52 protein-coding genes, 11 tRNA genes and 2 pseudogenes (2 of these 65 only partly in view) are annotated in these 57,671 nt (G+C 41.3%); 36 read left to right on the forward strand and 29 right to left on the reverse strand.

From position 1 onward, the window contains the following. The 13 genes from ACT3S9_RS10280 to ACT3S9_RS10340 form a co-directional block, all read left to right on the forward strand. Window positions 1-129, forward strand: the final stretch of a protein-coding gene (locus ACT3S9_RS10280; protein ID WP_441834276.1) for a 50S ribosomal protein L25/general stress protein Ctc. It extends 489 nt beyond the left edge of the window; only the last 129 of its 618 coding nucleotides appear in the window; its start codon lies beyond the left edge, outside the window; the stop codon is at window positions 127-129. An 18-nt stretch (window positions 130-147) separates the two neighbouring features. Further along, a complete protein-coding gene (gene pth, locus ACT3S9_RS10285) occupies window positions 148-735 on the forward strand; it encodes an aminoacyl-tRNA hydrolase (RefSeq protein ID WP_441834277.1) in 588 nt (195 codons plus the stop codon). A gap of 36 nt (window positions 736-771) precedes the next feature. Next, on the forward strand, window positions 772-1,863 hold the full coding sequence (ychF, locus tag ACT3S9_RS10290) for a redox-regulated ATPase YchF (protein ID WP_441834278.1): 1,092 nt from the start codon (window positions 772-774) through the stop codon (window positions 1,861-1,863). A gap of 248 nt (window positions 1,864-2,111) precedes the next feature. Beyond that, window positions 2,112-2,188, forward strand: a tRNA-Met gene (locus ACT3S9_RS10295). Window positions 2,189-2,252: 64 nt separating this feature from the next. After that, window positions 2,253-2,337 (forward strand) — tRNA-Leu (locus ACT3S9_RS10300). Between the two features lie 37 nt (window positions 2,338-2,374). After that, window positions 2,375-2,449: transfer RNA gene (locus ACT3S9_RS10305), tRNA-Gln, on the forward strand. 5 nt (window positions 2,450-2,454) lie between these two features. After that, a tRNA-Met gene (locus tag ACT3S9_RS10310) sits at window positions 2,455-2,531 on the forward strand. 91 nt (window positions 2,532-2,622) lie between these two features. Beyond that, a tRNA-Leu gene (locus ACT3S9_RS10315) sits at window positions 2,623-2,707 on the forward strand. Between the two features lie 40 nt (window positions 2,708-2,747). Then, window positions 2,748-2,822, forward strand: a tRNA-Gln gene (locus tag ACT3S9_RS10320). Between the two features lie 69 nt (window positions 2,823-2,891). Next, window positions 2,892-2,976 (forward strand) — tRNA-Leu (locus ACT3S9_RS10325). A 40-nt stretch (window positions 2,977-3,016) separates the two neighbouring features. Then, window positions 3,017-3,091 (forward strand) — tRNA-Gln (locus ACT3S9_RS10330). A 69-nt stretch (window positions 3,092-3,160) separates the two neighbouring features. Next, window positions 3,161-3,245: transfer RNA gene (locus ACT3S9_RS10335), tRNA-Leu, on the forward strand. A gap of 37 nt (window positions 3,246-3,282) precedes the next feature. Continuing rightward, window positions 3,283-3,357: transfer RNA gene (locus ACT3S9_RS10340), tRNA-Gln, on the forward strand. A 71-nt stretch (window positions 3,358-3,428) separates the two neighbouring features. Here ACT3S9_RS10340 and ACT3S9_RS10345 read toward each other — a convergent pair. Further along, window positions 3,429-4,598 carry an FAD-dependent oxidoreductase gene (locus tag ACT3S9_RS10345; protein WP_441834279.1) on the reverse strand — a complete coding sequence of 390 codons (1,170 nt, stop codon included), beginning with the start codon at window positions 4,596-4,598 and terminating at the stop codon, window positions 3,429-3,431. Window positions 4,599-4,867: 269 nt separating this feature from the next. Between ACT3S9_RS10345 and miaB the strand changes: the two genes are divergently transcribed. From miaB to lnt, 5 genes are all read left to right on the forward strand, one after another. Further along, on the forward strand, window positions 4,868-6,313 hold the full coding sequence (gene miaB / locus ACT3S9_RS10350; RefSeq protein WP_441834280.1) for a tRNA (N6-isopentenyl adenosine(37)-C2)-methylthiotransferase MiaB: 1,446 nt from the start codon (window positions 4,868-4,870) through the stop codon (window positions 6,311-6,313). A gap of 62 nt (window positions 6,314-6,375) precedes the next feature. Beyond that, the gene (locus tag ACT3S9_RS10355; protein ID WP_441834281.1) at window positions 6,376-7,443 is read left to right on the forward strand and encodes a PhoH family protein; all 1,068 of its coding nucleotides are present in this window, start codon (window positions 6,376-6,378) and stop codon (window positions 7,441-7,443) included. Next, complete coding sequence (ybeY, locus tag ACT3S9_RS10360) at window positions 7,443-7,901, forward strand: rRNA maturation RNase YbeY (RefSeq protein ID WP_441834282.1); 459 nt, start codon at window positions 7,443-7,445, stop codon at window positions 7,899-7,901. Before ACT3S9_RS10355 ends, ybeY begins: the two co-directional genes overlap by 1 nt. A 22-nt stretch (window positions 7,902-7,923) precedes the next feature. Next, a complete protein-coding gene (gene corC / locus ACT3S9_RS10365; RefSeq protein ID WP_441834283.1) occupies window positions 7,924-8,808 on the forward strand; it encodes a CNNM family magnesium/cobalt transport protein CorC in 885 nt (294 codons plus the stop codon). Further along, window positions 8,789-10,351: an apolipoprotein N-acyltransferase gene (gene lnt, locus ACT3S9_RS10370; RefSeq protein ID WP_441834284.1), complete on the forward strand. Its 1,563-nt coding sequence runs from the start codon at window positions 8,789-8,791 to the stop codon at window positions 10,349-10,351. The genes corC and lnt overlap by 20 nt, the downstream gene beginning before the upstream one ends. A 362-nt stretch (window positions 10,352-10,713) precedes the next feature. On the opposite strand, the gene ACT3S9_RS10375 is transcribed toward lnt, so the two are convergent. The 4 genes from ACT3S9_RS10375 to ACT3S9_RS10390 form a co-directional block, all read right to left on the reverse strand. Next, window positions 10,714-13,893 (reverse strand): S41 family peptidase, encoded by a 3,180-nt coding sequence (locus tag ACT3S9_RS10375; protein WP_441834301.1) that lies wholly within the window; start codon window positions 13,891-13,893, stop codon window positions 10,714-10,716. 284 nt (window positions 13,894-14,177) lie between these two features. After that, window positions 14,178-14,654 (reverse strand): FKBP-type peptidyl-prolyl cis-trans isomerase, encoded by a 477-nt coding sequence (locus ACT3S9_RS10380; RefSeq protein WP_441834285.1) that lies wholly within the window; start codon window positions 14,652-14,654, stop codon window positions 14,178-14,180. Between the two features lie 2 nt (window positions 14,655-14,656). Beyond that, window positions 14,657-17,065 carry a Lon protease family protein gene (locus ACT3S9_RS10385; protein WP_441834286.1) on the reverse strand — a complete coding sequence of 803 codons (2,409 nt, stop codon included), beginning with the start codon at window positions 17,063-17,065 and terminating at the stop codon, window positions 14,657-14,659. A 74-nt stretch (window positions 17,066-17,139) separates the two neighbouring features. Then, the gene (locus ACT3S9_RS10390) at window positions 17,140-17,598 is read right to left on the reverse strand and encodes a zinc ribbon-containing protein (protein ID WP_441834287.1); all 459 of its coding nucleotides are present in this window, start codon (window positions 17,596-17,598) and stop codon (window positions 17,140-17,142) included. Between the two features lie 185 nt (window positions 17,599-17,783). On the opposite strand from ACT3S9_RS10390, the gene leuS reads away from it, so the two are divergent. The 16 genes and pseudogenes from leuS to ACT3S9_RS10470 all read left to right on the forward strand — a co-directional run. Further along, a complete protein-coding gene (gene leuS / locus ACT3S9_RS10395) occupies window positions 17,784-20,372 on the forward strand; it encodes a leucine--tRNA ligase (RefSeq protein WP_441834288.1) in 2,589 nt (862 codons plus the stop codon). Between the two features lies 1 nt (window position 20,373). Continuing rightward, entirely contained in the window at window positions 20,374-20,868 is a 495-nt protein-coding gene (locus tag ACT3S9_RS10400; protein WP_441834289.1) for an LPS-assembly lipoprotein LptE, read from the forward strand. Continuing rightward, the gene (holA, locus tag ACT3S9_RS10405) at window positions 20,868-21,908 is read left to right on the forward strand and encodes a DNA polymerase III subunit delta (protein WP_441834290.1); all 1,041 of its coding nucleotides are present in this window, start codon (window positions 20,868-20,870) and stop codon (window positions 21,906-21,908) included. The genes ACT3S9_RS10400 and holA overlap by 1 nt, the downstream gene beginning before the upstream one ends. Further along, window positions 21,909-22,556: a nicotinate-nucleotide adenylyltransferase gene (gene nadD, locus ACT3S9_RS10410; RefSeq protein WP_441834291.1), complete on the forward strand. Its 648-nt coding sequence runs from the start codon at window positions 21,909-21,911 to the stop codon at window positions 22,554-22,556. Window positions 22,557-22,612: 56 nt separating this feature from the next. Continuing rightward, window positions 22,613-22,930, forward strand: a complete 318-nt coding sequence (gene rsfS / locus ACT3S9_RS10415) for a ribosome silencing factor (RefSeq protein WP_441834292.1) — start codon at window positions 22,613-22,615, stop codon at window positions 22,928-22,930. A 29-nt stretch (window positions 22,931-22,959) separates the two neighbouring features. Next, window positions 22,960-23,430 (forward strand): 23S rRNA (pseudouridine(1915)-N(3))-methyltransferase RlmH, encoded by a 471-nt coding sequence (rlmH, locus tag ACT3S9_RS10420; protein WP_441834293.1) that lies wholly within the window; start codon window positions 22,960-22,962, stop codon window positions 23,428-23,430. Between the two features lie 9 nt (window positions 23,431-23,439). After that, a complete protein-coding gene (gene mrdA, locus ACT3S9_RS10425; RefSeq protein WP_441834294.1) occupies window positions 23,440-25,320 on the forward strand; it encodes a penicillin-binding protein 2 in 1,881 nt (626 codons plus the stop codon). After that, complete coding sequence (rodA, locus tag ACT3S9_RS10430; protein ID WP_441834295.1) at window positions 25,317-26,423, forward strand: rod shape-determining protein RodA; 1,107 nt, start codon at window positions 25,317-25,319, stop codon at window positions 26,421-26,423. The genes mrdA and rodA overlap by 4 nt, the downstream gene beginning before the upstream one ends. Beyond that, window positions 26,423-27,193, forward strand: a complete 771-nt coding sequence (locus ACT3S9_RS10435; RefSeq protein WP_441834296.1) for a septal ring lytic transglycosylase RlpA family protein — start codon at window positions 26,423-26,425, stop codon at window positions 27,191-27,193. The genes rodA and ACT3S9_RS10435 overlap by 1 nt, the downstream gene beginning before the upstream one ends. A 53-nt stretch (window positions 27,194-27,246) precedes the next feature. Then, complete coding sequence (locus ACT3S9_RS10440; RefSeq protein WP_441834297.1) at window positions 27,247-28,407, forward strand: serine hydrolase; 1,161 nt, start codon at window positions 27,247-27,249, stop codon at window positions 28,405-28,407. A gap of 179 nt (window positions 28,408-28,586) precedes the next feature. Then, window positions 28,587-28,865, forward strand: a complete 279-nt coding sequence (gene ybeD / locus ACT3S9_RS10445; RefSeq protein ID WP_441834298.1) for a DUF493 family protein YbeD — start codon at window positions 28,587-28,589, stop codon at window positions 28,863-28,865. A 20-nt stretch (window positions 28,866-28,885) separates the two neighbouring features. Then, window positions 28,886-29,539, forward strand: coding sequence for a lipoyl(octanoyl) transferase LipB (lipB, locus tag ACT3S9_RS10450; protein WP_441834299.1), 654 nt, complete (start codon window positions 28,886-28,888; stop codon window positions 29,537-29,539). Continuing rightward, a complete protein-coding gene (gene lipA, locus ACT3S9_RS10455; RefSeq protein WP_441834300.1) occupies window positions 29,536-30,501 on the forward strand; it encodes a lipoyl synthase in 966 nt (321 codons plus the stop codon). The genes lipB and lipA overlap by 4 nt, the downstream gene beginning before the upstream one ends. Window positions 30,502-30,864: 363 nt before the next feature. Further along, window positions 30,865-31,104: an RNA recognition motif domain-containing protein gene (locus ACT3S9_RS10460; protein ID WP_197113617.1), complete on the forward strand. Its 240-nt coding sequence runs from the start codon at window positions 30,865-30,867 to the stop codon at window positions 31,102-31,104. A gap of 309 nt (window positions 31,105-31,413) precedes the next feature. Beyond that, window positions 31,414-32,564, forward strand: a protein-coding gene (locus ACT3S9_RS10465) for an IS3 family transposase (RefSeq protein WP_086957897.1) whose coding sequence is annotated in 2 segments (ribosomal slippage) — window positions 31,414-31,669 and window positions 31,669-32,564 — 1,152 coding nt in all. Because the reading frame shifts where the segments join, the coding sequence is not laid out codon by codon here. 19 nt (window positions 32,565-32,583) lie between these two features. Further along, window positions 32,584-33,057 (forward strand): annotated as a pseudogene (locus ACT3S9_RS10470) (M28 family peptidase); the annotation flags it as partial. A gap of 52 nt (window positions 33,058-33,109) precedes the next feature. Here the strand turns inward: ACT3S9_RS10470 and ACT3S9_RS10475 are convergent. Continuing rightward, window positions 33,110-34,057 carry a general glycosylation pathway protein gene (locus tag ACT3S9_RS10475; RefSeq protein WP_444751108.1) on the reverse strand — a complete coding sequence of 316 codons (948 nt, stop codon included), beginning with the start codon at window positions 34,055-34,057 and terminating at the stop codon, window positions 33,110-33,112. 235 nt (window positions 34,058-34,292) lie between these two features. Beyond that, a complete protein-coding gene (locus tag ACT3S9_RS10480; protein WP_444750934.1) occupies window positions 34,293-34,469 on the reverse strand; it encodes a calmodulin in 177 nt (58 codons plus the stop codon). 117 nt (window positions 34,470-34,586) lie between these two features. Here ACT3S9_RS10480 and ACT3S9_RS10485 point away from each other — a divergent pair, with 117 nt between their 5' ends. Beyond that, on the forward strand, window positions 34,587-35,348 hold the full coding sequence (locus tag ACT3S9_RS10485) for an IS5 family transposase (RefSeq protein ID WP_089367531.1): 762 nt from the start codon (window positions 34,587-34,589) through the stop codon (window positions 35,346-35,348). A 121-nt stretch (window positions 35,349-35,469) separates the two neighbouring features. Here ACT3S9_RS10485 and ACT3S9_RS10490 read toward each other — a convergent pair whose 3' ends face one another. The 21 genes and pseudogenes from ACT3S9_RS10490 to ACT3S9_RS10590 form a co-directional block, all read right to left on the reverse strand. Further along, complete coding sequence (locus ACT3S9_RS10490) at window positions 35,470-35,679, reverse strand: calmodulin (RefSeq protein WP_441993728.1); 210 nt, start codon at window positions 35,677-35,679, stop codon at window positions 35,470-35,472. A gap of 158 nt (window positions 35,680-35,837) precedes the next feature. Next, the gene (locus tag ACT3S9_RS10495; protein WP_444751114.1) at window positions 35,838-36,071 is read right to left on the reverse strand and encodes a hypothetical protein; all 234 of its coding nucleotides are present in this window, start codon (window positions 36,069-36,071) and stop codon (window positions 35,838-35,840) included. After that, window positions 36,028-36,780 (reverse strand): IS21-like element helper ATPase IstB, encoded by a 753-nt coding sequence (istB, locus tag ACT3S9_RS10500; protein WP_208835222.1) that lies wholly within the window; start codon window positions 36,778-36,780, stop codon window positions 36,028-36,030. Before istB ends, ACT3S9_RS10495 begins: the two co-directional genes overlap by 44 nt. Then, complete coding sequence (gene istA, locus ACT3S9_RS10505) at window positions 36,773-38,266, reverse strand: IS21 family transposase (protein WP_443490040.1); 1,494 nt, start codon at window positions 38,264-38,266, stop codon at window positions 36,773-36,775. The genes istB and istA overlap by 8 nt, the downstream gene beginning before the upstream one ends. Window positions 38,267-38,359: 93 nt before the next feature. Further along, window positions 38,360-38,452, reverse strand: a pseudogene (locus ACT3S9_RS10510) (calmodulin); the annotation flags it as partial. A gap of 707 nt (window positions 38,453-39,159) precedes the next feature. Next, a complete protein-coding gene (locus tag ACT3S9_RS10515) occupies window positions 39,160-39,492 on the reverse strand; it encodes a Na+/H+ antiporter subunit G (RefSeq protein ID WP_441835974.1) in 333 nt (110 codons plus the stop codon). 16 nt (window positions 39,493-39,508) lie between these two features. Continuing rightward, window positions 39,509-39,778: a K+/H+ antiporter subunit F gene (locus tag ACT3S9_RS10520; RefSeq protein WP_441835975.1), complete on the reverse strand. Its 270-nt coding sequence runs from the start codon at window positions 39,776-39,778 to the stop codon at window positions 39,509-39,511. After that, window positions 39,772-40,308 carry a Na+/H+ antiporter subunit E gene (locus ACT3S9_RS10525; RefSeq protein ID WP_441835976.1) on the reverse strand — a complete coding sequence of 179 codons (537 nt, stop codon included), beginning with the start codon at window positions 40,306-40,308 and terminating at the stop codon, window positions 39,772-39,774. The genes ACT3S9_RS10520 and ACT3S9_RS10525 overlap by 7 nt, the downstream gene beginning before the upstream one ends. Window position 40,309: 1 nt before the next feature. After that, window positions 40,310-41,827, reverse strand: coding sequence for a monovalent cation/H+ antiporter subunit D (locus tag ACT3S9_RS10530; RefSeq protein ID WP_441835977.1), 1,518 nt, complete (start codon window positions 41,825-41,827; stop codon window positions 40,310-40,312). Next, window positions 41,824-42,171, reverse strand: a complete 348-nt coding sequence (locus ACT3S9_RS10535) for a Na+/H+ antiporter subunit C (protein WP_441835978.1) — start codon at window positions 42,169-42,171, stop codon at window positions 41,824-41,826. The genes ACT3S9_RS10530 and ACT3S9_RS10535 overlap by 4 nt, the downstream gene beginning before the upstream one ends. Continuing rightward, the gene (locus ACT3S9_RS10540) at window positions 42,171-44,963 is read right to left on the reverse strand and encodes a monovalent cation/H+ antiporter subunit A (RefSeq protein ID WP_441835979.1); all 2,793 of its coding nucleotides are present in this window, start codon (window positions 44,961-44,963) and stop codon (window positions 42,171-42,173) included. Before ACT3S9_RS10540 ends, ACT3S9_RS10535 begins: the two co-directional genes overlap by 1 nt. Before the next feature lie 211 nt (window positions 44,964-45,174). After that, a complete protein-coding gene (locus ACT3S9_RS10545) occupies window positions 45,175-46,386 on the reverse strand; it encodes a hypothetical protein (RefSeq protein WP_441835980.1) in 1,212 nt (403 codons plus the stop codon). Further along, a complete protein-coding gene (gene nlpI, locus ACT3S9_RS10550) occupies window positions 46,370-47,248 on the reverse strand; it encodes a lipoprotein NlpI (protein WP_441835981.1) in 879 nt (292 codons plus the stop codon). The genes ACT3S9_RS10545 and nlpI overlap by 17 nt, the downstream gene beginning before the upstream one ends. Window positions 47,249-47,383: 135 nt before the next feature. Beyond that, the gene (pnp, locus tag ACT3S9_RS10555) at window positions 47,384-49,507 is read right to left on the reverse strand and encodes a polyribonucleotide nucleotidyltransferase (protein ID WP_441835982.1); all 2,124 of its coding nucleotides are present in this window, start codon (window positions 49,505-49,507) and stop codon (window positions 47,384-47,386) included. 327 nt (window positions 49,508-49,834) lie between these two features. After that, on the reverse strand, window positions 49,835-50,104 hold the full coding sequence (gene rpsO / locus ACT3S9_RS10560) for a 30S ribosomal protein S15 (RefSeq protein ID WP_006793376.1): 270 nt from the start codon (window positions 50,102-50,104) through the stop codon (window positions 49,835-49,837). A 108-nt stretch (window positions 50,105-50,212) separates the two neighbouring features. Beyond that, a complete protein-coding gene (gene truB, locus ACT3S9_RS10565) occupies window positions 50,213-51,163 on the reverse strand; it encodes a tRNA pseudouridine(55) synthase TruB (protein ID WP_441836313.1) in 951 nt (316 codons plus the stop codon). Further along, window positions 51,163-51,570 (reverse strand): 30S ribosome-binding factor RbfA, encoded by a 408-nt coding sequence (rbfA, locus tag ACT3S9_RS10570; RefSeq protein ID WP_441836314.1) that lies wholly within the window; start codon window positions 51,568-51,570, stop codon window positions 51,163-51,165. The genes truB and rbfA overlap by 1 nt, the downstream gene beginning before the upstream one ends. Before the next feature lie 109 nt (window positions 51,571-51,679). After that, a complete protein-coding gene (infB, locus tag ACT3S9_RS10575; protein WP_441836315.1) occupies window positions 51,680-54,337 on the reverse strand; it encodes a translation initiation factor IF-2 in 2,658 nt (885 codons plus the stop codon). Window positions 54,338-54,362: 25 nt separating this feature from the next. Continuing rightward, window positions 54,363-55,862: a transcription termination factor NusA gene (gene nusA / locus ACT3S9_RS10580; protein ID WP_441833759.1), complete on the reverse strand. Its 1,500-nt coding sequence runs from the start codon at window positions 55,860-55,862 to the stop codon at window positions 54,363-54,365. A 38-nt stretch (window positions 55,863-55,900) separates the two neighbouring features. Continuing rightward, the gene (gene rimP, locus ACT3S9_RS10585) at window positions 55,901-56,356 is read right to left on the reverse strand and encodes a ribosome maturation factor RimP (RefSeq protein WP_441836316.1); all 456 of its coding nucleotides are present in this window, start codon (window positions 56,354-56,356) and stop codon (window positions 55,901-55,903) included. A 264-nt stretch (window positions 56,357-56,620) separates the two neighbouring features. Beyond that, a tRNA-Met gene (locus ACT3S9_RS10590) sits at window positions 56,621-56,697 on the reverse strand. A 400-nt stretch (window positions 56,698-57,097) separates the two neighbouring features. Between ACT3S9_RS10590 and ACT3S9_RS10595 the strand changes: the two genes are divergently transcribed. Next, entirely contained in the window at window positions 57,098-57,556 is a 459-nt protein-coding gene (locus ACT3S9_RS10595; RefSeq protein WP_441994729.1) for a globin, read from the forward strand. Window positions 57,557-57,582: 26 nt separating this feature from the next. On the opposite strand, the gene ACT3S9_RS10600 is transcribed toward ACT3S9_RS10595, so the two are convergent. After that, window positions 57,583-57,671 carry the 3' end of a hypothetical protein gene (locus ACT3S9_RS10600; RefSeq protein WP_441836217.1) on the reverse strand. 739 nt of this gene lie beyond the right edge of the window, so only the last 89 of its 828 coding nucleotides appear in the window; its start codon lies off the right edge, out of view — the gene reads right to left on this strand; its stop codon occupies window positions 57,583-57,585.

The following is a 57,671-nucleotide window of genomic DNA, read 5'->3' on the forward strand; positions in this document are numbered from 1 at the left end:
AAATTACCTGCAGGCGTTCAATCTGTAGAATTAGGTAAAGGCGAAGGCCACGATCAGTCAATAGTTACTGTTAAAGCAAACAAAGCAGCTCCGACTGAAGACGAAGAAGCTTCAGACGCTGCAGAATAATATTTAAGGTCTTGCACCTTGAATTCTATTCAAATGCTTGTGGGCCTGGCTAATCCAGGCCCCGAATACGCAAACACTCGCCACAACGCAGGTGCTTGGTTCATCACTGAACTTGCAGCACGATATAACTGCACGCTAAAACACGATCCTAAATATCATGGCCTAACTGGCAAAGTGATCATCCAAAACCAAGAATTTAAATTATTGATCCCAACCACATATATGAATTTAAGTGGTAAATCGGTCAGTAGTTTAGCTAATTTTTTCAAAATCCCTGTTGAAGACATTTTAGTCGCTCACGACGAACTGGATTTAGAACCCGGTGTTGCCAAATTAAAAAAAGGTGGCGGGCACGGTGGCCATAATGGTTTAAAAGACATTATTGCTAAAATGGCAAATAAAAAAGACTTTATGCGCTTACGCATAGGTATTGGTCACCCTGGACACCGCGAAATGGTAACAGGTTGGGTGCTTGGAAAAGCAGCCAAACAAGACCAAGAAAAAATGGATGCTGCGGTTGATGAAGCTGTTCGTTGTATGGAAATACTTGCAAAAGATGGTGTGTTAAAAGCACAAAACAGACTACATTCTTTTAAACCGTTATAAATAACGATTGAACGAATCTAAACAAGGTATCTTACTATGGGTTTTAAATGTGGCATCGTCGGTTTGCCTAATGTTGGCAAATCAACACTTTTTAATGCATTAACTAAAGCGGGAATTGAAGCCGCTAACTTTCCTTTTTGTACCATTGAACCTAACACCGGTGTGGTCCCAGTACCAGATTCTCGCCTAGATGAACTAGCTAAAATTGTTAACCCACAACGTATTCTTACAACAAGTATGGAGTTTGTTGACATAGCAGGCTTAGTAAAAGGCGCCTCAAAAGGTGAAGGTTTAGGCAATCAGTTTTTAGCGAATATTCGTGAAACCGATGCAATTGGCCACGTTGTTCGCTGCTTTGAAGATGAAAATGTTATTCACGTAGCGGGCACTATTGATCCTGCAGATGACATTGACGTAATTAATACTGAGCTAGTACTTGCTGATATGGACAGTGCTGAAAAAGCAATTTTCCGTAATGCAAAAAAAGCAAAAGGCGGCGATAAAGAAGCAAAAGAGCAAAACTCTGTACTTGAAAAAGTAAAAGCACACCTTGATGAAGGCCTGACTTTACGTTCTTTAGAACTCACTAAAGAAGAAAAAGCAGCGATTTCCTCCGTTAACTTTCTAACCATCAAGCCTACAATGTATATTGCTAACGTAGCTGAAGATGGTTTTGAAAATAATCCATATCTTGATCGCGTTCGTGAAATCGCTGCCGCTGAAAATGCTGTGGTTGTTCCTGTATGTGCTGCAATTGAGTCTGAGCTTTCAGAGCTTGATGAAGAAGATAAACTTGAATTTATGGCTGATCTTGGTTTAGAAGAGCCAGGTTTGAATCTTGTAATTCGTGGTGGCTATGAATTACTGCAATTACAAACTTACTTTACAGCTGGCGTAAAAGAAGTTCGTGCATGGACAATCCCAATAGGTGCAACAGCACCGCAATCAGCAGGTAAAATTCATACTGACTTTGAACGTGGTTTTATCCGCGCACAAACGATTGCTTATGATGACTACATTGCCTGTAATGGTGAAAGTGGCGCTAAGGAAGCAGGTAAGATGCGTCAAGAAGGTAAAGAATACATTGTTAAAGATGGCGATGTAATGAACTTCTTATTTAACGTATAAGCCTTTTGCCTATATTAATTAGAAAAGAGCCTACGGGCTCTTTTTTGTTTTATAGGCCTCAACATTTTATAGTTGAGCACAATACTTACCATAAAAATAAAGCTTTTAAATAAAATTTAGCCGCTTAGCTTATTTTTCCTGCAAACAAACCTTTATAAGCGTTTTTTTGCAAAAAAGGTATTGACGCAGATACCCCATATCAGCATAATACGCCCCGCACTCAGCAATGATGTGTAAACAAAAAAGATGGCTAAGTAGCTCAGCTGGTTAGAGCACATCACTCATAATGATGGGGTCACAGGTTCAAATCCCGTCTTAGCCACCATTCTTTTTTTGTTGCTCAATGAAGAGTTTAAAATAACTACCGAGTGTTTAACTACACAAAGTATGCGGGAGTGGCGGAATTGGTAGACGCGCTGGATTTAGGTTCCAGTAACTTAGGTTGTGAGAGTTCAAGTCTCTCCTTCCGCACCATGTTCTGATAAGAACTAAAATTATCAATTGTTTCAGTTGGGATATCGCCAAGCGGTAAGGCACCAGGTTTTGATCCTGGCATTCCCAGGTTCAAATCCTGGTATCCCAGCCAACAATGGCTAAGTAGCTCAGTTGGTTAGAGCACATCACTCATAATGATGGGGTCACAGGTTCAAATCCCGTCTTAGCCACCATTTATTTTTAAATGGCTCTGCAAGAGTTAAATTGCAGCTCAATGAAGAGTTTAAAATAACTACCTTTCTTTGATTTTATCAAAGTGAAGATGCGGGAGTGGCGGAATTGGTAGACGCGCTGGATTTAGGTTCCAGTAACTTAGGTTGTGAGAGTTCAAGTCTCTCCTTCCGCACCATGTTCTAGATGAGAACTAAAATTATCAGCTAATTCTTTGTTGGGATATCGCCAAGCGGTAAGGCACCAGGTTTTGATCCTGGCATTCCCAGGTTCAAATCCTGGTATCCCAGCCAACTTCTTCTACCAAGGAAAGTTGCTAAAGAATAACTCTAGCTACGAGTATAAAAAGCAACTTAATTGATGCGGGAGTGGCGGAATTGGTAGACGCGCTGGATTTAGGTTCCAGTAACTTAGGTTGTGAGAGTTCAAGTCTCTCCTTCCGCACCATGTTCTTGATAGGAACTAAAATTATCGGCTAATTCTTTGTTGGGATATCGCCAAGCGGTAAGGCACCAGGTTTTGATCCTGGCATTCCCAGGTTCAAATCCTGGTATCCCAGCCAACTTCTTCTACCAAGGAAAGTTGTTAAAGAATAACTCTAGCTACGAGTATAAATAGCAACTCTATTTATGCGGGAGTGGCGGAATTGGTAGACGCGCTGGATTTAGGTTCCAGTAACTTAGGTTGTGAGAGTTCAAGTCTCTCCTTCCGCACCATGTTCTATGAAGAACTAAAACTAGTCCAATTTATAGTTGGGATATCGCCAAGCGGTAAGGCACCAGGTTTTGATCCTGGCATTCCCAGGTTCAAATCCTGGTATCCCAGCCATTTTCTTAAAAACCTTCTTTAAACCTTTTAAAAAACACTAAAGCGTGAGCTTTAACCCACGATTTTGCTCATCAGCTAACATCACCACTAATTGCATACCTCAGCACCCAGTTTTTCACAGGGCCCGTTTTATTGGCCATTTTTAAAAACTGACTGCGCGCCCAACTAAGTGGCGCTACTTGGTTTGAAAAACCAAAATAACACGCATCCATCATGCTCATCATTAATAAGTTAGCTTTACGGCGAGTTAGCTCATATTCTTCTAAAATACCAGTTGCACCAATATCATCCTGCTCAGCAATGAGTGTGCTAAGCGCTGCTACATCTTGAAACCCCAAATTAACGCCTTGCCCTGCTAATGGGTTAATAGTGTGTGCGGCATCACCAATAAGCACCAGTCGGCCTTGAGAATAGTTATTTGCATGTAGACGAGCAAGAGGGAATACCGCCTGTTGAATAACCTCAAAATCACCAGGTAGTGCTGGAAAATGATTAATAAGTTGCTGCTTAAGCTCGCTTTTTGAAAGTAGCTGCCATTCTTTTAGCTGCTTAGCATCGTGATAACAAATTAAATTAGCATACGGTGCCTGCATAGGTAGAAAGGCCACCGGCCCAGTAGCTTTGAATTGCTGCCAGGTTTTTATTTGCTGCGGCGCATCTAATTTTATTAGTACACCCATACAATGCTGGCCGTATTGCCACCCTGTTACGCCAATATTAGCCGCTGCTCTTAATTGTGACTGCCCCCCATCTGCAGCAACGACTAAGTCGGCGCTGTAGCGTGAATCATCATAAACGAGAGTGATATCCGTATCAGTTTGTAAAATGGCCGTCACGGCACTCTGCTGTTCAACAACCGTAATATCAAGAGTTGAGAATTGCTGCCAAAGACTGGCTTGAATCAGTTTGTTTTCAATTAAGTGCCCAAGGTGCGAGGTGTTTATATCATTGCAATCAAACAGTAAGTTATCGCCCACACGCTCAAAAGCTTCTAATTGCTGGTATGGCGCTAAACGGCTTTGCTTAAGGATTGCCATAGCACCGAGTTCATCAAGTAAATTTTCAGAAAAACGATTTATAGCCGATACACGAATATCAACCTGCTCATTATTTAATACTTGGCTTGGGTCAATTATGTGCTTTTCAATTACAGTTACAGTGCAGCCTTGCTTGGCAAACTTCACTGCAGCCGCTGCGCCGACCATACCACCACCAACAATAATCACGTTGTTTTTATTCATTATTTTTTCACTAATTTGACTCGTTTTTACAATGCTTGATTGTAGCGTAAATCAGTCTTACCTGTCAGCGCATTTAATAATCGAGTAGTTAAAAATTGAGCTTGTTTGATTTCAATCCACAAACATTAAAACTATACTTGGATCTAGGTCGGTATCCAGCTAAAATACGCGTCCTTTAAGTCAGCATGCATTTTAACGCATCTGCTACTTGATCCTGTTTCTAGCACGTATTTGTGCCACTACCGAATTGAAAACGAGGCAATATTTCAATGAGTAAAAAGCTGCATATTAAAACCTGGGGTTGTCAGATGAATGAATACGACTCTCAGAAGATGGCGGATCTTCTCGATGCTACCAACGGCTACCAGTTAACTGATGAAGCTGTGGATGCAGACGTGATCTTACTCAATACCTGTTCAATTCGTGAAAAGGCCCAAGAAAAGGTGTTTCATCAATTAGGTCGCTGGAAGTTATTAAAAGATGACAAGCCAGACTTGATCATTGGGGTCGGCGGCTGTGTAGCCTCCCAAGAAGGTGACTCTATTCGTCAACGTGCGCCATTTGTTGACGTGATTTTTGGTCCGCAAACATTACATCGCCTTCCTGAAATGATCAAGCAAGTACAAGGGAGTAAAGGATCATCGGTAGTTGATATTTCATTCCCTGAAATTGAAAAATTTGACCGTTTGCCCGAGCCAAAAGCCGAAGGCCCTTCTGCATTTGTATCTATTATGGAAGGCTGCTCTAAATATTGTACGTTCTGCGTAGTACCATATACTCGTGGTGAAGAAGTAAGCCGTCCGCTGGATGATATATTATTAGAAGTAGCACAACTGGCTGAACAAGGCGTACGTGAAGTAAATTTATTAGGTCAAAACGTAAATGCTTATCGCGGTGATACTCACGACGGCGAGATTTGTTATTTCTCCGATCTAATTCGTTACGTGGCAGCGATTGACGGTATTGACCGCATTCGTTACACCACTTCTCATCCAGTTGAGTTTACTCCGGATATTATTGATGCGTACGAAGATGTACCAGAACTAGTCGATCACTTGCACTTGCCAGTACAAAGTGGCTCAGATCGTATTCTTAATTTAATGAAACGCGGCCACACTGCGCTTGAATATAAGTCAACGATTCGTAAATTACGTAAAATTCGCCCTAACTTAAGTATGTCGTCTGACTTTATCATCGGCTTCCCAGGTGAAAGTGCAACTGACTTTGAAGCCACTATGAACCTTATTAATGATATTGGTTTTGATATGAGCTTTAGTTTTATTTATAGCGCACGCCCAGGTACACCAGCGGCTGACTTGCCAGATGATGTGTCAGATCAAGAGAAAAAAGAGCGCCTCTACTTATTACAAAATAGAATCACCCAAATGGCACAGCATATAAGCCGCCAAATGTTTGATACCGAGCAGCGCATATTAGTTGAAGGCCCATCAAAGAAAAATCCGATGGAGCTGCGCGGCCGCACAGAGAATAACCGTGTAGTAAACTTTGTTGGTCCTCATTCAGTAATCGGTCAATTCGTTGATGTACGTATTACAGAAGCATTACCTAACTCTTTACGTGGTGACTTAATTCGTACAGAATCAGAAATGAACCTACGTCGTGATATTGCACCATCAGCCATAGTTAGTAAGGCAACTCAACCAGAAGCACCTGCAACACAGAACGAAATTGGTGTTGCGACGTTTGTTCCGTAGCTAATTAATTGGTGTCAGTCTCGGTTAAAGCTTAGGCTGACACCCATAAATAGGAAGCAATTTTGAGTAATCAATTAAAAACCTTAGAGCTTTATTTAGACCCCTCCGACCATAAACGCCTTTCCTCTTTATGTGGTCCATTTAACGAAAATATCAAACAAATTGAACGCCGACTTGGTGTAGAAATAGCGCATCGTGATAACTTTTTTAAAGTAACAGGTAAATTGCATAGCGCGGCAGCATCGGTAGAAATAATAAAAAGCTTATATGTTGATACTCAGCCACTACGTGGTGAAATTGGTGAAATAGAACCCGATGCCGTTCATCTCGCTATTAGCGAGTGCAATGCACTTGAGCAAGATATGCCACAAAGCGCCTACGGCAAAGAAATGGTTATTAAAACCCGCCGTGGTGTTATTAAGCCACGTAATGATAACCAAGGTTTGTACGTTGCCAATATTTTACATCATGATATTACCTTTGGTATTGGCCCTGCAGGCACCGGTAAAACCTACCTTGCGGTAGCCGCTGCGGTTGATGCGCTAGAACGCCAAGAAGTTCGCCGTATATTACTAACCCGGCCAGCGGTTGAAGCCGGTGAAAAGCTGGGGTTTTTACCTGGCGATTTAAGCCAAAAAGTCGACCCTTACCTTCGCCCGCTTTACGATGCATTATTTGAAATGCTCGGCTTTGAAAAAGTCGAAAAACTAATTGAAAAAAATATCATCGAAGTTGCCCCACTTGCTTACATGCGTGGCCGTACACTTAATGACGCATTTATTATTTTAGACGAAAGCCAAAATACCACTGCTGAGCAAATGAAAATGTTCTTAACGCGGATTGGTTTTAATTCAAAAGCAGTTATCACCGGTGATATAACCCAAGTTGATTTACCTCGTGGTGCCCGCTCAGGACTTCGCCACGCAATTGAAGTACTCGATGGTGTTGATGAAATAAGCTTTAACTATTTTCAATCACATGATGTAGTACGCCACCCCGTAGTTGCGCGAATTGTTGAAGCGTACGAACGTAATGATGAAGTTGAACGCTTAAAACGTGCAGAAAAACAACGTGAAAAAGAAGCTCAACAAGCATTACTTGCCAATAATAACCTACAAGCTGATAAATAGTGGCCACTGAACTTGATTTACAAATAGCCTGTGAGTTTGACAACTTACCTAGTTTTGCACAATTTGAATTATGGGCTGATAAAGCGCTTAACCAATACCGCGAAGAATCTGAATTAACAATAGTTATTAGCGACGAGGCACAAAGCCAACAACTTAATAATGACTACCGAGGTAAAAACAAACCCACTAACGTGTTGTCATTTGAATTTGAAGCGCCACCAGGTATAGAAATACCATTGGTAGGTGATTTAATTATCTGCCCAGCCATTGTTTTGGCTGAGTCAATTGAGCAAGAAAAATCATTTCATGACCATTTTGCCCACATGGTGATCCATGGATGCTTGCATTTACTTGGATTTGACCATATAAAGGACGAAGACGCATTCGAAATGGAAAGCATAGAAAAGCAATTACTTGCTGAACTAAATATAGCTGAGCCATATCGGGACGATATTTAAATTAACGGAGCAGATAGACGCAATGAGCGACGATAACTCGCAGAGTAGCCAGGGTTCTTCTGGCAAAACCTGGTTGGGTAAAATTACCCAAATGTTGCAAGGTGAACCCCAAAGCAAAAAAGATCTGGTTGAAGTAATTGCCGATGCGCAAGAGCGGGATTTAATCGACCCTGATACCAAAGAGATGATTGAAGGTGTGCTCGGGGTTTCTGAGCTTAAAGTGCGCGACATTATGATCCCGCGCTCACAGATGATCACATTAGAGGTCGATGCCCCACTAGAAGAAATAATTCCCATGATGGTGGACTCAACACACTCTCGTTTTCCAGTAGTCTGTGAAGATAAAGACCATGTTGAGGGAATTTTACTTGCTAAAGATCTAATTCCATTAATCTTAAATAAAGATGACCAATTGCCATCACTGCGTGACTACTTACGCCCCGCAATGGTCGTGCCTGAAAGTAAACGTGTAGATACACTACTTAATGAGTTTCGCCAACAACGTTATCATATGGCGATTGTAATTGACGAATACGGTGGTGTATCAGGCCTTGTTACTATAGAAGATATTTTAGAAATTATCGTTGGCGAAATCGAAGATGAGCACGATGAAAACGAAGATCAACACGATATTCGTCAGCTTTCAAAACATGTCTTTGTAGTACAAGCACTCACCCCTGTAGATGACTTTAACGAGTTCTTTAAAACCGGCTTTAACACCCAAGATGCAGATACCATAGGCGGTATTGTTTTACATGCATTTGGTCACATGCCAGGCCGTGGTGAGCTTATTAACATAGATGGTTTACAGTTTAAAGTAACTAACTCAGACAACCGTCGTATCTTACAACTACAAATAACTATTCCAAAGACTGAAGACAACAACATTGAAGAAACTGCTAACTAATCTCACTTTATTAGCAAAAGATAAAAAAGCGTGGCTCGCATTTATTGCGGGCCTTGTTTTAACTTTTAGCTATTCCCCTTTTAATATTTGGCCAATTGTCTTCTTAAGCCTTACTTGCCTAATATACTGTATTAATCCAACTCAAACTGGTAAAACGTTTAGTAAAAAAAGCACCAAGTACGGCTTTCTTTTCGGCCTTGGTTGGTTTGGTGCAGGCATTAGCTGGGTGCATGTTTCTATTGCAACTTTTGGTGGCATGCCACTTATAGCCTCAATTACTTTAATGGTTTTACTGTGCGCTTATTTAGCTATTTACCCGGCACTGGCCTGCGCGTTTGCAACACGCTTTGCGAGTAGCCCAAACAGCTTTGGTTTACTGTTATTAAGCGGTTTCGCGGTTACTGAGTATTTACGTGGTGTCGTGCTCACAGGCTTTCCGTGGTTAAGCTTTGGCTATACACAAACCGACAGCCCTTTGAATATACTTGCTCCCATTATCGGTGAGTTTGGCTTAATACTTGTGTGCATTGCGCTTGCCTTTAGTGCCTATCAACTGCTATTTTTACGCGCTATTAAAGCGCTTGTCGCTACAACTATATTACTGTGCATAGTTGGTTTTATTGGCCATAACAATAAAGCGACACAATACAACGATAAAACTATTTCAACCTTGTTAGTGCAAGGTAATATCAAACAGCACCTACGTTTTGATCCCAGTGAATTCTGGAGTACGATGAGCAAGTATCAAGACATGACTCGCCCACATTGGAATGCTGATCTCATTGTATGGCCAGAAGCCGCTGTGCCTGAAATGGAAGCCCTTGCTGGTAGTTACTTATCAGGCCTTGATAACGCCGCATCATTTAACGATACCGCACTTATTACCGGCATTGTTGATTACCAGCGCGACACTCGCGCTATCTTTAATACATTAATAGTGCTTGGCAATAAAGAACGCGGCGATGAGCACGGCCACTACCAGTATTTAGGCAAAAATCGTTACCGAAAGCACCAGCTGTTACCCATTGGGGAGTTTGTACCGTTTGAAGACTTATTGCGCCCCATCGCACCACTATTTGATTTACCCATGTCGTCGTTCAGCCGTGGTGATAAAGTCCAAAATAACCTACGCGCTAATGGCCTAAATATTCTGCCCGCTATTTGCTACGAAATAGCCTTTGCCGGTTTAGTGCGGGGCAATTATCACAGCGAATCTGACATTTTATTTACCGTCAGCAACGATGCTTGGTTTGGCGACTCACATGGACCCCACCAGCACATGCAAATAGCCCGCATGCGCGCCCTAGAATTACAACGTCCACTCATTCGTGCCACCAACAACGGCATCAGCGGTGTATATGATCCAATCAGCCAAATCCAAACCAGCATGCCGCAGTTTGAAGCCGATACCCTTAAAGTGAACGTAAAGCTCATTCAAGGCGATAGTATTTACAGTCAATATGGCAGCTTACCAGTATGGATATTTGTAGTATTAGTGGGAGTGATTGGCTTGGTTATGAGGTTCAAAGTTAAAGAAGAATAGCTTTAGAAGTTTGCTCGTTTGGAGTCTCTTATAAAAATAACCGCTCTATTATTTTATCTTTCGATACCAAAAAAATACCACAGGATAGATTGAAGCCTAACGAAGGGTTAATTTTAATTATTGGCTAAAAGCGGCCGAAATAGCTACTATGCAAGGCGCAAATTATTATTTATTAGTATCATCAAGAGGCGCGCAAGTAGCAAAAAGCGATGTAAAATAAGTGAGTGTTTTGATGTTTAATTTTAAAACGTTTCTCTAAAATAGCTTTACGGTTGCAAGCCTTCTTTGTCTTAAAGTAAATTATTCTTTGTGTAAAAATAAAGCCAGTAAATACTGGCTTTATTTAATGTTATTGTACCTAACTATTTACCAAACTCTTTCGGAGCTGGGGGTACAACTAATGGTTTTTTAGGGTTCGCTTTGAGCTCTTTTAATAACTCCTCAACAGCACGTTCAATAGACGGGTCTTTGCCTGCTTGAATTAGCTCTGGGCGATCAATGACTTTAATGTCTGGGCTAACCCCTTCGTTTTCGATTATCCAATTACCGTCCTTGTCGAGTATTCTAAAGGTTGCAGCAATAACCGAACCACCGTCAACAAGACTAGGGTTACCTGAGATACCAATTAAGCCACCCCACGTTCGCGTACCAATCAATTTACCAAGCCCCGCTTGACGAAAGTAATACGGTAGTGCATCGCCGCCAGAACTTGAATAACCATTTATTAGCATGGCTTTTGGACCATCATGAGCAAACTGCGGTGTTTTAGTTGGCTCAACACCGCGACGCTTCCAATAATTAAGTGGTTTGCGCGCAAGCCAAGTGATCATATGCTCTGGAATAAAGCCACCGCCGTTATAACGATCGTCTATGATCATGGCTTCTTTAGTTGTTTGCGGTAAAAAATTTTTAAATAACGAACGATTTCCTTCATAGTGTGTATTGGGTAAGTGTACGTAACCGATGCGGCCATCTGAAAGTTTATCTACGTAATCAGCACGCGATTGCGTCCATTGCAGGTAACGTAAACCGGCTTCACTAGCTATTGGTTTAACGGTTACTTTCCAACTTTTTTTCAAACTGGGTGATTTACTCAGTAATAACTCCACGGGCTTATCTTGGGTGTTCTCTAGTAATTCATAAAAGTTAACCACGTCTTTTACTGAGCGGCCATTCACTTCAATAATATAATCACCTACACTTGCATTAACACCTGTTTCGTTAAGTGGGGAACGAAAGTTCTCGTGCCAATTTTCGCCTTTAAAAATAGTCTCTATTTTTACAAAACCAGATTTATGGGCACTAATTTCAACGCCTAACAAGCCATGCTTTAACCGTTTTGCTGTTGGCATGTCACCTGAGTTTACATAAATATGACCAGAGTTAATTTCACCTGCAATCTCACTCAAAACATAATCAAGATCAGCGCGATGTACCACAGCATCAGCCATCGGTTGATAACGCGCTAAAATCGCATCCCAATCTTGACCGTGATGATTTTCATCGTAAAACCAGTCACGTAAGGTACGCCAACCCTCTCGATAAATTTGTGCCCACTCAGTTTGCGGATCAATTTTTAATACCATATCTTGCAGGTTGAGTTGCGTTTCTTTTAAGTCTTGCTTTGCCTCTGGCCTAATTACGCTATAGTTATCGCCTACTCGCGCAATGATATGTTCGCCATTTTCTGAAGCTTTATAATTATCAATCCCTTGTGCAACTATCGTCACTTCACTATCGACACTATCAGGTATTAATTTAAGTTCCCCTTTAGATAAAGTTAATACCCCGCCTTTAACACCCGTTAATGCTTCATAATTTCCAGCAGGGGTATTTAGTGCAACAACACGCTCCATGAAACCATCACTTTGTATGTGATTGCTTGGTACTTTAGCTGATTTTTTATCGCCTTTAGTATCTGACCCTACAATTGTTATTTCATCAGTAAGAGGACTATTTAACGGTTTAATTTTACTATTTACCGCAACAGAATAAACCCGAGTTGCGTTGTTAAACATGTAGTCAAACTCATAACTGCTAAACGTTAAGTTAAAATCACGTTCAGAAGTAAAGTACAGATATTGTCCATCGGGTGAGAATGCCGGATTTTTTTCACTGCTCATATCATCGGTTAAACGAGTAACACGCTCGTCACCCAAATTATAGAGCCATAACGAGGCATAGCGATTTTTATTATTTTTAACAAAAATAATATCGTCACTATTAGGAGACCAAATATAAGTAGTCAAGCCATCTTCATCATACTTACCGGTATCAATTTTATGTTGCTTGCCCGTTTTTATATCAAGCCACCATAATGTATGATTTTTATCTGCAAACAATAATTTTTTATTGTCAGGTGACCACACGGGGTCAAAGCGCCAAATACTGCCATTACTGGTCAGTTGCTTCACTTTATTATTATTCGCTCTATCTTGAATATAAATTTCGTACTCACCGCTTTCATCACTCATATAAGCAACATAGCGACCGTTTGGTGACCAAGAAGCCGCAATTTCACGTCCATTTGAAGTATGACTTAAATTACGTGTAGGACCGTTTTTCACCGGCACAGAAAATAAGTCGCCACGGGCACTAAATACCACGCGGTTACCATCATGAGAGACGTCCATTGAATCAATAAAACCAGCCACATTTTTGCTGTAAGGCATGGTATATTCACGGCTTCCTTGTACGTTGATGGTCAGTTTTTCTTCACGCTGTGTTGCGTCGTCAAAGCGATACAAATACCCGCCATTTTCATAGACTATGGCATCGGGTCCTGCTGAGGGCCAAAGAATGTCAAAATCGGTGTGATTTGTGACTTTTATTGGCGCTTTTCCTTCTTGGTGTCTATATAGGTTTAGCGTATATTCTCTATCTGACACATAATAAATATTATCGTTAACCCAAGTTGGTTGCTGCTCGGTAGCTCTGTTAGTAGTAAGTTGTTTAGATTTATTATTTTCTAAATCATAAATCCATACATCTTGCGCTCGCCCGCCACGCGTGCGTTTCCAAGTACGAAACTCACGATCAATCGGTGTATAAACATAGTGCTTACCATCTGGCGATACCATACCGCCGCCGGTTTCAGGGATGGGTAATGGTTGCTCTAACCCACCTTCTGCAGAGACCATATAGGGCCTACCAACACGCTTTCCATAAGGTGTGCGATTTGCTCTAAATACAATATTTTTACCGTCAGGTGTCCAATCAAGAACACGGTAATCATAACCACCGCGTGGGGGCATAACTCCTACATCATTATAATAAGTAAGCTGTTTAAGTTCACTGCCGTCACGGTTTATGACATAAACTTGTCTGCTGCCATTATATTGAGCTGAAAAAGCAATTTTTTTGCCATCAGGTGAAAATTTAGGAAAAGTCTCAAACCCCTCATGATCAGTCAGACGCGTACTATTACCTGTTTTTGTATTTGCGATGTAAATATCACCGGCATAAACAAAAGTAACAAGTTCTTTATGGATATCAGGAAAGCGTAATAGTCGCGTATCTTGTGTTTCGTAGGCTATCGCCATTGAGGGAATTGCAGGTGTAACTGTAACAGCGATTACAGTCAATAAAGTGCGTAGTTTCAACGTTACCGTCCTTACTAGCTCAAGTGATGAGCATATTGTTATTTTATATCATAATAACAATATGAGAAGGAATTTCAGCCTTGTGCGACAAATTACTGTAAAAAAGTGTAAATACGATTGGTTAGCGGATGCAGGTTAAAAAAGTAACCATTTCAGTTCATAAAGCCCTTGCTAAGGGGCCATAAAACAATAATATAAGCCTACACCACGCACTCACAACCTTGTTATGACTCTATTTTGAGTAGCTCTACTTCAAAAATAAGTAATGACGCGGCAGGTATGCTAGCAACGCGTTTTTCGCCATAAGCTAATTGGTGCGGCACATAAAACGTATATTTATCACCTTCGCTCATCAGCTGGAGTCCTTCGGTCCACCCCTTAATTACCTGGTTCAGTCCAAAACTAACTGGGCTGTTACGTTCAACTGAGCTGTCAAATACGCTGCCATCGAGTAAAGTGCCATGATAATGCACCTTCACCATGCTTGTTGGGCTGGCTTTTTTTTCATTGCCACTTTTCTGCTCAATTTTATATTGCAGGCCTGAGGCCGTTTCATACACTCCCTCAACGTTGCTGTTTGCTACTAAAAAGTCAGCCTCAATTTGTGCATTGGCAGCGGCTTGCTGTTTTACTTTTTTACTGTTTTGATAAATCAAAAAACAAAAAATGGCGATGATTATCGCCAAAATAATATTAACCATAATTACACTTTCTCTTCTTCTTTATCGTCATTTTCGCCGTTAACTATATCGGCAATATTATTTAAGCGCGCTAAAGCAATGCCATTTACTGAATCTTCTGGGTAATAGCCATCAACAAGCTCGCCTGCGTCACTATCCATTAATAAGCTAAGTGCTTGATCAACTGTTTCAACAGCAAATATATTAAAACGTTTTAGCTCAACAGCGTCTAAAATCTCATCATCAAGCACTAAGTTTACCTGGTTTGATTTTGGAATAATAACGCCTTGTGAACCAGTTAAACCGCGCATTTTGCAAAGCTTAAAAAAGCCTTCAATTTTTTCGTTTACGCCACCAATGGCTTGTACGTCACCATGTTGGTTAATAGAGCCTGTAAGCGCGATAGACTGACTAATTGGTAAACTAGTAATTGCCGATATAAGTGCGCACAACTCAGCGAGTGAGGCGCTGTCGCCATCAATATAGCCATAATTTTGCTCAATGGCGATATTAGCGCTAAGCGTTAAGCTAAACTGCTGGGCGTATTTATTACCTAAATAACCGGTCAGCAGCATCACTCCTTTAGAGTGAATTGCTTTACCGAGCTCAGCTTCACGTTCTACATCAATTACACCATCAGCGCCCGCATAAACAGTGGCTGTAATACGTGCAGGCGTACCAAATGAAGTGTCACCGATATGCAGTACCGTTAAGCCATTTACTTTACCTACCGCGTGACCATCTGTAGCAATTAATGTGTGACCTTCTTTAATATCACTGAGCATATTTTCGCTAATTTGCCCAGTTCGATATTGCTTGCCAACTATCGCTTCATCAATATGATGATTGTCAATAATTTTTAGGCTATCTTGTTTAGCATAAAAACTTGCTTCTGCCACCAGCTCTAATACATCGGCAAAGCGAGCTGAAAGTTTGTTATGGTGCTCTGCTTGACGATAACTAAACTTAAGTAGGCGTGCCATGCCCGCTTCAGTAATGGTACATTTTAGTGTTTGCTGACAATATTCAGCAACTTTGGTAATAAACTGATACTGTAATTTGTCGCTACTAGGTAGATAATAATCAAAATCAGCTAAGACTCTAAATAACTCGGCAAACTCTTCATCGTATTCACCAATGGTGTAATAAAGCTCACGAGAGCCGAGTAAAATAATTTTTACATCCAGTGGAATAAGCTGCGGGCGTAGTGTAAAACTACTGCCTACTGCATTATCTTGATACGGTAAATCATTTTTAATTTGATGGGTTTTAAGCGATAGTTTTAAACCATCCCATACTTGTGGGTTTGCCATCACTTTTTCGGCGTCCATAATTAAATAGCCGCCGTTAGCACGGTGTAATGCTCCGGGCTGAATCGAACGATAACTGGTGATCAAAGAACCTTGTGAAGTAGCGTATTCAATTTTACCAAAAATGTTACCAAAAGTTGGGTTGGGCTCGTACACCACTGGTGCAGCGTCACCTTCTTTATATTCTACTAAAATATTCGGCGCGAAAAAATCGGTTAGCATGGCTTTACGATCAAAGTCTTCTTTGTTTTCTTCGCTTACATCGTCATCATCAAGCCACTCAAGTACAGCGTCGATAATTTCAACTCGAATATCTTTTAAATAACGCAGCACACCAATATGCGCGGCATATTTATGCTCAAGGGCTTTTAGTAATGGTTTAGTGGCAAGCTCTGCGGTCGACTTCTTCAAGTTACGTAACTTTTCAGATGATTCGCGTTTCCAACGAGGTAGCTCAATTAACGCTTCGATTAAAGTATCTTCTAGTTTTTCGATTACTTGATAAAACTGTTCGCGTAAATCATCATCAAGAGTCGCAAATTCACTGTCGCTCAGCTGTCTGCCATCAATCAGTGGCGCAAAACCTACTACATTTTTTTCTTCAATAAGGGCAACACTTTGCTCAAGAGCTGCCACTTCCACGGCAGTAATCGCACTGTCGTATAAATCGTTAAACTCGCGATCGATAGACTTTTTCTTGCGCTGGTAAGCTGGGTTATCAAACGCTGCCGGAAAGGTATCAAGCACTTCATCAATAAATGAGTCTATGTCGTCTGCTAGTTGCTTGCTTTGTCCTGCTTGCATAAACAGCGCAATTGGTTCGCGGTGGTCATCGTAATTATTAACGTATAACCATTCGTTAGGCGTCGGCCTACCTTTACTGTGATCGGTCAACTTATCTTTAACCAAGGTAAAACGCCCATGAGCTGCTTCGCCCATAACATAAACGTTATAACCTGGTAGTTCCATCCCTAGCGAAAAATCAAGGGCACTTTGTGCGCGCTGCTGGCCAATAAAAGTTAGCTCTTCTGGGTATGGATTTTTCATGCAGGTAGCTACATGGTTTGCAGAGATTTCAGGTGCCAATGCAGACACAGATAAAGGGATCAGTTTATTCGTCATTCCTAACTTCTTATTATACCAACCAATGGTGGTGAGTGTGTAACAAGGCCGAGTAGCTCGACCTTGGATTAAATTTAAGGTTGCAATGCCTTACGGCTGAAGTAAATACCGCCACAATTACTACACGGGGTTATTTCTGTGGCATGGTAAATATCATAACTATGGTGGCAATTCTTACATACTAACGTGCCCATGGCTATCCATTCACCTTGATGATAGACACCATTGTGCTTAAAATCTTGGCTTAACGCTTGCCATTCGAGCTGAGTTTTGTCTTCAATGTGCGAAAGTTCAAACCATAAAGACTCTTTAAGTTCTTGCCAAGCAAGCGAATCATAGTGTTTATCGTTTTCTTGGATGTGGTCAAGATCGCGCTTTAAATACTCACGATATAAATTTACTTTATCTTGGCCTAATTGTTTAAGTGCTTGCTCAGATTCAACAAACTTATCCATTGCATCTTTTAGTTCATGATCTTTTACATCTTTAAGCCATGCACTTAAATCAGTTAACCATGTTTTATAATCTGCCATTGTTTACTCCTTTTAAACTGCGTTAAATCAGTGTTCAGCTTAAACAAGTATAGGTTAACCTGCACTGAAAACACATTTCCCTGTGAATTTAATAAAAGCCCTTATTTGTCGCTGTGATTAACAGGTATTTTGAGTTATCCTATTCGGCAATTTTTTATTAGTTTGCAAGAAGTCTGGAACCGTAGATGCAAGAGCAATATAACCCGCAAGATATAGAGTCAAAAGTACAAGCTTACTGGGATGAAAACCAAGTATTTAAAGTCACTGAAGATGAGAGCAAAGAAAAGTATTACTGCCTTTCAATGTTTCCATACCCAAGTGGTCGACTACACATGGGTCATGTTCGTAACTACACAATTGGTGATGTAGTATCTCGCTTTCAGCGCTTGCAAGGTAAAAACGTAATGCAACCTATGGGTTGGGATGCGTTTGGGTTACCAGCAGAGAACGCCGCTATTAAAAACCATACTGCGCCTGCAAAATGGACCTACGAAAACATTGATTACATGCGTACCCAGCTTAAGCAATTAGGTTTTGGCTATGATTGGGATCGTGAAATTGCCACCTGTCATCCTGAATATTATAAATGGGAGCAATGGTTTTTCACTAAGTTGTATGAAAAAGGCCTAGTGTACAAAAAAATGTCAACGGTTAACTGGGATCCTGTTGACCAAACAGTACTTGCCAACGAGCAAGTTATTGACGGACGCGGCTGGCGCTCTGGTGCGATCGTAGAACAAAAAGAAATCCCACAGTGGTTTATTAAAATCACCGACTACGCACAAGAACTACTTGACGATTTAGACAAGCTAGAAGACTGGCCTGAGCAAGTTAAAACTATGCAGCGTAACTGGATTGGTCGCTCTGAAGGCTTAGACATCGAGTTTAAACGTGCAGACAGCGACGAAACTTTTAGCGTCTACACCACTCGCCCAGATACTTTTATGGGTGTGACGTATGTTGCTGTTGCAGGCGGACACCCTATCGCCCAAGAAGCGGCAAAAAATAGCGACGCAGTCGCACGATTTGTTGATGAGTGTAAAAATACTAAAATCGCCGAAGCTGACATGGCTACCATGGAGAAAAAAGGGATCGCCACCGGCTTTTACGCGATTCATCCATTAACCGGCGAGCAAGTGCCTATTTGGGTTGCTAACTTTGTACTGATGCATTATGGCTCAGGCGCAGTTATGGCCGTACCTGGTCACGACCAACGTGACTACGAATTTGCAAGCACTTATGGCCTTGACATAAAGCAAGTTATTGCAGCGCCTACCGGTAGTGATGAAACGGTTGATTTAGACAACCAAGCATTCACTGAAAAAGGCGTATTAGTAAACTCAGGTGAATTTGATGGCCTTGAATTTGACGCTGCTTTTAATGCTATTGCCGATAAACTTGAAGCACTTGGCGTAGGTGAGCGTAAGGTAAACTTCCGTCTACGTGACTGGGGTGTTAGCCGCCAGCGTTATTGGGGATCACCAATCCCAATGCTTAGCGACGAAGAAGGTAACGAGCTTGCGGCTACTGAAGATATGCTACCGGTTCGTTTACCAGAAGATGTGGTAATGAACGGTGTTACATCGCCGATAAAAGCCGATGAAAACTGGGCTAAAACCACCATGAACGGCGCACCAGCATTTCATGAAACAGACACCTTTGACACCTTTATGGAGTCATCGTGGTATTACGCGCGTTACTGTAGCCCTCGTTTTGATGAAGGCATGTTAGAGCCTGGCGCGGCAAATTATTGGTTACCAGTAAATCAATATATTGGTGGTATTGAACACGCCATTTTACACTTATTATATTCACGTTTTTTCCATAAGTTACTACGTGATTTTGGCTTGGTTAATTCAGATGAACCATTCGAGCGTTTACTTTGCCAAGGCATGGTACTTGCTGAAACTTTCTATCGTAAAGATGAAAAAGGCGGTGATGTATGGATTTCACCAAGCGATGTTGAAACCGAAACCGACGACAAAGGCCGTGTAACTAAAGCATGGCATAAAGATGATGGTGAATCGGTATTTTCATCAGGCATGAGTAAAATGTCTAAGTCGAAAAATAACGGCATCGACCCACAACAAGTTATTGCTCAATACGGCGCTGATACGGTACGTTTATTCATGATGTTTACCGCCCCACCAGAACAAACATTAGAATGGTCTGATTCGGGTGTTGAAGGTGCGCATAGGTTCTTAAAGCGCGTATGGAAATATGCCGTTGATGTTGAAACGGTCGGTTTTCAGGCACTCGATTTAAGCGCCTTAAATAACGAGCAAAAAGTGCTGCGCCGTGAGCTACACAAAGCGATTGCAAAAGTGACTGATGACGTTGAACGTCGTCAAACCTTTAATACCGCGATTGCTGCCATTATGGAGCTTTCAAATAAGTTACTTAAAGCGCCACTCACTGATAAGCAAGATGTTGCGATTGCTAATGAAGCACTTGAAGCGCTATTAATTATGCTTGCGCCAATTACGCCACACCTTAGCCATCAATTATGGCAAGACTTAGGTAAAGAAGGCGATATCCTTGACGCAGCATGGCCAAAAGTAGATAACGCTGCCCTTGTAGAAGATGAAAAACTTATCATCGTACAAGTAAACGGTAAACTTCGCGCCAAACTAACAGTGCCCGCAGATGCGACCAAAGAACAAGTCGAAGAACTTGCTTTTGCAGAACCTAACGTAACTAAATTCACTGATGGCAACACCATCCGTAAAGTTATTTACGTGCCGGGTAAACTACTTAATGTGGTTGCAAGCTAATATGGCAGCGTTAAATGCCATTAAAAATGGACTAGCCTTAGTGCTAGTCTGTTTAATGCTAAGCAGTTGTGGCTTTCATTTAAAAAAAGCATCCAGCTTGCCTGATGACTTAAAAACATTGACGTTGATGGGCGACGATGAACGCTCAACCTTATATGCAATGTTAGAAGATGAGTTAATCGCCAGTAAAGTAGATATACAAGCTGAGGTCGCAAAAAATGTGCCGCAGCTTTATTTACGCAAAGACAGTCTTGAGCGCCAAACACTATCACTTTTTGATAATGGTCAAGTCGCCGAATACGAGCTGGCTTATAGTGTATCCTACATTTTAAAGCGCCCTGGACATGAACCGTTAGAGCAAAGTTTTGAGCTTTATCGTAACTACCAAGACGACCCTGACAACGCACTCGCTAAAGCCAAAGAGCTTGAGTTATTACTAAACGAAATTCGCCAACAAGCGAGTCGTCGTATCATGCGCGAGCTATCACAACTGTAATGCGCTGTTATGCTAATCAACTAAAAGAACAATTAGGCAAAACCTTAGCACCGGTTTATTTGGTGTTTGGCGAGGAGCCTTTTCAGGTTGATCAGTGTGTAACACAAATTCGCCAGTCAGCAAAAGCACAAGGGTTTGATGAAGTTATTAAACTGACCTTGATGCAAGGGTTCGATTGGCAAGAATTAATCAATGAATACCAAAGTATGTCGCTATTTAGCGCCCGTACCTTGATAGAGCTTGATTTAAACTTCCAAAAACCCGGTATTCCCGGTAGCAATACGTTTAAACAAGTAGTGGAATTACTTAATCCAGATACGCTACTTATAGTTAAAGGCCAAAAAGCCAGCCAAGATATTCAGCGCAGTGCTTGGTTTAAAGCACTTGAAAAAAACGGTTTATTTGTTCCTTGCTACCCACTTACAGGCAACCATTTAAGTCGCTGGATTGACGAGCAATGCAGACGCTTAAGCTTGAATATTCAAGCCGATGCTAAACATGCTTTACTTGATGCCACAGAAGGTAATTTACTGGCCTGCTCACAAGAACTTGAAAAGCTTTCGTTACTGCATGACAAAGCATTGATCGATCAGCAAATGGTGATGCAAGGGCTACTTAATCAAGCCAAATTTGATATTTTTGATTTAAGTGAGTCATTGCTACTAGGTAACGCCCATCAAGCAATTAAAGTACTGAATAAACTAGCCGGTGATAACACCGAAGCGGTGAGTATTTTATGGACCCTAAATAAAGAAGCAAATACGCTACTGAGCCTACAGCAGGGCTTAGCAAACGGCGAAAGCTTTCATCAGTTATGTACAAAAAATGGCATCTGGAAAAATCAACAAAGTGCAGTACAACAAGCACTAAAGCGCCTCAACATTGTAAGTGTTGAGTATATTATTAGCTTATTAGCCCAGTTTGACGCCAGTTATAAGCAAGGTCAATTAGTCGCGCCTTATCAAGCGCTGGCACATATTTGTTTAGTATTTTGCCAGCCACTTGAAATTCCTTTACCTTGTTATAAGCGTGTTGATTAAATGCCAAGCCAGACTATTGCTTTATTCGGCGGCACGTTTGACCCCATTCACTTAGGCCACATTAATATGGCCAAAGAATGCTTAGCGCAGTGTAAGTTAGACACACTTTATTTTATGCCCTGCGCTATCCCTGCTCATAAAGCCGCGCCCAATACCAGCGACAGCCACCGTATAAATATGCTCAAATTAGCTCTCAAGCCTTATCCGTACTTTGGCTTAGATTTACGCGAGCTATCACGCCAAGGCCCTTCTTATTCATTGCTCAGCTTGCAAGAGCTTAGAGCTGAACATCCTGACTCAGCAATACTTTTTTTAATGGGGATGGACTCGTTTAATAGCTTAGATAAATGGTATCAATGGCAAGAAATAATTAAACTTTGCCATGTGGTGGTATATCAGCGCCCTGGGCAAACTTGTGCGCCTCAAGGTAAGTTACTTACTTATAAACAACAGGCGCAAACAACTAATAGTTACGAGCTCACTCGCGCTAAAGCGGGTAAGTTATATTTTTTACAAGGAAAACAAATTGCTGCGGCCTCAAGCACCATTCGCCGCAATTTAAAAACTGACCCACAGGAAACGGAACTTTTAAGCCCTGAAGTCAGTCAGTACATTAAAGAGCACCGGCTTTATCAAACAGATGATTAAAAACCACCTGCGTGATAAAATGACATTAATATTTATTTACTATTTGAGATAAAACTTTGGATTCAAAACAACTACTCGCCTTTGCACTTGATAAAGTTGACGATATGAAAGCTCGTGACGTGGTACAAATTGATGTGCGTGAAAAATCAGACATTACTGATTATTTACTGATCTGTTCGGGTAACTCTAGACGTCATGTTCAATCAATAGCAGACCACGTTGCAAAATCTGCCCGCCACACTGGTGAGGAACCACTAGGCTACGAAGGTCAAACTGAAGGCGAATGGGTATTAGTTGATTTAGGTGATGTGGTTGTGCATGTAATGCAAGACCAGACTCGCGACTTCTACGATCTTGAAAAACTTTGGGGTTAACCTCCTAAAGCAAAACGTAGGATAACGCTTTGAAAATACAATTGATTGCCGTTGGAACTAAAATGCCCGCGTGGGTTGAAACTGGGTTTGTTGAATACCAGCGCCGTTTTCCCAAAGATATGGCGTTAGAGCTGACTGAAATACCCGCAGGTAAACGCGGTAAAAACGCTGACATTAAGCGCATTTTGCATACCGAAGGTGAAAAAACCCTCGCCGCAATCCCCAAAGGCAATCGTATTGTAACGCTTGAAGTGACAGGTAAGCCACTAGACACCCATCAATTGGCTAAAAACATGGAAAAGTGGCAACTAGATGGTCGCGACGTGAGTTTACTGATTGGCGGCCCAGAAGGCTTAGCTCCTGAGTGTATCGCAGCTTCTGAGCAAAAATGGTCGCTATCAAATCTGACTTTACCGCATCCACTGGTACGTATTATTGTTGCCGAAAGCCTTTATCGCGGCTGGAGCTTAAACAATAACCATCCATACCACCGCGAGTAATGTATCCGTATGTTTAAACACAGACCCACTATTCGCGACCATTCGGCAGAAGCTAACTTATTTGCTAGGCGCGCGTTTGTGGGGTTTGTATTTGTGATGGCCATGGTGGCCATTTTGCTATCAAACTTGTATAGCATTCAAGTGACTGATCATAATGACTATCAAACACGCTCCAACGACAATCGTATAAAAGTTATTCCTATTGCCCCCAATCGTGGCCTCATCTACGACCGTAACGGGGTGTTACTGGCTGAAAACAAACCGGTGTATAATCTTGAAGTGATCCCTGAAGAAGTTGACGACCTTGATGCATCGCTGATCGCCATTGATAAACTGATTGATATTTCAGAGCAAAATAAAAGTGAATTTCTAAACGATATAAAACATAACCGCCGCTTTAAAAGCCAAGTACTTAAGTCTCGTTTAAACGAATTAGAAGTGGCTAAATTTTCAGTTAATCAACATAAATTTCCAGGCTTTAGTATAGAAGCGCGACTTGCTCGTTATTACCCATTTTCAGATACCCTCACCCACGCATTAGGATATGTATCAAAACTCAATAAAAAAGAGTTGGCAAAACTAGAAGCTGAAGAGCAAGGCACTAATTACCGCGCTACTCACGACATTGGTAAGCTTGGTATTGAAAAATATTACGAACAACTCTTACATGGTCAAGTAGGTTCGCAGCGCGTTGAAGTAAATAACCGTGGCCGTGTCATTCGCACCTTAAGTTTAACGCCGCCTGAGCCTGGCCACGATCTGGTACTTACCTTAGATATTGGCTTACAACAAATAGCCCAACACGCTCTTAAAGATATGCGCGGCGCCATTGTGGTAATGGACGCTAAAGACGGCGGTGTACTCGCACTTTATTCAAACCCGAGTTACGACCCTAATTTATTTGTACACGGCATTAGCAGCAAAAACTATAAAGCACTGTTAAATCCTGATCGCCCGCTAATTAATCGCACCACGCAAGGTCGCTACGCACCAGCCTCAACAGTAAAGCCACACATGGCTATTTTAGCACTCGAAGAAGGGGTCGTGAGCGAAGATACCACTATATGGGATCCGGGCTTTTTTCAAATTCAAAATGTCGACCATAAATGGCGTGACTGGAAACGTTGGGGCCATGGCCATGTAGATATCTACCGGGCGATTGAAGAGTCGTGCGATACCTACTTTTATGATGTGTCGTATCGTTTAGGGATCACTAAAATTAGTAACTTTATGGCACAGTTTGGCTACGGCGATTTCTCGGGTATAGATATTCATGAAGAAACCACCGCCATCTTGCCATCAAAAGAATGGAAAGAAGGCCGTTTTCGTGAGTCATGGTGGCGCGGAGATACTATTTCGGTAGGTATCGGCCAAGGTTATTGGACGGCAACCCCGATTCAAATTGCCAATGCTTTAAATATTATGGTCAACCGGGGGATTAACCACCCACCACATTTAGTGCAAGTAGCTAAAAAAGAAAACCAGGTAACCCAAATTAATAATGAAGAAAAACCGCCAGTGGTACTTAAAAACCCAAATCATTGGAATATCGCGCTCAATGCAATGCATAACACCGTAACAAAAGCTACAGGTACTGCGCATAAGGCCTTTACTGATGTACTTTATGACCCAGCGGGTAAAACGGGTACAGCGCAAGTGGTTAGTATTGCCCAAGGCGAGCGCTACGATGGCGATGCTTTAAAAGAACGCTACCGTGATAATGCAATTTACACCGGCTTTGCACCTTATAACGATCCGCAAATAGTGGTGTCTATAGTGGTCGAAAACACCGGTGGCGGGAGCTCTGTAGCTGCCCCCATCGCGCGTCAACTGATGGATTATTACTTTTCAGCCAACCCGATTAGTTTGGCAAAGAGAAAACAGCCATGATACCGCTTAACGATAAACGCTCAATTTGGCAGCGCCTACATTTAGACTTCCCCCTTTTTTTAGCTTTAATGCTAATGATGGCGGCCAGTTTAATCATTGTTTACAGCGCCAGCGGCCAAGATATGGCGATGATGATCCGCCACGCTACGCGTATGGCAGGTGCGATTATTGGTATGTTTGTGTTAGCACAATTTTCTCCGGCCACCTTAAAGCGCTTAGTGATCCCACTTTATTGCTTAGGCTTATTAATGTTAGTTGGCGTACTGTTATTTGGTGTAAGCTCAAAAGGCGCACAACGCTGGTTAGATTTAGGTATTACCCGCTTTCAGCCTGCTGAACTTATGAAAATAGCCGTACCCATGATGGTTGCTTGGTACATTGGCCGAAACCACTTACCCCCTCGGGCGCTACACTTAATTGTAGGTTTTGTAATTATGATGGTGCCAACGTTATTAATTAAAGAACAGCCAGATTTAGGTACCTCTATCTTAATAGCGAGCTCTGGCGTATTTGTGTTGTTTTTATCGGGTTTAAGCTGGCGTTTAATTGGTTTTTTAACTGGTATTGTCGCCCTCGCCGCCTGGCCTTTTTGGCATTACGGCATGCACGATTACCAAAAACAACGAGTACTCACCTTTTTAGACCCTGAAAGCGATCCGCTTGGCTCTGGCTATCATATTATCCAGTCAAAAATAGCCATTGGTTCTGGCGGCGTTGAAGGTAAAGGCTGGCTACAAGGGACACAATCACAACTCGAGTTTTTACCAGAGCGTCACACCGACTTTATTTTTTCTGTACTGAGTGAAGAGTTTGGATTATTCGGTGTAAGCTTACTATTAACGTTATATCTATTTATTATTGCCCGCGGTTTATACATTGCGGTTAACGCGCAAGACGCTTTTGGAAAGTTGTTAGCCGGTGCGCTTACGCTCACTTTTTTCGTTTATATTTTTGTTAATATTGGTATGGTGTCTGGCTTACTTCCTGTTGTAGGTGTGCCCTTACCGCTTATCAGTTATGGTGGTACATCCATGGTCACGCTCATGGCGGGCTTTGGTATTATTATGTCGATTGCCACCGATAAAAGGATGCTTTTAAAGTAATGCGTATATATTTTCAGGTAGTAGTATTTAGTTTAATCGTGGTTTTTTTAAGTGCGTGTAGCAGCGCACCTTCATCAAGCAGTCGCTACGCTATGGAGCACGATGCAGCCCCGCTTAGGGCCCCCACTGAACTTGAATTGCAAGATGCCATTGTTACAGAAGTGACGCAAAGTGCTAGTGCAGGCCGTCCTTATAAAGTACTTGGTAAACGCTACACTCCAATGCTTGATGAAACCGGTTATAAAGCACAAGGTATAGCCTCATGGTATGGTCGCAAGTTTCACGGTTACCACACTTCAAATGGCGAAGTGTACGATATGTTTGCCATGACCGCCGCCCATAAAACATTACCGCTACCGAGCTTTGTGCGCGTTACTAATGTTGCCAATGGCAAATCAGTAATTGTTAAAGTAAACGATCGTGGCCCTTTTCATGAAGACCGACTAATTGATTTATCCTATGCAGCCGCCTACAAGCTAGGCTATTACCACCATGGTACAGCCGAGGTTAAGCTTGAGGCAATTACCCTTGCAGATTCAAAGCCGCGCTTGAGCTATATCCAAGTGGCCGCGGGGAGTACACTGGCAAATATCAATGCCTTAGCTGCAAGACTTGCCACGCAGTATCATGTACCTACAAATATTGTTGAAAAAGACGGAATTTATCGTTTGCGCTTAGGTCCTATAAAGGACGCACAAGAAGCACAACAGGTACTTGAACAACTAAAACAAAGCCAATTTCAAAACGCGTTCTTGCTTTACACTAACTAAGCCCTTTAGAATAGGCAAATGCGAATCTTTAACCTTAACTATTAATGAGTATGATGAAATCAATTAAATCAAAAATTCTAAGTAGTGTATGCGCAATAGCGTGTTCAGCCGCCGTATTCTCAGTCACCGCGCAAATAATTCCCGCACCACCACAAGTTAATGCTAAAGGTTACTTTTTGGTCGACTTTACCACCGGTAAAGTTATTGCCGAAGGCGAGGCTGATACAAAGCTTGCGCCAGCGAGTTTAACAAAAATGATGACCAGTTATGTGATTGGTACTGAAATTGAAGCTGGCAATATTGCTGATACTGATATGGTAACGGTAAGCGAAAAAGCATGGGCTAAAAACTTCCCAGAATCATCAAAAATGTTTATCGAAGTAGGTAAGCAAATTAGTGTAGAAGATTTAAACCGCGGCATTATTATTCAATCAGGTAATGATGCCTGTGTTGCTATGGCTGAACACATTGCCGGTAGCGAAAGCGCTTTTGCAGACTTGATGAACGCCCACGCTGAAAAGCTAGGCATGAGTAACAGCCACTTTATCAATAGCCACGGCCTTGATACTGACGAGCACTTTACCACCCCACGTGACATGGCAACACTTGGCGCTGCACTTATTAGAGATGTACCGAACGAATACGCTCTTTATGCAGAAAAATCATTTACTTTTAATGGCATCAAGCAATATAACCGTAACTCATTGTTATGGGATGAAAGCATGAATGTCGACGGCATTAAAACAGGTCATACTAACGACGCAGGCTACAGTCTTGTAACTTCAGCGACTAAAGATGACATGCGCTTAGTTGCCGTTGTAATGGGCACTTCAAGCGAACGAGCACGTAAAGTAGAAAGTAAAAAATTACTTAATTACGGGTTCCGCTTTTATGAAACAACAACCCCTTATAAAGCAGGCGACAGCTTCGTAGAGCAACGCATTTGGATGGGTAACAAAGAAAATGTATCGCTGGGTATTTTAGAAGATACACCAATTACAATCCCACGTGGTCAGCGTAAAAACCTAAAAGCTAACTTTGAGCTTGACGGCACCCTGGAAGCACCCCTTGCTAAAGGCACAACTGTAGGCACCTTATTTTTACAGCTTGAAGGGGAAGATATTGCACAATATCCATTAGTTACCCTCGAAGAAGTTGAAGAAGGTAGCTTCTTTAGTAAAATTTATGATTACTTACGTTTACAAATAATGTAAAAACGTATTAAAGAATATAAGCGCCTTGCCTTGCAAGGCGTTTTTTTTTGCTTAAATAATGGTAGAATGCGCCCCATAACTAGCCCATCCGTATCCGTATACATGGGTAAATCATGTCAGTTTGCTGTTTAGGTGGTCTATCACCCCTACACACATTTTAAGTACGAGGAGTCATCGTCATGGCTACACCTGTAAAAGATACTAAATTTGATGAGTATTTAGAGTACCCATGCCCATTTACATTTAAAATAATGGGTTTAGCAAATGTAAACTTAACTGACCAAATTCTTGCCAAGTTACAACCGATTGCCCCTGGTGATTACGCACCTAAAGTAAAGCCTAGTAGCAAAGGTAACTATGAATCAATAACATTGGTAGCCACGGTAACAAGCGGCGCACATATTGAAGAAATTTATAACGTGATCAGCGCAATTGATGACGTACGTCATATGCTTTGACGCATAACGTGGAGCAAGTAGTGAGCGAAAACACCATAGTGGTACGTCAATTAGGTCGCAGGCGTTACATGCCAATCTGGCAAAAAATGCAAGACTTTACTGATACCCGTAATGACAATAGCGCCGATGAAATATGGCTGGTTGAACACGACCCCGTATTTACCCAAGGCCAAGCAGGTAAAGACGAACATTTACTCGCCCCCGGCGATATTGAAGTAATTAAAGTCGATCGCGGCGGCCAAGTGACCTACCATGGTCCTGGCCAGCAGATGATGTATGTATTGTTTAATTTACGCCGCTTAAAGATAGGTGTTCGCGAATTAGTGACGTGGCTTGAAGAGTGTATAGTAGATACCCTTAAAGAATATGACATCGACGCTTATGCTAAGCCCGATGCACCGGGTGTATACGTTAACGACAGTAAAATTGCATCACTTGGGCTACGTGTTCGCCGCGGCTGCTCATTTCATGGTTTAGCACTAAATGTAAATATGGATTTAAGCCCATTTTTACGCATCAACCCTTGCGGTTATGCCGGCATGAATATGGTGCAAACTACCGACTTAACAGGCCCAGCTAATTTAGAACAAGCAGGTGCTGGACTTGTAAAACATATGATCAAAAAGCTTAACGCAACAGATGTTAAGCATACTGAAGGGTTTGAAAACGAATGAATAAACCAGTCAAAATGGAACCTGGGGTAAAATTACGCGACGCAGAAAAAATGGCGTTGATCCCAGTAAAAGTATTACCAACAGAAAAAACCGAAATGCTACGTAAGCCAGAGTGGCTTAAAATTCGCTTACCTAAGTCAACCGAGCGAATTGATGGCATTAAACAAGCAATGCGTAAGCATGGCTTGCATTCGGTATGTGAAGAGGCTTCGTGCCCCAACCTATCTGAGTGTTTTAACCATGGTACCGCCACCTTTATGATTTTAGGTGCTATTTGTACTCGTCGCTGCCCATTTTGTGACGTAGCCCATGGTCGCCCACTTAAACCTGATGCAGCCGAGCCTGAAAAGCTCGCACTAACGATTAAAGACATGAAGCTAAGCTATGTAGTAATTACCTCCGTAGATCGTGACGATTTACGCGACGGTGGCGCACAGCACTTTGCTGATTGTATTCGAGAAATACGCAAGCACAACCCAACCATTACAATTGAAGTTTTGGTGCCCGATTTTCGTGGCCGGATGGATAAAGCGCTTGAAATTTTAATCGAAACGCCACCTGATGTATTTAACCATAATCTTGAAACAGCACCGCGTTTATATAAACTTGCACGCCCAGGGGCTGACTATAAATGGTCATTAGAATTACTGCGTCGCTTTAAAGAAGCACATCCAGAAGTTAAGACTAAATCAGGTTTAATGGTGGGTCTTGGCGAAGAAATTAATGAAATAGAAGAAGTGTTACGTGACTTACGTGAACACAACGTCGACATGCTAACAGTAGGTCAGTATTTACAGCCTTCAAAGCATCACTTACCGGTTAAGCGCTATGTGCCACCTGCCGAGTTTGATGCATTAAAAGAGTACGCTGATGAAATTGGCTTTACTCACGCAGCTTCTGGTCCGTTTGTTCGCTCAAGCTACCACGCTGACCAACAAGCGGCTGGTAAAGAAGTGAAATAAGCTCTTTTATCAGAAATTAAAAAGCCGTTAATGATTTATAGTCATTAACGGCTTTTTATTTTTAAATCAATTTACTCCTTTGAAGCGCGTAGTAGACTCTAAAACATTACTAGTAATAACATCTACCTTACCATCACCATAGAGTACTTTCGGCTCACACTTAACACCTCGATCAACCTTGAAATGCATAACAGTTAACGAACCTGGTGAGCCGTTAATAATCTCTGATACAAGTTAGTTAATTACAGGGTTACAAATGTCGATATGCGTTTAATAAAATGAATTTGGCCTTTTTAAAATAAAGTTAGGTTAAACCCGAGATACTTGAGATAATTAGTACTGACATAATTATTTAGGTTTATTATGAAACTATTAGTTCGTAACTTGTCTCGTGCTACAACTGAGCATGAACTTCGTACTTTATTTACAGAGCACGGAAAAGTAACTACCTGTAACTTGGTACTTGATAAAGAAACAGGCCAATCTAAAGGCTTTGCCTTTGTTGAAATGCCAAACGATATAGAAGTTAAAGGCGCTATTGCTGCTCTTAACCAAGCTACCGTTGATAAAAGTAAAATCCGCGTTAAATTAGCCGATGCTTAAGTAATAACTCATTACTTAAAGAATAAAACCAGCTTATGCTGGTTTTTTACTAAAAGCGGCTAATATAAAAAATTATTGTTCAACGAAAAAAATAAAACGCTGCTCGTTATTATTAACTACTTTTTTTAGATAGACTTATTGTGCAACTCTTTATATCCATTGAATTAGTGTTCTAATAGTAAGGCAGGAAAGTAACTCTCTAAAAAGTCATACTTTAATAACTCGGTATTATCTTATCGAAATTTGTGATCTGAACCAATAGTTTTGGACACCTCATTAAGTGAGTAAACTAACTCATAGAGGTGAAACATGACAACTAAGACCAAACGTAAATCCTATTCAGAAGAATTCAAAGAAGAAGCACTAAAGCTGGCGAGTAAAGTAGGTTTTGCTCAAGCTGCCAGAGAATTAAGTGTCGCAGAGTCCCAGCTTTACTATTGGCGAACTGCTGCTCTGAAAAAGGCATCTACATCAGATAGAGAAAGTACGTTAGCTACCGAGAATGCTCGTTTGAAACGCCAACTAGCGGTGCAAGCAGAGGAGCTAGACATATTAAAAAAAGCCGCCACCTACTTCGCGAAAAATCAAAAATAACACGATTTGAATTTATGCAAAGCTACCGAAGCACATTCAGCGTTATCAGAATGGCTAAGGTACTTTGTGTATCGCCAAGTGGGTTTTATGCATGGATAAAATCATGTGAGCACGTGTGTAAGCGCAAACAACAACAGCAAATGTTAGATACTCAGGTCAAAGCCGTATTTGTTGACAGTAAAGAGCGAGACGGTGCGAGACGTATCCAAGTCGAGCTGGCGGAGCAAGGGAATAAACATGATGTAAAAACCATCAACAGAAGCATGGGACGTCAGGGTTTAGTAGCTAAAGCAGCTCGTAAATTCAAGTCGACCACCGACAGTAAACACAATTTACCTGTGGCCCCTAATTTACTTGAGCAGAACTTTACCGCCGATAAGCCCAACCAAAAATGGGCAGGTGATATCACGTATCTAATGACCAGCGAAGGATGGCTTTACCTCGCTGTGATTATCGACCTGTACTCGCGCTCAGTGATTGGTTGGTCAATGAGTACACGCATGACATCATCTTTGGTGTGTGACGCCCTGCAAATGGCTATCTGGCGCCGAGGTAGACCTAAAGATGTCATTGTACATAGTGATAGAGGCAGCCAATATGCTTCCCATGCTTATCGTGATTTATTAAGCGAACATCATTTAATGCAAAGTATGAGTCGTAAAGGCAACTGCTGGGATAATGCGTGTGTGGAAAGCTTCTTCCATTCACTCAAGGTCGAAGCCATCCAATATGAGCCTATTATGAACCGAGAAACCATGAGGCAGCATGTATTTGAATATATAGAAATTGATTACAACAAAAAGAGAAGGCATAGTGCGTTAGGCTATTTAAGCCCCGAGAAATTTGAACAACTAAATGTCGCTTAACGAAGTGTCCACTAATGATGGTTCAGATCAATTTGCATCTGGTGCCGTTGTACCTACAAAACAAATTGTTGGTTTATTAAATATTGATGGTATGAATGTACTTGATAGCACTGATTATATTTTACAATACGGTCAGGGTTTATCAGAGATGGAAACTTACCTAGCCAAAGCGGCAAAAAAACAGGGTCGTGTAGTTAAAATGGATCCTCGCCCGCAAAATGGTCTGTTTTTCAGATCTGATCACTTCTCTCTCGCTAAACAAGGCGTACCAAGTTTATTATTTATGAGCCTTGGCGATACCGACCCAGATTATATTGCTAATAAATATCATAAAGAAGGTGACGATTACTCACCTGATTGGTCATTAGGCGGCGTTAAGCAGGATATAAATATAATTATTGATATAGCAACTCAGCTTGCTAATAATGACGATTGGCCAAAATGGACTAGCGAGTCTGATTTTAAAACTAAACGCACTGAAGATAGGAAATAAGCTTAAATTTAAGAATAATTTAAGCTTATTTCAACGTAAAAATAAAATCCTCCTATTTGGAGGATTTTTGCATTAAGCGTGCTCGCATTAATAATATTTCTGCTTTTGCGCCTAGGTAAACATAAATAGCGAGTGCTATTAATAATCCAACGACGGCAAGCATCATAGCTATTGCAGGCATTAGATACTCTGACTGCCCTAACGCCGCTTTAAACATCGTAAGTAATGCTTCAATTGATATCGCAATTAATACTGTTGAAATAAACCGTGTGATTGTACGCCGGGTAGAAGAATGCCGAAATATATCTTTATGCATCAAAATTTCTTCTTCTAGTATGGTTTTGCCTAGATCAAAAACAGCCAATGCGAGGGTGATATAAATAATAATACTAAATGGTTCGAGTGGGTCAGAGCCGATCTCTTTATTAGTAAGCAATGAATAAATGTCACTAAATACTATACTAAGTAAATACAGTACCAAGCAAAATAAGCACATTACTATAACGCCGTAACCAGCCTTAAAATAAGGAGTCATATTTGCGCGCGCGCTGTCACCCATCAAAAACTCTATTAATTGCGTTAAAGACACATCAATCACTAAATAACACTGGTGATTTATAGGAGTTTTTATTTCTTTAATAGCTGATATACATAAGTGATTAGTGGCAATAGAAATATAAGGATCGGTAAAACACACCGCCGTACTTCTTTGTGCTTGTAAAAAGTAAGGGCGCTTGCTTAAATCTTGCTGGTTACCTGATGTAGCAAGCTTTTTCCTATAAGCACGTTTAAAGCATACATTGTTACCCTGTTGTTGCCCCTTATCGTTTAAACAGTATTGCAACTCTAGAAAAGGATATTGCCTGACTAAATAACACGTATCTCGCTCTTTGGTTAGCCCATCTTCAATGCTTATTAAAATAGACGTTAGCAAGCTATGAATAACACTCTCGTATTCATGATAGCGTTCTACACTGCTGATATAACTCATTCTCGCCATTTTTTTTATACTCATAAACAGAGGTTTCAGATGATGTTGCAAGTTTAAAACCAAAAGTTAATAGTTATAATAATCAGAGCTTTAAGATAAGAACGTAAATACTGTGCACTACTTTGGTGACAAAATTATAAAATAGTATTCCTTACGCACAAAAAAGCAGCTAAGTATTAACTACTAAGCTGCTTTGTGAGTATGATTTTTTAGCTAAAGCCACATGGCTTAAGTCTTTACTTATTTATTGAACTTTTGAGAATTCTTCTTTAGAAAGCTCACCATTTCCATCTACATCTAAATCATCAAATATCTGCACCAACTGCTGATTTACTTGCGCTTCGCTTTGAGAAATGACGCCGTCACCGTCTGCATCAAAAGAAGCAAAGTCAACCGCAGCAAAAGCAGCTGAAGAAGACACAAGTGCTACAAGTGCTAGTGTTTTATTTAGGGCGTGTTGATCTTTGTGGTATGAAAAACAAACAGCATGAAGATAAGGTATAATTGAATTCGCCAGAAAACTTTACACCGAACCTACATGCCAAGATTAATGTTAACAGACGGGACATGGAATGTCTTATCAAAAGTAATGTACTTAAGTGGTCGAATTTATAATAAGCCCAACCATAGAAAAACGCTCGAAGGCATACTGTATAAGATGCGCACAGGTATTCCATGGCGAGATTTACCTTCTGATTTTGGCCGTTGGAGTGCTATCTACAGACGGTTTAATTTATGGTCCAAAAAAGGGATTTTGAATGAACTGTTTCGCGCATTATCTCGTGATGCGGACATGGATTGGGTCTTCATTGATGGCAGTATTGTCAGGGCTCATCAACATAGTTGCGGTGCAAGAACTGCTGACAATGAATCAATTGGAAAGAGCCGAGGTGGAAATTCTACGAAAATTCATCTTGCAGTCGATAGCGGAGGGTTGCCTGTTTATTATGAATTATCCTGTGGGAATACGCATGATATCGTCCATGCAGAGTCACTCGTAGCTAATTGCCCAACAAGTAATATGGTTGTCGCAGATAAAGGCTACGACAGTGAAAAACTGAGAGCGTTTGTTCGTGATAATAACGCTACACCCGTTATTCCACGTAAGGGCAACAGTTTAGTAGGCAATGAAGATATTGACTGGTGCATGTACAAATATCGGCACTTGGTTGAGAATGCATTTGGCCGTATTAAGCAATATAGAGGGATAGCCACGCGGTATGAAAAGCTTGAACGAAATTATCATTCAATGCTCGCTTTAGCATTTACTATGATGTGGCTACCAATGTGGGCTGATTGATATATGTACTACAAAGATCAACAGCCCCTAGTGTTTTCATAATTAATTCCTTAGGTTTTTAACCTGATTAGAGATAAAAGTCTTTTTTAAAAATCCTTTAAGAGCCAAAGGAAAAGCAAAATTAATATTCAAAAAAATCATTTTCTGTAAAACCATCACGCCTATGAACATCCATATTTTTAAGTTGTTCAAATGACTCAGCTACCGATGTTTCTGATTGGCTAATTGATACATTATCGTCTAAATTAGGTGTCTCAAAATCAGTGTTTGCAAATACGACTGATGATGAAACCAAGGCTGTAAGTACAAGAATAGATTGCAGCTTTATCATAATTTAATCCTTAAATAATTTCCGTGCTTTAACTAAAAATTTGCTCTGCGGTACTCGCCACATCCTGGTTATTCTCTTTAATAGGCTCCTTGCCTAATTAGGTTGTCTTTGGCAACTCAGAATTTAAGTAATATCGCAGAGCATAAACCTTGTAAGGCTTACGCCTTAGAAAACTCATCTTCTGACAGTTCGCCGTTTTGGTCGGTATCAAGCTCTGTAAACTGACTCATGAGTTCACTGTCAATTGATGCCTCAGCTTGGCTAATTACGCCATCGCCATCTGTGTATCTAGCGTCAATTAACTTGGCCGGTTCCGCGTCAATTATCTTGGCCGGTTGACACCGAATTTTATTTGCTCTTATTGAGCGCTGTTTTGCGTCGGTAACTTTCACCTTCGCAATGAATAATCGTTGCATGATGAACCAAGCGATCTATTGCCGCTACAGTCATCGTTGAATCATCAAATAGTTCATCCCATTGTTCGAATGATTTGTTTGATGTGATGATCATGCTGTGTCGCTCATAGCGATGGGCTATCAATTCAAACAGCACGCTCGTTTCCTGTTCCGTTTTTCGTACGTAACCAACGTCATCAACGATTAATAAGCTGTATTTATCGAGCTTTACAAGTTCGTCTTGCAAGCGTAAATGTCGCTTTGCTTGCTGGAGTTGTTGAACAATCGCTGACGCGGCAACAAACTTAACTTTATGGCCCTGCTCGATAAGGCCATAACCGATACTACTGGCGATATGCGTTTTACCAAGACCACTGGCGCCAAATAGCAATATATTGCCACCGTGCTTCAACCAATCCGGCTGATTTATTAAATCAGCAACAAGGGGCTTACTAACCCCATCAACAAGGGTAAAGTCGAAGCTGCTAAGGTGTTTACCCACGGGCAATTTTGCATCTTTTAAAAGCCGCTGAAGGCGTTTATCATCGCGTGTCGCAAGTTCAATATGGCACAGCTCAGATAAGTATTGCTGTGGGCTCCATTGTTCTTCTATCGCTTTTTTGCCCAGGGTATTCCACTGTTGAAGCATGGTGCTAAGCTTTAATTGTTTCAGCATTAAAGGTAACGAGGCCGTGAAGTTATCCATGTAGACCTCCCGGTATCATGCTGCTATAAGCGCTCAAGCTGTGTTGCTTTATTGTTATTGTGGGTATGTTTGATGCAATCACTAAAAATTGCGCTTCACATTCTCGGATGGCCGGTAATTGTCGCTGAGTAATTGACGCTGCTACAAATCGTCCTAATTGACGTTCGCACCCACTTTGTTTTGCTAAATGGAGCAGTTTTACCATGTAATAGCTCGCTTCATCCGCTAAAAGGTGGGCATTAACGTATTCCCAAATAGCTTTGTAATTGTCGCTTGGAAGTAAGTCGTCACGTAGTTGTGAGTAGCGAAATGCCAATGGTTTTTTAACCAGTGCGTCAATAACATGCAAGTAACTAATATTACGTGCACGGCATCCTTTAGAAGCATAGACACGCGCTAACGTTTGAACTAAATCGCTGCCATAGTGCAGCTCTAAACGGTTGTCATATAAACGAACCAGTAATCGGCTACCAATAAGGCGTGACGGGACGCTATAGGTAACACGTTTCAATGAAATAGTACTCGTACGTGACACCGTTAGATAATGCTCGGTGTAATTGACGCTCATCGTCCGTGGTAAAGCATGTAATTGTCGCTGCTCTACTGCGTATTTATCACTTACACGGCGATTACGGCGAGCTACAATGTCGGCAACAAACGATTCATAGACTTCTCTTGTCTGAAAGTCATAACTACCACGGATTTTTAATGCTTGCTCCAGTTGCGATTTAAGATGCCCATGAGGGCTCTCAATAGCCCCATTTTCATGCGCAATACCGCGGTTATTGCGGGTCGCTTTAAAGCCATAATGGGTGACTAATTCATTAAAGCGCTCTGTAAAATCGTTATCATTAGTGTGATTACGATAGGCGGCACTCAGACTGTCTGTACGCACTTCTTTAGGCACACCGCCGGCTGCTTTAAATGCGTTTTGCACGCCATCAGAAAAAGCAGCAAAGCTTTCACCGCCGTAGATCACTTGGGCGTAAGCCCAGCCACTGGCGGGCATACGATAATGAAACAACATATGCTTTAAGGGTTCACTAGCAATGGTAACGGGTGACTTCACATGTGTAAAATCACACATACCTAATAGGCCATACTCGTGTGTTTGCAGGAATACGACCTCTTTACTTGAGCCATACAGTGCCCGCCATTTATGAATTCGACGCTCTAATGTACGCCGTGAGCTAGGGTTAAATTTGTCGGTGTGAAACTCGCAAAGGTGATCAAAAATTCCCACCGGAGTTAACGTTGCATCACCTTGAAGTAGAGGGACAACAATACTGTCCCAGATAGACTCAAGTGGATCTATACGCGTTCGCCATTGGCGTTTATTAGACAATGGCTGCTCATCCAGTTTATCAATGCGCCTTGCTGAACGTTCTGAAATACCTGCTTTCGCAGCCGCGATAACTTGGCTATTACGTTTTCTATGTTTCATATAAATAGTGACCTGCTGATCAGTGATTCGTGTTCCCGGCACAGTGAACTCCTCCGTTCTGCTGTACCGAACCTTATCAGATCAACCGGCCAAGATAATTGTCGCTAGACCGGCCACCGTAATTGTCGCTTAATAATCTGTGTCAAAAGTGTCAAAATCTGTTGCTGCAAAAGCCGTTGATGAAGAAGCTAAAGCCATTAATACCAGCGTTGATTTAAATGTATTCATCATGTAATTCCTTCATTGGGTTATGCGATTAGGCTTAAAGCCTTTTACGATGTTTTTGCTAAATACAGGTTAGGTATTACAACTTCGATGCCATGTTTTTAAAAGTAATTTAAAACAATCACTTAGCTAGGATTTTCATAAAACCAGAAGCAAATAGACTGAGCTTATGTTGCTTTTTAGCAACAGCCATTTATGATAAAAATATAAAACATTATAAATCAATAGGTTAAAACTTATAAACAAGACACACACTTTGTAGAAAGACGACAAAAGTAATATTTTTAGTCATCATCAGCATAAACCTACTCTGAACATATAAAAAGTAGGTATTTTTTTAATCCAAATAAATACTCTAACCAACTGATATTAAGTACTAAAGTTAGTTTTCATATTGTTTTATTATAAAGTTTGAGGGGGGCATCTTAAAAAAGGCAGTTTTGTTGCCAAATGGCGTAATAATTTGAAGTTATTAAGTATTAGCGGTTGGTTATTACCAAACAATTTAAAGCAAATGCTATTTATTCGAAAGTTACAAAGAGGCATTTACATATATTCTACAGCAGAGCTTACATACAACTGATACGTGACTTACCCCCTTTTAATAAGCTCTTAATATGCTTTTTGTATTGTATATCTGAGCCTAAAAGCAAAAAACCGAGTAAAATTAATCACTCGGCTTTTATATAGTTAGTAAAAACAACGCAACACTAATCGTCTTTAATCTTATCAAGACCTTTAGTGCCATCTTTAGCTTTTAGCTTATGATGAATAGCGGACTTAATTAACATATAACCGCTGATTGGTGCTGTGATCAATAAAAAGATCGAGATCAAAACCTCTTTGACACTCACCCCATCTTGGCTGTTACTAAAGTAAACCATTGCCGCTATTAATACGCTTGCCATGCCCAATGTGGTCGCTTTTGTTGGGCCGTGCAAACGCATAAAAAAATCAGGCATTTTAATTAGGCCAATAGAGCCGATTAAAATAAATGTGCCACCGATTAATAAAAAAATTGAAACTACCCATTCACTTAACATCAGTTATCCCCAGCTTTTATTCTATTATGTCGCCGCGTAGTAAATACTTACATAACGCAACGGTACTGACAAAGCCTAGCATGGCAATAAGTAGTGCAGCTTCAAAGTAAAGCCCAGTGCCCATGCTCATGCCATATAAAATAATTAGCGCAATACTATTAATATACATTGTATCAAGGGCTAAAATACGGTCGGGTACAGAGGGCCCAACCAGTAAACGCCATAAATTTAGCAATAGCGAAATACCTATCATCGAAAAAACGATTAAAAAGACGATTTCTAACATCCGAAAATCTCCTTTAAGGGAGCTTCATAGCGTTTTTTTATATCCTTGATGAGCGCTTCTTCATCGGCTAAATCAAGCACATGAATTAATAAAAAACGCGGTGTGGTAAAGTCATCATCTGCAAGTGACTCATGAATCGGATACACTTCAGCGCTCACTGTACCAGGTGTGAGTGATACCGTACTTGCCAAAATAGTAATAGGTATCTCATGCTTCAAATCTAAAGGGATTTTAACAAAACCAGGTCGCAATTTTTTTACCGGGCCAATGATCAATAAGGCAACCTGAACATTAGCCGTAACAATATCTAAAAGTACTACAACTAGTTGTTTAAGGGCTAAGGTTGGACGAAGAATTAACGGTTGTGGCTCACGAAATGGAAAAGTGATCCACGGAATAGTAATCGCAAAAAAGGCCGCTAATACTAAATGCCCAGGAGACACACTGTTATTTAATAATAACCACACAACAAACAATAGTACGCTGCGAAAAGGCGTAGGCAACCAACGAAAACGAGACTCTAAACGCATCTTATTGCCCCCTGTGCAATACGTTGTTAATACCACCACTAATATCATGTAATTGCGCGGCCGTCGCTAACATATAGTCACTAATTGGGCCGGCAAATACGACCATTAAAGGTGAACAGGCAAGTAAAGTAATTATTGCGATCACTTGCAGTGGATGTGCATTAACACCGTCTAGTGGATCACCCCCTTTTTGCGTGCGATCCCAAAACAAACTAGTACCGGCGCGTGATAACGCCACCAATAACGCTAAACTCGCTAATAAATAGATGGGCCAAAACCACAACGCTTGTTCACTATTTAAGGTCGTTTTCAAAATCCATATTTTACCGATAAAGCCTGATAATGGCGGCATACCAATAACCGCGAGTGCTGCAACTAAAAAGCAAATACCCAATAAAAACGGCTGGGCAACGGCCCTACCTGCAACAAGCCTATCACTGACTTTACCACGCTGGCGCGAAATTAAATCAGCAATTAAAAATAGCACCGCGCAAACTAATGTTGAGTGCACTAAATAATACAATAAGGCCGCTGTGGCAGTTTCGTTTTGAATGGCGATTAACGCCACTAACGTACCGACTGAAATAATCACAGAGTTTGCAATTAAACGGCGAAAATCCTGGCTGGCTAACACTCCTATCGCACCAATAATAATGGTCGCGAGCGCTAAGCCCCATAGCCACGGCTGTACCATGTGCGATAAATACCCGGCTTCGTCACCAAAAATAACCGTATACACACGTAACATCGCGTATACACCAACTTTGGTCATAATGGCAAATAAAGCTGCAACTACCGGCATAGCACTACTATAAGTGTTAGGTAGCCATAAATGTAATGGCAATAACGCCCCTTTGAGAGCAAAAACAATCAGTAATAACAAGCCACCAATTTTTGCTAAGAAAATATCATCACCTGTCAGCGTCGGCATTTTCTGCGCCATATCAGCAATATTTAGCGTACCAAGTACCCCATAGAGCGTACCTAAGGCAATCAAAAACACACTCGAACCGACTAAATTAAGTATTACGTAATGGAGCGCTGCACGAGTATTTTGTTTATCACCGGCGTGCATTAATAGTGCGTAAGAAGCAATAAGTAACACTTCAAAAAATACAAATAGGTTAAATAAGTCGCCAGTCAAAAATGCGCCATTAACCCCAAGTACTAAAAAGTGCACTAAAGGATGAAAAAAGCTACCTTGCTCGTCGTCACCCGCACAACTATATAAAACCACCATTAAACCTAAAAAAGAGGTTAACAGTACCAGCAGATTCGCTAATTTATCGGCAACCAGTACAATACCAAAAGGTGCACTCCAGTTACCTATGGCATAAACCACCACCCCACTGCTATTGACTTCAATAAGCAATAATATACTGGCGGCTAAGGTAATTAATGCCATGATCACTGACGCATAACGGCGAATAGTGACGCTTTTACCACATGGCGGTAAAAGTAAAATAATTCCTGCTAACATCGGTAGCAAAATTGGCAATGAAGCTAAATGTTGGATCATTTTGACTCCTTGCTATCAGGCTTAACCACATGGCCATCAACATGGTCGTTTCCTAAATCACCTCGACCACGAATAGCTAATATCACTACAAAAGCGGTCATAGCAAAGCCAATAACGATAGCCGTTAACACTAAAGCTTGCGGTAACGGATCGGCATAATCGGAGTTTGTGCCTAGTACCACAGCTTTGTTAATTGTTAAGCGCCCAGCAGAAAACAAAAATAAGTTAACCGCATAAGAGAGCATAGTAAGCCCTAAAACTACGGGAAAAGTTCGTGCGCGTAAAATTAAATAAATACCACACGCAACTAATACCCCAACACAGGATGCATACAATACTTCCATTAAATATTTACCTCTTGCTTGGGTGTCTCGGCTGTTAACTTACCGAGCGTCGCTAAGATCATCAAGGTTGCACCAACAACCGTTAAGTACACACCTAAATCAAACACAATGGCACTGGCAAGTTCGGTTTTACCAATCCATGGAATTGCAAAATAATCAAACCAAGTGGTTAAAAATGGTTTATCGAAGAACCAACTACCAACGCCTGTAAACAGGGCAATAGCGATGCCCGAAGCAATAATTTTACGGTAGTTCACATCAAAGCGCTCTGAAATCCAAATAGAGCCATGTGCCATATACTGTAAAATAAAGGCAATAGATGTCACCAGTCCTGCAATAAAGCCACCGCCGGGTAAATTATGACCCCGTAAGAATATATAGGCAGACACTAATAGTGCCAACGGCAGTAAACTCTGCGAGATACTAGCAAGCAATATAGGATGACGCTCACGCGCCCAAGGACGCCCTTCTCCGTCACTGCCCGGCATAAATAACGGTAATTTCACCAGTAACTTATAAATACCTAATGCGGCTATACCTAGTACGGTAATTTCGCCCAAGGTATCAAATCCCCTAAAGTCAACAAGGATAACGTTTACCACGTTAGTACCTCCGCCGCCGGTTTTAGCGTTAGCAACAAAAAACTGTGAAATTGACTCAAGCGGACGCGTTAATAACGCATAGCAAATACTGGCTACGACTACACCAATCGCTCCAGAAAAGCCGATGTCACGTAGCATGCGTAACGAGCTCGACTCTTTGGGTGTACGCTGTGGTAAAAAGAACAGTGCCAACATAAGTAAAATAACGGTAACTACTTCAACGGTTAACTGAGTCAGGGCTAAGTCAGGTGCTGAAAAACGGGTAAACACAATCGATACCATTAAACCAACAATAGAGATCATTAATAACGAAATCATTCTGGCACGATGCCAAATAACGGTCGCAAATGCACCAATGATCAATAAGCCTGCGCCAATCGCATTATGAAAATCGACAGGGGTTAATTCGCTTCTTCCAGCTAGCTGATGCATTTCAAATAACGGCCAACCTGCTGCAAATAACACCACTAACAACATTAAAAATAAATAACGTTGTAGCGAGCCATTTTCAATATGCTTAACTTTACCTTGGCACCAATGAATAAGTGCATATAAGCCTTTCTCAAAACTTTTCTTAGCATTAAAATTAGGAAGTGATGCCTGAAACTTAAACAAATGTTTACGCTGCACGTAAATCAATAACCCGCAGCACGTAGCAATCAAGCTCATCATTAGCGGTAAATTAAAACCATGCCACACTGATAATGTATATTCTGGTTTACTTTCACCAAGTACCGCAAGTGAGGCGGCAGCTAAAATGTCACTCACAGCAAAACCTGGGAAGATACCCACTAAAATACACAACACCACTAATATTTCGATTGGTACACGCATATAACGCGGCGGCTCATGAGGCTGCTTAGGAAGATCTATTGGGTCGCCGTTAAAGAATACGTCGTGAATAAAGCGCGCAGAATAAGCCACCGCTAATGCACCCGCAACGGTCGCTAATACCGGAATTAACCACGACATTGAACCAAGTACTTGCTGATGCAGCGTTTCGGCAAAAAACATTTCTTTTGATAAGAAACCATTTAATAATGGTACGCCAGCCATAGCCGCGGCCGCCACCATAGCAAGCGTTGCGGTATAAGGCATAAATCGCCACATACCGTTAAGTTTACGCATATCGCGGGTACCAGTTTCATGGTCAATAATACCCGTTGCCATAAATAACGACGCTTTAAACGTGGCATGATTAATAATATGGAATATCGCCGCAACAGTGGCAAGTTCGGTGTCTAAACCAAGTAATAAAGTAATTAACCCTAAATGACTGATGGTCGAATACGCGAGTAATCCCTTCAAGTCGTGTTTAAATAAGGCAATATAGGCACCCACTAATAAGGTAGCCAGACCCGTTAAGGCCACTAATAAAAACCAAATTTCAGTGCCGGCCAGTGCCGGATACATCCGCGCCAGTAAAAAGATACCTGCTTTTACCATTGTGGCAGAGTGTAAGTAAGCACTAACAGGTGTCGGTGCGGCCATCGCATGAGGTAACCAAAAGTGAAAAGGAAATTGCGCTGACTTAGTAAAAGCACCCAACAATACTAATACCAGAGCAAGCTCGTATAAGTCATGGGATTGGATAAGTGCTTTGCTGGCTAAAATAACATCAAGGTTGTAGCTACCAACTATATCACCAAGTAACAGCAAACCACCAAGTAGCGCTAGACCGCCAGCGCCGGTGATTGCCAGCGCCATACGCGCGCCCTTGCGAGCTTCAGATTTGTGCCACCAATAACTGATGAGTAAAAACGAGCTGATACTGGTTAATTCCCAAAATAACCAAAGCTGAATCACATTGTTAGACATCACAATGCCGATCATCGCGGTCATAAACAGCATTAAATAGCAAAATAGCTTTGCCATTGAGTCATCATTACTTAAATAATAACGCGAGTAAAATATTACTAAAATACCAATCCCAAGGATCATGTACAGAAACAATAAGGTTAAGCCGTCGAGTCGAAATGCTATTTCTATGCCCAGAGCAGGGATCCATTGCATGGTATAACGGATCACTTCACCATCAAAAATGGCGGGAGTATGGTATAACGCAATAGCTAATGCTAATAACGGCGCCAACATAGTTAGCCCGGTACTTTTATTACGCGATAGCTTACTGGTGCATGAGGAAATAACACTGCCTATCAAGGATAGCAAGGGTATCCAGAGCAAAGTCATAATGAGGAACCTTTTAGAGTCATAAGAATATCAATACGCTGCTAGTTAATTTTAGTTGTGTACTGGTCATATGGAATGGTTTTAATTCACTTTAAAAAACGCTTTATAAGGATATAGTTATACTGATCAGAGGGCATTTTGTCTATAGTAGCAGGGCCTATTCGCTGTAATTTTAAGCACCCTTCACATTAAATTCAGATTGTTTACAGAATTATTCACTCAGGTTTTTATTTATCATATTGTTGATGCCTCTATCTGCCTCAGAAAAACGGCTAAATAAATCAGTATATCTAAGCGGTTTAACTGATAAATCATCAACTTGTTGCTGCCATAAACGTCTGTATTCTGCCGACAAAGGTTGCTGTTGATACTGCATAATCGAAAAGTTTTTAGCCGGTTTATAAGCCTTCCCAGCTTGGTTGCATGCCTGACTAAGATGCCACCCTTCTGGTGGTGGATTACCATGGCTAATAAAGAGATTAGGCGCGACTCTCCCCGCTAACCCACATAACCATTGTTGTTTAGCAATTGGTAGTGGGTACTCATCTTCAAAACCACTGAAATGCATAAGCTCATGCAAAAATACCCCATAATGACTATTTGAACTTAAGTGCATAATACCACTTTGCACACTTGCGGTGCCTTTACGCGGCATCATCACAATAAAGTCAAAACCTTCCGCTAAGCGGGTCTTTTCAAAAAAAGGCCGCCACTGACAATATGCACGCTGCTTTGGATTATTATTACAGCTAATTTTTTTACCAAGATAAACCGGCGCTGACAAACAAAAGCTACCCTCGCTTGGCTCTGGTTGCTGCTGGTAACGTGTTTTATACGTATTAAGCACCTCTAAACCTTGCAAGTGATCGCTCATTAATAACACATTAAAGCGACACTTTAAGCTGGCTTTGGCTTGCTGGGCATTTAGTAAAAAAGAATATTCTTTGGCAAACTGAGAACTAATTTCTCTTGGTAGTACCCCAAGATGCAGTTTAATGATTTCAAGTTCAGTACTGTTAGGAATTAATGATTGCTTGGCAAGCGCGGCCATATCAGGCCATTGCTTTAAACGCAGGAGTTGCTCAGCTAATTGCAGACGCTGTGGTGGTTTTTGTGTGACAACAGTACTTTCCCAGTAACGTTTAGCACGTTTTACATAGTCTTTCTCAAGTAGTCGTAACGACCAATGAAACGTTGCATCATGAACACCCAAAGTAACAAGTTCAAACAGGCTGTCATCGTTTACATCATTAAGGTGGCTTAAATAACGCCCAGGAAATTGAAAGTAACTTTGTGTTGTAGTTCGCGATTGCAGCTGGCTATGATAAAAAGCCAACTTAAAATAATGATTGCTTGAGCCTGCTATACATAACAAACCCAAACAACAAAGAGCAACTTTTAACGCATTAACTGGCGTCTTCACCTGCCATTATCTCCAGCTCTAACCGAGCGTATTTGTACTCAAGAAATTCATGAACATTGGTCGAAAGTGCTAAGCGAAAATAATCAGCGGCAAGATTAGTGTTACCTTCGGCTTGATGCTGCTTCGCTAAATAAAAATAGGCTTCGCATAAGCGCTGAGCGTACTCTTTTTCTGAGCTTACACCTTCACTTATGCTGTTTAAAAAAGTGTCTTCATCGATATCACCAGCGTACAAAGCTATTAATTGGTAAGCCCATTGGCTTTCATCAAGCCCTTGTGCATTAGATTTTAAGTCACCGAGCGCTTGCATCTGATCATCTTCTGCTTGCGCTAAATATAACCATAAAATACGGTATACATCGTTAGGAGATCGTGCTAAAAATTCACTAAAGTCAGCAGCAGCTAAACGTGGACGGTCGCCATAATAAAGCGCGATCCCTCTGCTAAGATAAGTGTACTCATGCTTATCGTTAAGCTCTAGTGCCGAATCAAAAAACTCATAGGCTTTTCCATACTGCTGCATTAGTGTTTGGTGTGTGCCTAAAAAATTATACACTTCAGATAAGTCAGGCTTCATTTTAACTGCACGATTAAAGTCAATACGAGCTAACGTCGTCATACCTAAACTGTCAAATAATACACCACGGTCATAATAAAGCTTGGCTTGCTGATCGGACGTTAAATCAGCGCGATTAAGTAATTCTGAATAGCGGGCAATGGCTATTTCGCTTCGAAAATCAGACGATAATGGTGCGGTAAAAGGCACATTAACAATCGGTGCGGGTTGTGCATCTGATGTAGCTTGGCAAGCGCTTAAAGACAAAATAGCAAACGATGCCAAGGCTAAATGTTTAAAAATCATTAAAATCCTTAATACCTGAAAAGTAAGCAATATAGACAAGACGTATATAAAGAGGTTTCATTAAAGCACAAAAAAAAAGGGCTAAACAGCCCCTTTTTACAGTATCCAGTAAATAACTGGATTAAATATCAACAATTATGCGTCGCTAGACTCATCAGCCGCAGGTGCTGACTCCATTGCTTCTTTAATACTTAGACGTACACGGCCTTGGCGATCTACTTCTAGTACTTTAACTTTAACTTCTTGACCTTCAGAAAGGTGATCAGCCACGTTATTAACGCGCTCAGTACTAATTTGAGAAATATGTACTAAACCATCTTTACCAGGAAGAATGTTTACAAACGCACCGAAATCAACAATACGTACAACTTTACCTTCGTAGATAGTACCTACTTCAAGTTCAGCAGTTAATTGCTCAATACGGCTAATTGCATTAGCTGCACTTTCGCCATCTGTAGCGGCAATTTTAATTGTGCCATCATCACCAATTTCAATCGTAGTACCTGTTTCTTCAGTAAGCTGACGAATAGTTGCGCCGCCTTTACCAATAACTTCAGCGATTTTCTTCTGTGGTATTTTCATCGTATAGATGCGTGGAGCAAACATAGAAAGCTCTTCAGACGGCGCTGAAATTGCTTCGTCCATTACACCTAAGATGTGTAAACGTGCAGCTTTTGCTTGTTTAAGGGCAATCTGCATGATCTCTTGAGTGATACCTTCAATTTTGATATCCATCTGTAGAGCTGTAATACCGTTTGAAGTACCCGCAACTTTAAAGTCCATGTCACCTAAGTGATCTTCATCACCTAAAATGTCAGAAAGAACAACGAACTTCTCGTCTTCTTTAACTAGACCCATAGCGATACCTGCAACAGAAGCTTTGATTGGTACACCTGCATTCATAAGTGCAAGTGAAGTACCACATACTGACGCCATTGAAGATGAACCGTTTGATTCAGTGATTTCAGATACTACACGGATTGAATATGGGAATTCAGTCAATGTTGGCATTACAGCAGAAATACCACGCTTAGCCAGGTTACCGTGACCAATTTCGCGACGCTTAGGAGAACCAACAAAACCAGTTTCGCCTACGCAGAACGGAGGGAAGTTGTAGTTAAGCATAAAGTGGTTTTTATGCGTGCCAGTTAAATCGTCGATTAACTGTGAATCACGTTCTGTACCTAGTGTAGCCGTAACTAATGCTTGAGTTTCACCACGGGTAAAGATAGCTGAACCATGAGTACGCGGTAATACACCGGTCATTACGTCAAGTGCGCGGATCATATCTGGTTCACGTCCATCGATACGCTTTTCGCCAGCGGCGATACGGCCACGAACGATTCTCTTCTCAAGAGAGCCAAATACTTTGCCTACTTCTTGCTTGTCTAAAGACTCGCCTTCAGCAAGTTCGCTCGTTAATGCTTCAACAACAACGTCTTTCGCTGCGCCTAATGCTTCTTTACGTGCTACTTTATCAGTGATGCGGTAAGCTTCGCCTACTTTATCTGCAGCTAAAGATGCAACTTTCTCTTCTAGAGATACGTTTTTCTCAGGAGCAGTCCAATCCCATGTAGGTTTGCCAGCTTCTGCTTTAAATTCGTTGATAGCGTTGATGATAGACTGAGATTGCTCATGACCATAAACAACCGCACCTAGCATTACGTCTTCAGCAAGTACGTCTGCTTCTGACTCAACCATTAGCACTGCGTTATCAGTACCCGCAACAACTAAATCAAGTTGGCTTTCTTCAAGCTCTTTTAGTGTTGGGTTAAGTACATATTCACCGTCGATGTAACCAACACGTGATGCACCAATTGGACCGCTAAATGGAATACCAGAGATGGCAAGTGCCGCTGAAGTACCAATCATCGCAACCATATCCGGTTGAATTTCAGGATTAACAGAAACAACAGTAGCAATAACTTGTACTTCGTTTACGAAACCATTTGGGAAAAGTGGACGAATTGGACGGTCAATAAGACGTGCGATAAGTGTTTCACCGTCGTTAGGACGACCTTCACGTTTTAAGAAGCCACCAGGAATACGACCTGCAGCGTACATACGCTCTTGGTAGTTAACTGTTAGTGGGAAAAAGTCTTGACCAGGTTGTGCTTCACGCTTACCAACAACAGTAACTAATACTGAAGTGTCGCCAATACTTGCAAGTACAGCGCCGTCTGCTTGACGAGCGATTGCACCAGTTTCTAGGGTTACAGTGTGCTGACCTAGTTGAAATTCTTTAATAATTGCTTGCACTTAAAATGTCCTTAAATGATTTTTAAATGTTCTAAATTTTTCATCAAAGTACCAATTACAGTACATAATTGTATTCAGTTGGAAATCAATTAAGTACTACAATTGGCAATGATGTGAATAAACGTAGATAAACCTTTTTATCTACGCGCATAGTATATACCAAAGCGACGTAAAAATGCGAGTCCAGCATTTAATAAAAAGAGTGACTAATATGCAGCGGTTGTAACCGCAAATTAGAGAGAGATTATCACATGTTTTGAAGAGCTTAGATTAAACTACAGGCACAAAAAAAGGAGCTAAAAAGCTCCTTTTTTGATAATCAATTGCTTAGCGACGTAGGCCAAGTTCTTTGATTAACGCAGTATAACGCGAGATATCTTTACCTTTAAGGTAATCAAGCAATTTACGACGAGTGCTTACTTTACGAAGCAGACCACGACGAGAGTGGAAGTCATGCTTGTGATCAGCAAAGTGACCTTGAAGCTTGTTGATATCAAAAGTTAAAAGTGCAACTTGTACTTCAGGTGAACCAGTGTCGCCTTCTGCACGTGCGAATTTTGCGATGATATCGATTTTTTCTTGATTGCTTAGTGACATAGTAACTCCAAAAATAAATTTAAAAGGTGCTTTAGCCGATCACTAATTCAGCCAAAACGATTAAGCGTGCGCATTTTACCAGCTTACAGCATAACTACAAGTTAAACTTTATGAGTTTTCTGGTAATTGGTTAGATAAGCCACGCTTTGACTTTAAGTGGCCATCACGGTTTTTTTCACCAGTGCCAATAAAAGTACCCGCAGCCATAACCTTAACAGGCCCATCAGGGAGTGGCTGACCTATCACTACCGCTTGGCCGTGACTAAAAGCAAGGCCTTGTTCATGGCTTATCTCAATCACTGGTAAGTCAACTAATGCTGTATCTATTGGCAATAACAGCGTATCTAAATATACAGAAGGTGATAATTCTTCTGTTTGTGCCTGTTGTAGCTTTTCTTCAAGCTGCTCAAGAGTGACCATTTTATCGCTTGGATAATGACCCACTGCGCTACGATGAAGCATTATCACATGCGCACCACAACCTAGCTTTTCACCTAAATCATCTACGATAGTGCGAATGTACGTGCCTTTAGAAACATGTACGGTCATTTGTATTTCGTTACTTACTTCATCAAACTCATCAAGCGTAATACTATAAACGTTAATTTTTCGGCATTTACGCGGCACTTCAATGCCTTCACGGGCATACTTATACAAAGGCTTACCTTCGTACTTAAGTGCTGAGTACATTGACGGGTATTGTTCCGACTCACCTAAAAAATCAGCCACTTCCTTGCTTAACTGCGCGTGTGTGACATTGACTTCTTTACTGCTGACTACTTCACCTTCTGAGTCAGACGTAGTTGTGCGTTCACCTAGCTTAGCCCGTACTACATAGGTTTTATCTATATCGAGTAAAAACTGGGAAAACTTAGTCGCTTCACCAAAACAGATTGGTAACATCCCGGTCGCCAGCGGATCCAGTGCACCGGTGTGCCCCGCTTTTTGTGCAAAGTAAATACCTTTAGCTTGTTGCAACGCTTTATTAGATGTAATGCCTTCTGGCTTATTTAATAATAAAATACCGTCAATTGGGCGACCTTTACTGCGCCTAGCCATTAGTCTTTTGTGCCTTCTTCGTTATCTGTTTCATCATCAATGTGCTTAGCGTTATCTTCACGAATAACTGAATCCACTAAGTTAGAGATACGCATCCCTTCCATTAATGAATTATCAACTGTGAATTTAAGCTCTGGCATAATACGCGCACGAATACGCTTGCCTAATAACGAGCGAATGTAACCGGTTGCTTCGTTAAGTACTTTGGCACTTTGTTTTGCTGCGTTTTCATCTTCGGTGTTATATACCGTGATAAATACTTTGGCATAAGATAAGTCGCGCGATACTTCTACCGCAGACACTGTCACCATACCTAAGCGTGGATCTTTAATTTCGCGTTGTAAAATCACGGCAATTTCTTTTTGAATTTGCTGTGCAACACGATCAGTGCGAGAAAACTCTCTCATTGTACTGGTCCTAAAAATATAACTTATTGAAAAATAATAATAAGATAATTAAATAATAGATACACAAATGGGGGCTAAGCCCCCATTTATTAGTTTAGCAAGTTAACAATTAAAGACTACGTTGTACTTCAACTGTTTCAAATACTTCGATTTGGTCGCCAACTTTAACATCATTGTAGTTCTTAACGCCGATACCACATTCCATACCGTTACGAACGTCTTGAACATCATCTTTAAAGCGACGTAATGACTCAAGCTCCCCTTCGTAAATAACCACGTTTTCACGAAGTACACGAATTGGTGCGCTACGCTTAATAGTACCTTCAGTAACCATACAACCAGCGATAGCGCCAATTTTAGGTGACTTAAATACATCACGTACTTGAGCAAGACCAATGATCTCTTGTTTGAATTCAGGCGCAAGCATACCAGACATTGCCTGTTTAACTTCGTCAATCAAGCTGTAAATAACGCCATAGTAACGTAGGTCTAAGTTCTCAGTATCGATAACCTTACGAGCAGATGCATCAGCACGAACGTTAAAGCCAACTACAATCGCGTTAGACGCTGCAGCAAGTGTTGCGTCTGTTTCAGTTATACCACCAACACCAGAGCCAACAATCTTCACTTTAACTTCATCAGTAGAGAGTTTAGTTAGTGAATCTGCAATCGCTTCAATTGAACCTTGAACGTCTGCTTTAAGCACGATGTTAACTTCAGATACATCGCCTTCAGTCATGTTAGTAAACATGTTCTCAAGTTTCGCTTTTTGCTGACGAGCAAGTTTAACATCGCGGAATTTACCTTGGCGATATAAAGCAACTTCACGCGCTTTACGCTCATCCTTAACAACAGTCGCTTCATCACCGGCCGCAGGAATACCTGACAAACCTAGAATTTCAACTGGAATTGAAGGACCCGCAGACTTGATGTCTTTACCGTTTTCATCTTTCATTGCACGTACGCGGCCGTATTCAAGACCACATAGTACGATATCACCTTGGTTTAGTGTACCAGACTGCACAAGCACAGAAGCAACAGGACCACGACCTTTATCAAGGCGAGATTCAATTACCACACCCGCTGCCATACCTTCACTAGGAGCTGATAGCTCTAATAACTCAGCTTGGTTTACTATCGCTTCAAGTAAATCATCAATACCTAAACCTGTTTTTGCAGAGATATGAACAAATTGTGTTTCACCGCCCCAGTCTTCAGGAATAACGTCAAATTGAGATAACTCGTTTTTAACGCGATCTGGATCTGCGCCTTCTTTATCCATTTTGTTAACAGCAATAATTAAAGGAACGCCAGCTGCGCGAGCATGCTGTACCGCTTCTTTAGTTTGTGGCATTACGCCATCATCTGCTGCAACGACTAGGATTACGATATCAGTTGCTTTCGCACCACGTGCACGCATTGAAGTAAACGCAGCATGACCAGGGGTATCTAAGAACGTGATCATGTGGCCGTTAGTGTCAACGTGGTATGCACCAATATGCTGAGTAATACCACCGGCTTCGCCTGATGCTACTTTTGCTTCACGAATATAATCAAGTGTTGATGTTTTACCATGGTCAACGTGACCCATTACAGTAACAACAGGAGCACGTGGTTCAGATTTGCCATCTTCATGACGGTCGTTCAGTACTGTTTGCTCTAATTCGTTTTCATTAACAATGATAACCTTGTGACCCATTTCCTCTGCAACAAGTTGCGCAGTTTCTTGGTCTATCACTTGGTTAATAGTAACCATGTCACCCATTTTCATCATTGTTTTGACAACTTCAGCGCCTTTAATGGCCATGCGTGATGCAAGCTCAGCTACTGTGATTGTTTCGCTAATGCGTACTTCATTTTTCACATCCGCAGTTGGCTTTTGGAAGCCATGCTGTAGTGATGTAGGAGCTTTAAGCTTACCTTTTTTTCCCTTAGAACCAGCGAACCGATCCTTTCCTGGTGCTTTTTTCTTTTTCTTCGCACGGCGTGAACCTTGCTCATCACGCGCATCAGCAACATCTTCTGCTTCACGTGCGTAAGTTGAAGTCGTAAGATGGTGATCCGCGGTTTCTTCACGTTTCTTACGTTCTTCTTCTTCTTTCTTCCAGCGTACTGAGTTCTCTTCAGCTAGCTTTCTTGCCTCTTCTGCTTGACGTTTCGCTTCTTCTTCAGCTTTATTCAATGCGGCCTCTTCTGCTTCTTTTTGCAGACGCTCAGCTTCGATGCGATCTTTCTCAGACTTAGCACTTTGCTCAGGGGTCATCTGCTGTTGTTTCGCTAAACGTTCAGCATCAGCTTTTCGTTTAGCTTCTTCTTTCGCTTTACGATCAGCTTCTTCTTTGGCTTTACGTTCAGCGTCTTGTTTGGCTTTAAGCTCAGCAGCTTCTTTTGCTGCTTGCTCTTGTTCAGCACGATGTGCTGCTTCTTCAGCGGCTAAGCGTTCTTGTTCTTGCTGTTGCTCAAGAGCGCTTTTTTTAACGTAAGTGCGGGTTTTACGCACTTCAACTTGTACCGCTTTCGCTTTACCGGTAGAGCCGGTTACACTTAGTGTGCTTTTGCTCTTACGCTGTAAGGTCATACGTGCAGGGCCATCAGAACCCGTGCCACCGTGTGATTTACTTAAGTGATCAAGTAATGTCGCTTTTTCAGTTTCAGTAACATTATCACCAGCTTGTTTGGTAATACCGGCTTGTGAAAACTGCTGTAGCAATTTATCAACAGTTGTACCTATATCTCCGGCTAGTTTTTCAACGTTTACTTCTGCCATGGTGTATTATACCTCCGTTAATAAATTACTCGTCTGCAAACCAACAAATATTACGTGCAGCCATGATAAGCTCACCAGCTTTCTCTGAAGAAAGCTCTGTAATATCCACTAATTCATCTATGCCTTGTTCGGCTAAATCTTCTAACGTTATAACCCCTTTACTGGCCATAACAAATGCTAAATGACGCTCTAAGCCTTCAAGCGTAAGTAAGTCTTCAGCTGGTTCTACACCATCTAAGCTTTCTTCATCTTTAAGTGCTTTAGTCGTTAATGCGTCTTTAGCGCGTGAACGAAGTGCGTCCACAGTTTCTTCATCTAAACCATCAATTTCTAAAAACTCAGAGGCTGGTACATATGCTACTTCTTCAAGGGTTGAGAAACCTTCGTTAATTAGTAGTGATGCAAACTCATCATCAATATCTAGATATTGAGTGAATAAGTTAATTAACTTATCTGATTCAGCTTCGTTTTTAGTACGCATGTCTTCAACAGTCATGACGTTCAATTCCCAACCAGTTAACTGACTAGCAAGACGTACATTTTGACCATTTCGACCAATCGCTTGTGCTAAGTTATCGGCTTCTACTGCGATATCCATTGAGTGAGTGTCTTCATCCATTACGATTGATGCAACTTCAGCAGGCGCCATTGAATTAATAACAAACTGCGCAGGGTTATCATCGTATAAAACGATATCAACACGTTCGCCGCCAAGCTCTGATGAAACAGCTTGAACACGTGCGCCACGCATACCAACACACGCTCCAACAGGATCAATACGTTTGTCGTTAGATTTAACAGCGATTTTAGCGCGAGATCCTGGATCACGTGCAGCTGCACGAAGTTCAATCATTTCTTCGCCAATCTCTGGCACCTCAATGCGGAATAACTCCATTAACATTTCTGGCTTAGAACGCGTTACAAATAACTGTGCACCACGTGCTTCTGGTTTTACTTCATAAAGTAAACCACGAATACGATCACCTGGGCGGAAGTTTTCACGCGGTAACATATCGTCACGATAAATAACCGCCTCAGCGTTGTTACCTAAATCAAGTACGATTGCATCACGCGTGGCTTTTTTAACCACACCTGTTACTAACTCACCTTGTTGATCTTTATACGCTTCGACTACTAGTGCGCGCTCAGCCTCACGTACCTTTTGTACGATAACTTGCTTAGCCATTTGCGTAGTAATACGGTCAAACTTAATTGATTCAATTTGCTCTTCAACATAATCGCCCATTTGCAGGTCAGGTTCTTCAACTTGTGCCGCTTCTAAGGTAATTTCGCTGTAAGGGTTTTCTAATGAACCATCTTCTAAAATCTCGGCAATCTGCCAACGACGGTAAGTGTCGTAATCACCGGTTTTACGGTCGATTGCTACACGTACTTCAATGTCACCATCGTGCTTTTTCTTTGTCGCTGTCGCTAGTGCGAACTCTAATGCTTCAAAAATCTTTTCTTTTGGAACCGCTTTCTCATTGGAAACGGCTTCAGCAACCAATAATATCTCTTTTGCCATGGGTTATGCCTCGCTTGCCCTATTCCTTCGCACTCGAATTAAAACTTTGCGATGATGTTCGCACGTTCAATATTACTAAGCATAATTAACTGCTCAGAACCATCTACTGAAAGTGTAATCATATCACTGCTAACTGCTACTAAATCGCCTTTAAAATTACGACGACCATCTTGTGGAAGCTTAGTACGCACGCGTACTTCTTCTCCCTGTGCCTTCTCGTAGTGATCTTGTTTGAATAATGGACGATCAACACCAGGAGAGGACACTTCCAAATCATATTCATTTGTAATTGGGTCTTCGACATCTAAAATAGCACTTACTTGACGGCTTGCATCTGCGCAATTGTCAACCGAAATCCCCGCATCATGATCAATGTAGACCCTAAGCGTAGAATGGCGACCCGCTTGTACAAACTCAAGACCATGCAGTTCAAAGCCTAACATTTCAACTGCTGGCGAAAGCATGGTTAATAAATCTTGCTCAAGTTTTGTCACGAAAATTCTCCATACAAACAAAAAAAGGGCTTATAGCCCTAAATACATCGCTTATTACTTGGTGAAAACCAAGTGGCGCAGATACAACAACGCCCCGTACCAAGCGGGGCGTCACACCTAAAGCATAAAAACTGTGTGGCCTTAGGCCAAGCTTGGCTGCGAGTCGCTTAGCGACCAAATAAGCTATTCAAAGCCTAAACGCAAAACGCGCATTACTTAGAATGCGCGACTTAAACCTGTAAGTTAAATCTACTTACAAAAGATTGGTTGCGGGAGCCGGATTTGAACCAACGACCTTCGGGTTATGAGCCCGACGAGCTACCAGACTGCTCCATCCCGCGCCAAAAATATCAGTAATAAAACTAATATCACATTTATTAGTACTAATCCCTAGCTCGCATCCAACTTATAACTTAATAATAAGTAATACACTAAGGTTACTAATCAATGGCGGCTATTATAAAGGTGCTTAGCGTAATTAGCAACCAAAAACTACACAATAAATATCATTGTAATAGCCATTTAAGCTGCACTATTTATAAGCTCTAGAATTAAAGTTAATAGGAATAAAATATAGCGAAAATGGTCGTAGCAGTGAAGTTTACATACGCATGAACATTAATCGAAAATCAATAAACACACGCTAATTTAATGTAAAAACACAAGGCTGAACTATACTCAAATCAGATTCAGCCATAACAGTTCGAGACAGTCGTTATTTTTTAGAGGTTTTTCATTATCATGAACAGATATCATCACACTCTTTTAAAACGCAGTATCGCGACCTTGAAGCCTAACTTTCACTGTTTTGCTATCACTTTCTATAATCAACTTACACGCCAGCCTTTGTCGTTACAATACCCTAGTGGCGAGCAAATAAATGAACGTAGTTACTTACTCTATTGTGCACTAGAGCGTACTATTATGCATTTAGATACCCCCCCGAATGTTATACCCTTCATAGAGCACCACGCCAATATTCTTGCCAAACTTAAACTGGCTGAGCAAGACGTACCCACACTATGCTCAGCATTCATGACAACCTTAAAAATTCATTTAGGTCGAGACTTTAGTCAAGCAGAACAACAAGGATGGCAGTATGTTATGCGGTTTTTTAATAGTGTAGTGAGCCGCTATCTATTCTCGCAGACAAATGTCATTGCCATAAGGGATCGCACGGCGCACCTGCATAGCTGTTGATGCAGGTGTTTATTATTACTATTGAGCTATTTGATACTGCTTTGTTCGTTTTGGAGGCGGTCTATTTGACGCTGTTCAACATCAATTAAGGTGTTAAACTTTGCAGTCACTGCAC

This window comes from Pseudoalteromonas sp. AOP31-A2-14, assembly GCF_052378035.1.
GTDB lineage: Bacteria > Pseudomonadota > Gammaproteobacteria > Enterobacterales > Alteromonadaceae > Pseudoalteromonas.

Coding starts and splice junctions, on each gene's coding strand:
- ychF (WP_441834278.1), top strand. CDS start 772: ATGGGTTTTAAATGTGGCATCGTCGGTTTGCCTAATGTTGGCAAATCA.
- ACT3S9_RS10345 (WP_441834279.1), bottom strand. CDS start 4,598: ATGAATAAAAACAACGTGATTATTGTTGGTGGTGGTATGGTCGGCGCA.
- miaB (WP_441834280.1), top strand. CDS start 4,868: ATGAGTAAAAAGCTGCATATTAAAACCTGGGGTTGTCAGATGAATGAA.
- corC (WP_441834283.1), top strand. CDS start 7,924: ATGAGCGACGATAACTCGCAGAGTAGCCAGGGTTCTTCTGGCAAAACC.
- ACT3S9_RS10375 (WP_441834301.1), bottom strand. CDS start 13,893: ATGGCGATAGCCTACGAAACACAAGATACGCGACTATTACGCTTTCCT.
- ACT3S9_RS10380 (WP_441834285.1), bottom strand. CDS start 14,654: ATGGTTAATATTATTTTGGCGATAATCATCGCCATTTTTTGTTTTTTG.
- ACT3S9_RS10385 (WP_441834286.1), bottom strand. CDS start 17,065: ATGACGAATAAACTGATCCCTTTATCTGTGTCTGCATTGGCACCTGAA.
- ACT3S9_RS10390 (WP_441834287.1), bottom strand. CDS start 17,598: ATGGCAGATTATAAAACATGGTTAACTGATTTAAGTGCATGGCTTAAA.
- leuS (WP_441834288.1), top strand. CDS start 17,784: ATGCAAGAGCAATATAACCCGCAAGATATAGAGTCAAAAGTACAAGCT.
- ACT3S9_RS10400 (WP_441834289.1), top strand. CDS start 20,374: ATGGCAGCGTTAAATGCCATTAAAAATGGACTAGCCTTAGTGCTAGTC.
- holA (WP_441834290.1), top strand. CDS start 20,868: ATGCGCTGTTATGCTAATCAACTAAAAGAACAATTAGGCAAAACCTTA.
- nadD (WP_441834291.1), top strand. CDS start 21,909: ATGCCAAGCCAGACTATTGCTTTATTCGGCGGCACGTTTGACCCCATT.
- mrdA (WP_441834294.1), top strand. CDS start 23,440: ATGTTTAAACACAGACCCACTATTCGCGACCATTCGGCAGAAGCTAAC.
- rodA (WP_441834295.1), top strand. CDS start 25,317: ATGATACCGCTTAACGATAAACGCTCAATTTGGCAGCGCCTACATTTA.
- ACT3S9_RS10435 (WP_441834296.1), top strand. CDS start 26,423: ATGCGTATATATTTTCAGGTAGTAGTATTTAGTTTAATCGTGGTTTTT.
- ACT3S9_RS10440 (WP_441834297.1), top strand. CDS start 27,247: ATGAAATCAATTAAATCAAAAATTCTAAGTAGTGTATGCGCAATAGCG.
- ybeD (WP_441834298.1), top strand. CDS start 28,587: ATGGCTACACCTGTAAAAGATACTAAATTTGATGAGTATTTAGAGTAC.
- lipA (WP_441834300.1), top strand. CDS start 29,536: ATGAATAAACCAGTCAAAATGGAACCTGGGGTAAAATTACGCGACGCA.
- ACT3S9_RS10460 (WP_197113617.1), top strand. CDS start 30,865: ATGAAACTATTAGTTCGTAACTTGTCTCGTGCTACAACTGAGCATGAA.
- ACT3S9_RS10475 (WP_444751108.1), bottom strand. CDS start 34,057: ATGGCGAGAATGAGTTATATCAGCAGTGTAGAACGCTATCATGAATAC.
- ACT3S9_RS10485 (WP_089367531.1), top strand. CDS start 34,587: ATGCCAAGATTAATGTTAACAGACGGGACATGGAATGTCTTATCAAAA.
- ACT3S9_RS10490 (WP_441993728.1), bottom strand. CDS start 35,679: ATGATAAAGCTGCAATCTATTCTTGTACTTACAGCCTTGGTTTCATCA.
- istB (WP_208835222.1), bottom strand. CDS start 36,780: ATGGATAACTTCACGGCCTCGTTACCTTTAATGCTGAAACAATTAAAG.
- ACT3S9_RS10515 (WP_441835974.1), bottom strand. CDS start 39,492: ATGTTAAGTGAATGGGTAGTTTCAATTTTTTTATTAATCGGTGGCACA.
- ACT3S9_RS10520 (WP_441835975.1), bottom strand. CDS start 39,778: ATGTTAGAAATCGTCTTTTTAATCGTTTTTTCGATGATAGGTATTTCG.
- ACT3S9_RS10525 (WP_441835976.1), bottom strand. CDS start 40,308: ATGCGTTTAGAGTCTCGTTTTCGTTGGTTGCCTACGCCTTTTCGCAGC.
- ACT3S9_RS10530 (WP_441835977.1), bottom strand. CDS start 41,827: ATGATCCAACATTTAGCTTCATTGCCAATTTTGCTACCGATGTTAGCA.
- ACT3S9_RS10535 (WP_441835978.1), bottom strand. CDS start 42,171: ATGGAAGTATTGTATGCATCCTGTGTTGGGGTATTAGTTGCGTGTGGT.
- ACT3S9_RS10540 (WP_441835979.1), bottom strand. CDS start 44,963: ATGACTTTGCTCTGGATACCCTTGCTATCCTTGATAGGCAGTGTTATT.
- nlpI (WP_441835981.1), bottom strand. CDS start 47,248: ATGATTTTTAAACATTTAGCCTTGGCATCGTTTGCTATTTTGTCTTTA.
- rpsO (WP_006793376.1), bottom strand. CDS start 50,104: ATGTCACTAAGCAATCAAGAAAAAATCGATATCATCGCAAAATTCGCA.
- truB (WP_441836313.1), bottom strand. CDS start 51,163: ATGGCTAGGCGCAGTAAAGGTCGCCCAATTGACGGTATTTTATTATTA.
- rbfA (WP_441836314.1), bottom strand. CDS start 51,570: ATGAGAGAGTTTTCTCGCACTGATCGTGTTGCACAGCAAATTCAAAAA.
- infB (WP_441836315.1), bottom strand. CDS start 54,337: ATGGCAGAAGTAAACGTTGAAAAACTAGCCGGAGATATAGGTACAACT.
- nusA (WP_441833759.1), bottom strand. CDS start 55,862: ATGGCAAAAGAGATATTATTGGTTGCTGAAGCCGTTTCCAATGAGAAA.
- ACT3S9_RS10595 (WP_441994729.1), top strand. CDS start 57,098: ATGAACAGATATCATCACACTCTTTTAAAACGCAGTATCGCGACCTTG.